This is a genomic window from Pseudomonas sp. NPDC047961, assembly GCF_050272435.1.
In the GTDB taxonomy this organism is placed as follows: domain Bacteria; phylum Pseudomonadota; class Gammaproteobacteria; order Pseudomonadales; family Pseudomonadaceae; genus Stutzerimonas.
Genome location: NZ_JBNNMD010000003.1, coordinates 678,758 through 736,428, shown reverse-complemented (window position 1 = coordinate 736,428; position 57,671 = coordinate 678,758). Strand labels below are relative to the sequence as shown.

Genomic DNA, 57,671 nt, shown 5'->3' with positions numbered 1-57,671 from the left:
AACCAGGAGCGCCTCATGACAAAAACAACAAGGCAAGGAATCTTCCAGCCCAAGACCCTGGCCCTCGCGGTCGCGTTGGGCACTGCATCACCCGCTTACGCTGTCACGTTCAATATTGGGGAAGTGGAGGGGCAGTTGGACTCGGCGATGTCGATCGGCGCCAGCTGGTCGACGACGGACCGGGATATGGATTTGGTAGGTATCAATAATGGCGGTACTGGATACACGCAGACTGGTGATGACGGCCGTTTGAACTTCAAGAAGGGCGAGACCTTCTCCAAGATTTTCAAAGGTATTCACGATCTTGAATTGCGCTATGGCGATAGCGGTGCCTTTATTCGTGGCAAATACTGGTACGACTTTGAACTGAAGGATGAAAACCGTCTGTTCAAGGACATCAGCGACAGCAATCGTAAGGAGGCTGCGCAATCCTCCGGTGCTCAAATTCTCGATGCTTTTCTCTACCACAACTATTACTTGGGTGACCTGCCTGGCACCGTCCGCGTTGGTAAGCAGGTTGTTAGCTGGGGCGAAAGCACGTTCATTGGCAACTCGATCAACTCGATCAACCCGCTAGATGCAGCGGCGTTCCGCCGTCCTGGCGCCGAGATCAAGGAAGGCTTGATCCCGGTAAACATGCTTTATGTGTCGCAGAGTGTTAGTGATCGGTTAAGCATGGAGGCGTTCTACCAGCTTGAGTGGGATCAAACGATTGTTGATAACTGCGGTACCTTTTTCGGTAGCGATGTAGCGCAGGATGGGTGTGATAACAATTATCACGTTGGGAATCCTACCATTGCCCCGCTTCAGCCCCTTGCCGCTGGGTTTGGACAAGGCTTCGATGTGACATCGGAAGGGATCGTCCTGCCACGCGGCGGCGATCGCGATGCTCGTGACTCTGGTCAGTATGGTTTCGCGTTTCGGTGGCTGGGCGATGCCACCGAATATGGCCTTTATTTCATGAACTACCATAGCCGAACGCCGATCGTGAGTACGCAGACCGCATCGGGGATCCTCGATGTGCCCGGTAGTCCCGCTTTTGGTGGGGCTGTTGCCGGTGCGGTTGCTGTTGCGAATGGTCCATGTGATCCCGCGGTTTTCGGTCCTGGGACGCCTGCTTGCGTACTAGGTGTGGCTGGTGGGTTACTGCAGTCTGCGGCATTAGGTAACGGCAAGTACTACCTTGAATACCCAGAAGATATCCGGCTATACGGAGCAAGCTTCTCGACGACGCTGCCGACAGGTACGGCATGGTCCGGCGAAATTAGTTATCGTCCGAACGCTCCGGTACAAATCAACACAACCGATCTCAGTCGTGCGCTGCTCAATCCGCTATCGATAGCTAATACCGGCTCGGCAGCATCTCCCGTTGCAACTGCCGAGGGAGCTGATAACCGTGGTTATAACCGTAAGGAGATCACTCAGGTCCAGACGACCTTCACTCATTTCTTCGATCAGGTATTGGGCGCTGGCCGAGTAACTGTTGTAGGGGAGGTTGGGTTCGCTCATGTAGGTGGCTTAGAAAGTACAAGCGATCTCCGCTATGGCCGTGATGCCATTTATGGCACCCCGGACGATGCCGGCCAGCTTGCTGCGTACGGTGATGAAGGCTTCGTAACTGCCAATTCTTGGGGCTACCGCCTGCGTGCACTTGCGGATTACAGCAACGTATTCGCTGGCGTAAACCTCACGCCAAACGTGTCCTTCTCTCACGATGTGGACGGTTACGGACCGAACGGTCTGTTCAATGAAGACTCGAAAGCTGTGAGCGTCGGCGTCGACGCGGTCTATCAGAACCGCTATACGGCCAGCCTGTCCTATACCGATTTCTTCGATGGCGACTACAACACGCTGGTTGATCGCGACTTTCTTGCCCTGAGCATGGGCGTGAACTTCTAAGGAGGCTATTTCAGTATCGCCGTACGGAGCTCTTATGAGAGCTCCGCTACGCGCCAGTCTACATACAAGGCCTCCGGCCAAAACAAGATCAAGAGGAACTGGAAGCGTATGAAAACAACAAAAAAATTATTCAGTGTCTTGGCCTTCTCGCTGCTGGCAAGCAGCGTGATGGCTGCAGTCTCTCCAGAGGAAGCCGCAAAGCTCGGCAATACTTTGACTCCACTCGGTGCCGAGAAGGCGGGTAACGCCGAAGGAACGATTCCAGCCTGGACAGGCGGGTTGTCCACCGATGCCGCACCGCTGGATGACGGGCATCTGACCAATCCCTTCAAAAGCGAACAGCCTGAGTTCGTTATCACCGCGCAGAATGTCGATCAATATAAGGACAAGCTGACGGCGGGCCAGCAGGCGATGTTCAAGCGTTATCCAGAAACGTACAAGATGCGGGTCTTTCCAACCCACCGCACTGCAGCAGTGCCAGACCGCATCTACGAAGCAGCCAAAAAAAGCGCTTTAAATACCGAGTTGGTTGACGGTGGTAACGGTATCGCCAATTTTTCCGATAGCCGCTACTACGCATTCCCTATCCCGAAGAACGGCCTGGAGGTCGTCTGGAACCATATTACGCGGTACCGCGGTGGCAACGTTCGCCGTAACATTGTCCAGGCAACCCCACAAACCAATGGTAGTTACACCTTGGTGCACTTCGAAGACGAAGTGGCTTTCCCTAGCGACATGACGGATCTGGATGCAGAGCGCGCGAAGAACGCGCTGCTTTTCTTTAAGCAGCGGGTAACAGCACCGTCGCGTCTTGCTGGTAACGTTCTGCTCGTACACGATTCGCTGGATCAGGTGAAAGAGCCGCGGCAGGCCTGGATTTATAACGCCGGCCAGCGTCGTGTGCGTCGTGCCCCGCAGGTTGCCTATGACGGTCCAGGTACCGCAGCAGACGGCATGCGGACTACTGACAACTTCGACATGTTTAGCGGTGCGCCTGATCGCTACGATTGGAAGCTGGTCGGTAAGAAGGAGTTGTATATTCCATACAACAGCTACGAGATCAATTCTAGCGACGTGCAGTACAGCGACATTCTGAAAGCCGGTCACGTCAATCAGGATCTCGCGCGTTACGAGTTGCATCGTGTCTGGGAGATCGAAGCCAACCTCAAGGAGGGTGAGCGCAACATCTACGCCAAGCGTCGTTTCTTCGTAGATGAAGATACCTGGACTATTGTGCAATCCGAGTTGTACGACGGCCGCGGCCAATTGTGGCGCGTCGGTGAGGCGCACATGTTGCAGTACTATCAGCACAAGGTGCCGGCCTATGCCTTCGAGGCGCTTTACGACATTATCTCGGGGCGCTATATCGCCATCGGCTTGAGTAATGAAGAACCAGCGCACGAATTTGGCTACAAAGCGTCCGCCCGCGACTTTACGCCTGCTGCATTGCGTAATGCAGGGGTGCGCTGATCAAGTAGCATCTGTACGGTGAATAAGGCGGCCAGTTGGCCGCCTTTTTTATTTTCGGCTCAGCAGGAGTGATATTTTTCAGCCATTAGAGATCGGTATCCAACCAGTCCGGGTGGTTTTGCTTGCAAGGCGAGTCGACAAAAGCGCCACAATCGTGCAGGTTATTACCGCGCAAGCGCATCGATACGACCATGTCGACTGGCCCTGGAATAGGTGCTGACGCAGCGCTCAATGCGCTTCTCAATGGACTGATACGAATAAGAGAAACCTCGCTATGTCCGTACGCTTCAACCCTGGTGCCCTCAGCACAGAAGCCGCCGCGCAGGTTCAAGTTGCGACTATTCCACGTCTCCCACCGCTGCATATACCAAGGCCACGACTCGTCGATGCACTGCTCGAGGCCCGTTGTCGACTGCGTTTGATCTGCGCACCCGCCGGGTTTGGCAAGAGCGTACTCATGAATGAGTGCGCGCGGATGGTGCCTGCCGATACACATCTCGTATGGCTTGATCTCGGCGGCAGGGCTTTCTCTGCTGAAGCTCTGTGTTCACAGCTGCGCCGGGTATTAAGCGGTACAACTTCAGAGAGCGGGGACGTTCAGCAAGATCTCATCAACCTACTGAATGATTTTCCGCGGCCGCTTTGGATCATGTTGGATGATTATCCGAGAGAGGTAACCGCGCCGTTCGACGCCTGCCTCGACTTGCTTATCGAAAGGGGGCCCGAATCCGTCAGCTGGTGGGTTAGCAGCCGTCGGCAACCCGCTTGGAAGCTACCCAGGCTATTGCTGCAAGGTGACTTGTTCGAGCTGGAAGCCGAGGCGCTGGCGCTGACGGCTAGCGAGCTGCGGTTGTTGCTCAAAGCACACCGTCTGGAGCTCGCCGATGACACGTTCAAGCAACTATTGGCGGGCAGCGAAGGGTGGTTGGCGGGTGTCAGTTTGCTGTTATTGAATGCAGATGAGCAGGCGGTTCGTGAGCGGTTGACCGCCGGTACGTCATTGTTGCGGGATTATGTGCAGCGCGAAGTGCTTGAGGGGCAGAGTGAGGATATCTGCCGCGCGCTGTTCGCGTTGGCGCGCATGCCGCGCTTTTCATCGCAGCTGTGTGAGCATGTCCTCGACGGCATAGGAAATGACCTTCTCGATGTACTCAAGACGTCCCAGCTGTTCATTCGTCAAACCGATAACTGTGGTGAATGGTATCGCCTGTGGCGGCCGCTAGCGTTGATGTTGCAACGCATGCCCGGTGTAGCATCACCCACCCAGACGCACCTGCGTGCCTGTCAGTGGTTTGCCAATCGCGGTGAAATGCGTGAGGCGGTGGAGCATGCCCTGTGGGCAGGACAGCCAGAAGTCGCAGCCAACTTCTTACAGCGCTACGGGCAGGAGCAGCTGCTCATCGGCGACAACGTTTCGCATTTCATGAAGTGGCGTAGTGAACTTCCGCAAGATTTGTTTAACAGCACGACCCGGCTAATCGTGTTGCATGGCTGGGCTTTAATCATTTCGGCTCGGTTAGACGAAGTCGATGACTGCCTCGCCGATCTGGCCAAGTTCTTTCCTCAACCCGATGCTCGACGTCAGGCGCAGCTGCTTGCTCAGTGGCAAGCGTTGCGCGGTTTTCTAGCGCGTTTGCGTGGCGAGCCTGAGGCCAGGGATTATTGCCTTCAGGCTTTGGAGGTCCTGTCTGACCACGCTTGGGCGCAACGGGTGCTTTGTTATCAGGCGTTGTCCCAGCAGGCGATAGCCGAAAGTCAGCTCGAGTTGGCCCAACATTACAATAGCGAAGGCATGAAGCTTGCGCGGCTCAAGGGTAGCGTGCTGTATGAAGCGATGCTTAGCATCGATCGAATCCAACTGCTGGAAATTACCGGCGAGTTCGAGCGAGCCGTTGGAGTGCTCGAAGAGTCGCTGATGGTGCTACGCGACGGTGTCGGTCATAGCCCGATCATCGGCCGGCTGAAGCTGCTACGGGGCCATCTCCTGGCCTATCAGGGGCTCGACGAGCCTGCCCGCGAGGCGTTTCAGCAGGGTCGAGTCGAGACGGAAACCTGTGGTGATTCATATGTATTCTTCGGTTATGCCGGGCTGGCGGAGCTGGCAGCTCGCAATCAGGAATTCCCTACGGCCTACCATTGGCTGCGAGAGGCCGAGCGGTTGGCCCAGTGGCGACACGTGCCGGAGGCCCGTTTCCGCGGCATTCTGCCGTTGATAACTGGACTGACCTGGTTGCATCAGGGGCAATTGAAGAAGGCCAGGGCGGTGTTTATACAGGTCCTCGAACTTTACGATGGGCACACGTATATCGCCCCTTCTGGGTTCTACGAGTTGCTGCCGCGGGTTCAGCGCTACCTTGCGGTGATCGACCTACTGTCCGACCGGGGTGCGTTGGCCATCGACACGTTGCGTGAACTTATCGAGCAAAACCTCCGTTCTCAGCGGTTGGGGCTGGCTTGCGAGTGTCGCTTCACGCTCGCCGAAGCGCTTCAAATGGATGGCCAGCATGACGAAGCGGAGCTGGAACTTCGCAAAGCGCTCGGCGAGGCAGCAAGGCAGCATCTGGTCAAGCCGTTGTACGAGTTGCAGCATCGCCAACCACAATGGCTTGCCAAGATGTTGCCTGCAGGAAAGGGGGAAAGCCTGCGCGATCGTTTGCTGCAATTTGAGCGAGAGCCTGAAGAAAGCGCTGCCCCCGGCGATGAGGCCATCCTGAGCAACCGCGAGCTCACGGTCCTGCGTCTCATCGCCCAGGGCTGTTCGAACCAGGAGATTGCCGAGCAACTGTTTATTTCTCTGCATACAGTCAAGACCCATGCCCGACGAATCAATACCAAACTCGGGGTGGCCAGACGTACGCAGGCGGTCGCACGAGCCAAGGCTTTGGCCTGGCTGTGACCCTCGGGGAAGTAGGGCTAGATGCTTGCCGCGAATCGTGACAGGCGCCGGCTGCACTGTTCCGGCGGAGGGAGGCTAACTATTGTTCTTGTTTAGTCAAAAGGTGATCGCCGGAGGTGCAGAGCCTCCCGGCATTACTGTGCGGCTGAGCGCGAATGCTTGGTCAGGCGATAAGAGCTGGTTTGGCCGCCTCGTTCGATGGCGAGGCTGAACTGCAGGCTGGTGATCAAGCGTTCGAGCTGATGCTGGTCCCGCCATTGGCTGGAGCTGATGAAACGCTTCACTGCCACACCTGCCGTGTCGGTCAGGGTCAGCAGAATACTTCCGTCGGGTTTCTGGATGCTGAAATTGACGTTGTAGTCTGGCTGAAACACATCGCTGATTTTCTGGAAAGGACTGTTCATGCCGGTACCTGATTGGATGACTGCCCCCAATGGACCTAGTACCGATTAACTAGTTTCGCCCGCTGGACGTGTTCCTTGCGACGGATCACCGCAGGGCCATAATATCTCAGGATGGTGTGGCGGAAGCTGGCAGCTCCTCCAATGCCTCCGGATTGTTTTTAAAGGCCTTCGCAAACAGGTCACGGTGTCGGGCCATAAAGATGCCGATGTCGTCGGCCTGCTGTTCGCTCAGTGAAGGCGTAGCCTTCTGCAGTGCCGCAGCCAGGGCTTCGGCCAGCTCGAGCATTTTGTCGTGACGATCGGCTTCGGCTTTATCCATGAACAAGCGCTCCAGGTCCCGGCTGCTGCGGTACACAACTTCGACGGCCATCTGCCACCTCGGCTCAAATGAATGGAATACTGTTTATTCATACAGCATAAGCTGCCTGGCGAAGATTGAAAAGCGTCGAGGTGTCAAACTGTCAGCTCAGTTGGCGAAGTGGCCTCGAAGCCGCTCGGCGCGAAAGTCTAGGTTGCTGCTCCGGTAGCCTGAGCGCAACGGTGGTAGCGGGGCGCAGGATTGCCAGCGTTCGCCGGGTTGCAGGTCCCCCGGGCCACGGTATTGCGGCGCGTCATAGTTGGAGGTCACCAGATTAAGGCTGGAACCCGGAGAGTAGGCGGCTACCTCCCAACTCAGTTTGCGCATTGGCTTGGGGCTATGGTTGTCCAGAATGATGAGCAACGGCTGTCCGGCCGGGCAGCTCGTCGGTGCATACGACATCCGCAGCTGGAGTTGAGCAAGCAGCTGCTCTTCCCGTTGTTCTTGCCAGATCACCCAGGCCGCAACGATACCAAGGCCAAGCAGCGCTCCCAGCGAAATCGGTACCGCCCGAAGGGGGTACCGAATCAATAGGATCAGCCAGGTTGCGACTAGAAACGCGCCGATCAGCATGGCGAGGGGGCGCGCGAATAGTTGACCATGAAAACCTCTTTTCACCGTGATTCGGCAGACATCCTAACGCTGGCTCGCACGGGGTGCGACTTTCAATTGCCAGGCATGTGGCCGTGGTGCCTGCGGATGCTGTTCAAGCATCTCTGTCGTGGCGGGCGTGGCTAGCGAGCCGCTCAAGCGCGGCCCTGAGCTTGGGGTCCTTAATGCCACGAGCGGTTTCCTGGATATTGTCTGCTGCACGCGCCGACAGTGCTGGCGGCGGCCCGGGTTTGTGCCGCGGCGTTTCGGGGGGCTGTACCTTGAACTGGATACGGCTCAGGCCGCTGAATTCTTCCAGACACAGCAGTTGCCGTTGTAAGCGTCGTTGTTGGTAGCGCAGTCGCGTTGCCCAGTGGCTGTCGGTAACGATCAGCAGCAGTGTCCCTTCGCGCCATGAGGCCACACGACAAAACTCTCGTGCTGCGGGCTGCAACTGGCCGTCGACCAGTTGCTGTAGTCGATCCAGCCGCTTCGCTTCGCCAAACAGCGCTTTTAGCGGTTTGGCCTCGCGCAGCAGCGACGCAGAGGCTCGGGCCGGCAAGGGGCGAAACGACATGGTTGACGCTCATGAGTGAAGAGCCGGCATATTAGCAGAACCCTGCAATAGCCTTCTGATCGCGCTGTCACCCCTCAAACCTACGACCGGATCGCCTGGTTCCTGGCGCCATTGGCTGACTCAGGCGCGCAGTAGGCACCTTTCCTCTCGGACGTTTCCGAGTAGAATGCCCCCTTTGCACGAAGCCGTGGTGGCCCTGCGGCCGTGCCTCCATCCCCAGCATGGAAGTCTTTGTCGATATGTTTGCGCCTTTAATGAAGAAGCTCTTTGGTAGCAAAAATGAGCGTGAGGTCAAGCGCATGCTCAAGGCGGTTCAATCCGTCAATGCGCTCGAAGAGCAGATGCTGTCTCTCTCCGATGAGCAGTTGCGGAGCAAGACCGAAGAGTTCAAGGCCCGCCTCGGCCAAGGCGAGACCCTCGACCAGATTCTTCCCGAAGCGTTTGCCGTTTGCCGCGAAGCAGGCAAGCGTGTGATGGGCATGCGTCACTTCGATGTACAGCTGATCGGCGGCATGACGCTCCATGAAGGCAAAATTGCTGAGATGCGTACCGGTGAGGGCAAGACGCTGGTAGCGACCTTGGCCGTATACCTCAACGCACTGGCGGGCAAAGGCGTACATGTCGTTACAGTGAACGATTACCTGGCGCGTCGCGATGCCAACTGGATGCGTCCGCTGTATGAGTTCCTGGGCTTGACGGTTGGTATCGTCACACCTTTCCAGCCGCCGCAAGAGAAGCGAGCGGCGTACGCTGCCGATATCACCTACGGTACGAACAACGAGTTCGGCTTCGACTATCTGCGCGACAACATGGCGTTCAGTCTCGAAGAAAAGAACCAGCGCGAACTCAACTTCGCAGTCATCGACGAAGTCGACTCGATCCTTATCGATGAGGCCCGCACGCCACTGATCATCTCCGGCCAGGCCGAAGACAGTTCCAAGCTCTATCAGCAAATCAACCAGCTGATCCCTCTGCTCAAGCAGCACATTGAAGAGGAAGAGGGCGTCGTTACCCAGGAAGGTCACTTCTCGATCGACGAAAAGACACGCCAAGTCGAATTGAACGAATCGGGTCACCAATTCGTCGAGGAAATGCTGACCAAGGCAGAGCTGCTCGCCGAAGGCGAGAGTCTGTATTCCGCCCACAACCTCGGCTTGTTGACCCACGTGTATTCCAGCCTGCGTGCGCACAAGCTTTTTCATCGCAACGTCGAGTACATCGTCCAGAACAACCAGGTGCTGTTGATTGACGAGCACACCGGCCGGACCATGCCAGGTCGTCGTCTTTCCGAGGGCCTGCATCAGGCCATCGAAGCCAAGGAAGGGCTGCCGATCCAGCCGGAAAGCCAGACGCTTGCATCGACCACCTTCCAGAACTACTTCCGTCTGTATAAAAAGCTATCGGGCATGACCGGTACTGCAGACACAGAAGCGTTCGAATTCATGCAGATCTACAACCTGCCAGTAATGGTGATTCCGACCAACAAGCCGCTGGCACGTAAGGATTACAACGACCTGGTCTATCTGACCCAGGAAGAGAAGTTTGCTGCCATCATCGCGGACATCAAGGATTGCCAGAACAATGGTCGTCCCGTTCTGGTGGGCACTGCAACCATCGAAACATCTGAATATGTCTCGCGTCTGCTGGTCAGCGAAGGCATCGAACACAAGGTGCTAAACGCCAAGCACCACGACAAAGAAGCCGAAATCATTGCGCAGGCGGGACGCCCCGGTGCGGTGACCATCGCTACCAACATGGCAGGCCGAGGCACCGATATCCTGCTCGGCGGCAACTGGGAAGTCGAAGTGGCGGCGCTCGAGAATCCAACGGATGATCAGGTCGCGCAAATCAAGTCCGACTGGCAGAAGCGTCATCAGGCCGTACTCGAGGCGGGTGGCCTGCATGTGATCGCCTCCGAGCGTCACGAGTCGCGCCGTATCGACAACCAGCTGCGTGGGCGCGCCGGGCGCCAGGGCGACGCCGGTTCGAGTCGCTTCTACCTGTCGCTGGAAGACAGTCTGATGCGTATCTTCGCCTCGGATCGGGTGAAGAATTTCATGAAGGCACTGGGCATGGAGTCCGGTGAGGCGATTGAGCATCGTATGGTGACCAATGCCATCGAAAAGGCTCAGCGCAAAGTCGAAGGCCGCAACTTCGACATGCGTAAGCAATTGCTCGAATACGACGACGTCGCCAACGAGCAGCGCAAGGTGATCTATCACATGCGCAACAGTCTGCTGGCCGCCGAGGAAATCGGAGAGACCATCAGCGAATTCCGCCGCGAGGCACTCGATTACGCCATCAATCAGCACATTCCGCCGCAGTCGCTGCCCGAGCAGTGGGATATCAGTGGGCTCGAAGCGGTGCTCTACAGTGACTTCGGAGTGCGGCTACCGGTCCAGCAATGGCTCGACGAAGACGAGAAGCTGTATGAGGAGACGCTGCGCGAGCGCATCCTCGAGGCGCTGATAGCGGCCTACAACGAGAAAGAAGAATTGGCTGGCGCCGAGGCGCTGCGCACTTTCGAGAAGCAGATTGTCCTGCGCGTACTCGACGATCTGTGGAAGGATCACCTGTCGACGATGGATCATCTGCGTCATGGTATCCACCTGCGCGGCTACGCTCAGAAAAACCCGAAACAGGAATACAAGCGCGAGTCCTTTACACTGTTTCAGGAACTGCTCGAGTCCATCAAGCGCGACAGCATTCGGGTTCTGTCCCATGTGCAGGTTCGTCGCGAAGACCCAGCCGAGGAGGAGCAGCGTTTGCGCCGCGACGCTGAAGAGCTGGCGCAGCGTATGCAGTTTCAGCATGCCGAGGTTTCGGCGCTGGAAGCAGACCAGGAGGATCCAGAGGCTGAGGGCGATGTAGCGGCAGCTGCAGCCCCCAGCCGTACCGAGCAAAAGATCGGGCGCAACGAACCTTGCCCTTGCGGGTCCGGAAAGAAGTACAAGCATTGCCACGGGCAGGTTCAGTAAGCTGGCCCTTCTGTGTTGACCCGCGCCGCGACCGGCTCTAGCCGCTCGCGGCGTTTTTCTCCCTGATTTTCGGTGGCCGAAGGCCATCCATCCTTTCTGAAGGAGCGCATCAATGGCTGTCGGTCTTGGTCCCCTACCTACACTGCACCCGGTTCCCGGTTTCGAGCTCGGCATCGCTTCGGCGGGTATCAAGCGACCTGGCCGCAAGGACGTCGTAGTGATGCGTTGCGCTGAAGGCTCAACGGTTGCGGGTGTATTCACCCTCAACGCCTTTTGCGCAGCGCCCGTCATTCTTGCGAAGCAGCGCGCTCAGGGAACGGTACGTTACCTACTGACCAATACAGGAAACGCTAACGCTGGAACGGGTGAGCCTGGAATGCAGGCAGCCATCCGCAGCTGTGCCAGCCTGGCCACGTTGGCTGGCGTGGACGCCGATGCAATCCTGCCGTTTTCTACCGGCGTCATCGGTGAGTTGCTGCCAGTTGAGAAGATCGAGGCGGCGCTTCCCGCAGCGCTGGCCGACCTCGATGAAAATCACTGGGCCGAAGCCGCCACCGGCATCATGACTACAGACACGCTGCCCAAGGGCGCGAGCCGTCAATTCGAGCACGCTGGCGTGACGGTTACCGTCACCGGTATTTCCAAAGGTGCCGGCATGATCCGACCCAATATGGCGACCATGCTTGGCTATATCGCAACCGATGCGAAGGTCGCTCAGCCCGTATTGCAGGATCTGCTGCGGGATGCGGCCAACAAGTCGTTCAACCGTATCACCATCGATGGCGACACCTCGACCAACGACTGCTGCATGCTGATCGCTACCGGCAAGGCTGACGTCGCTGAAATCACTGAAGCCTCTGGTGAGCTGTTCACCAAGCTCAAGCAGGCGGTCTTCGATGTCAGCATGGAAGTGGCTCAGTCCATCGTCCGTGACGGCGAAGGTGCCACCAAGTTCGTCACGGTCCAGGTCAACGGTGGCCGCAACCATCAGGAGTGCCTCGACGTTGGTTATGCCGTCGCCCACTCGCCGCTGATCAAAACAGCACTGTTCGCCTCCGATCCGAACTGGGGGCGCATTCTGGCGGCAGTCGGTCGTGCAGGCGTTCCCGAGCTGGATGTGAGCAAGATCGATGTCTATCTGGGCGCCATATGTATCGCCAGCCAGGGTGGACGTTCGCCGAGCTATACGGAAGAGCAGGGCGCCGCGGTCATGGCTGAGGAAGAAATCGAGATCCGTATCGAACTCGGTCGCGGTAGTTGCAGCGAGACGATCTGGACCACGGACCTCTCTCACGAATACGTGCGGATCAATGCCGAATACCGCACCTGATCCGTTGGCAATCGGCATGCTGAATAAACTGCTGCGGCAAGTCCCGGCGACGGGCGGACCTCCGTTTGGTGTCGGAACATGAAACGGCTCCACGTCGCCGCCGGCGTGATCCGTGGTGCCAACGGTCACGTGCTGATCGCCAAGCGCCCCTTGGACAAGCACCAAGGTGGGCTATGGGAGTTCCCCGGCGGCAAGGTCGAGGAAGGTGAGACTGCAGCGGTTGCGCTCGCGCGGGAACTGGCAGAAGAATTGGGCATTGCGGTAATTGCTGCGAGGCCCCTGATTCAAGTCCGCCATGACTATCCGGACAAGCAGGTGCTCCTCGACGTCTGGGAAGTGCTTGAGTTTGACGGCGAGCCGCACGGGGCCGAGGGGCAGCCGTTGGCTTGGGTGGCTGCGGAGGATCTGCCGCGTTATGACTTTCCCGCGGCGAACCGGCCGATCATCGCTGCGGCTCGCCTGCCGAAGTCGTACCTGATTACCCCGGACAACTTGGCGCCACAGGAGCTGCTTTGCGGTGTGGCGTCCGTGTTGGATGCAGGGGTTCGGCTGCTGCAGCTACGCTGCCCCTCGCTGTCTGACGCTCGGTACCGAGCGCTGGCAGCTCAAGTGCTGGAAATGTGTGCCGGGCGTGCGCAGGTAATGCTTAAAGGGCCACTGGAGTGGGCCCATGATTTTCCGGACGCCGGCTGGCATCTAACGGCCTCGCAGCTGCGCAGGTACGCCGACGCGGGTAGGCCCATAGAACCGGTGCGATGGCTCGCCGCGTCATGCCACGATTTGTCCGAGTTGGATCTGGCGAAGCAGATGGGGGTTGATTTCATCGTGCTCTCGCCGATACTTGCTACCGCCTCGCACCCCGAAGCGAGGCCTTTGGGGTGGCAATGCGCCGCCCAATTGCTGCTAGGCTTCGCTCAGCCTGCATATCTGCTGGGCGGCCTTGGCCCGAGTGATGTGGCGAGAGCCGCTCAGGTCGGTGCGCAGGGCGTCGCGGGAATTCGGGCCTTCTGGCCGTGAGGGGTAGCGGCTAGAGTACGGACCCTCGCCTGAATTGTCGGGCGATGATGGTGTCGTAGGGCTGTCATAGATTGATAGCGATAAGATAGAAATTCTCTATCGAAGCTATTTTCTCAATCAATTAACCGTATCTGGTTTCGTGCGCTATCTTAGGCGCCGTTAAATTCTGAATCCCAAAAGGAGTTAGTAGATGTCTCTGATCAACACCCAAGTCCAGCCGTTCAAAGTCAACGCTTTTCACAATGGCAAGTTCATCGAAGTCACCGAAGAGTCCCTCAAGGGCAAATGGTCGGTGTTGATCTTCATGCCGGCAGCCTTCACCTTCAACTGCCCGACCGAGATCGAAGACGCTGCCAACAGCTACGCCGAGTTCCAGAAGGCCGGTACCGAGGTGTACATCGTCACCACCGATACCCACTTCTCCCACAAGGTTTGGCACGAGACTTCCCCTGCGGTCGGCAAGGCCCAGTTCCCGCTGATCGGCGACCCGACGCACCAGTTGACTCGCGCTTTCGGCGTGCACATCGAAGAAGAAGGTCTGGCGCTGCGTGGCACCTTCCTGATCAACCCGGAAGGCGTGATCAAAACCGTTGAGATTCATTCCAACGAAATCGCTCGTGATGTCAGTGAGACGCTGCGCAAGCTGAAAGCCGCTCAGTACACCGCCGCTCACCCGGGCGAAGTATGCCCGGCCAAGTGGAAAGAAGGCGAAGCCACTCTGGCCCCGTCGCTGGATCTGGTCGGCAAGATCTAAACAGCCGTCTGGGCGCTGCGCTTGGTCGCAGCGCCACTGTGCTGTATTTCGGACGATTCATCGGTCCGAGCCCCAACGCCTGGGCGTAAACCGTCCGGGCGTTTTATTACCTGAATTATGCAAGAAGGGGAACGCTGCTCATGTTGGACTCCAATCTCAAAGCGCAACTGAAAACCTATCTGGAAAAGGTCACCCAGCCGTTCGAGATCGTTGCGTCCCTCGATGACGGCGCCAAATCCCAGGAAATGCTCGCCATGCTGGAAGACATTACCAGCCTGAGCGACAAGATCACCCTGCGCACCGACGGCAATGACGTGCGCAAACCTTCGTTCGCGCTCAACCGTATCGGTGGCAACATCAGTCTGCGTTTCGCCGGCATTCCGATGGGCCACGAGTTCACCTCGCTGGTGCTGGCCCTGCTGCAGGTCGGTGGTCATCCGTCCAAGACCGCACCTGAAGTCATCGAGCAGATCAAGAATCTCGACGGTGAATACAACTTCGAAACCTATTTCTCGCTGTCCTGCCAGAACTGCCCGGACGTGGTCCAGGCGCTTAATCTGATGGCCGTGCTCAACCCGAACATCCGCCACGTCGCCATCGACGGTGCGCTGTTTCAGGAAGAAGTCACCATTCGCCAGGTCATGTCCGTGCCGAGCATCTACCTCAACGGCGAGCTGTTCGGTCAGGGCCGCATGGGTGAAGAGGAAATTCTGGCCAAGCTCGATACCGGTGCCTCGGCGCGCGATGCCGAGAAGCTCAGCGCCAAGGACGCCTACGACGTGCTCGTCGTCGGTGGTGGTCCAGCCGGCGCTGCCGCGGCCATCTATGCGGCGCGCAAGGGCATCCGTACCGGTGTCGCAGCCGAGCGTTTCGGTGGTCAGGTGCTCGACACCATGGCCATCGAGAACTTCATCTCGGTCAGCGAGACCGAAGGCCCGAAACTGGCCCGTGCGCTGGAAAACCATGTGCGCGAATACGACGTCGATATCATGAACCTGCAGCGCGCCGCCCAGCTCATCCCTGGCTCCGATGGAGGCCTGCACGAGATCAAGCTGGAGAACGGCGGCTCGCTGAAGGCCAAGACCTTAATCCTCGCCACCGGTGCCCGCTGGCGCGAAATGAACGTGCCCGGTGAGCAGGAATACCGTGGCCGTGGCGTCGCCTACTGCCCGCACTGCGATGGCCCGTTGTTCAAGGGCAAACGCGTGGCGGTCATCGGTGGTGGCAATTCCGGCGTGGAAGCGGCTATCGACCTGGCCGGCATCGTCGCCCAGGTCACGCTGATCGAATTCGACAGCCAGTTACGCGCCGATGCCGTGCTGCAGAAGAAGCTGCACAGCCTGCCCAACGTCACCGTGATCACCAGTGCGCTGACCAGCGAAGTCATCGGCGATGGCAAGAAGGTCACCGGGCTGACCTACAAGGACCGCAACTCCAGCGAATTCCATGAGCTGGAGCTGGAGGGCATCTTCGTGCAGATCGGCCTGCTGCCAAACTCAGATTGGTTGAAGGGGACGGTAGAGCTGACGTCGCGCGGCGAGATCATCGTCGATGCGCGTGGCGAGACATCATTGCCGGGTATCTTCGCCGCTGGCGACGTCACAACCGTGCCGTACAAGCAGATCGTCATTGCTGTTGGCGAGGGCGCCAAGGCCTCGCTAAGTGCCTTCGATCACCTGATCCGCAGCTCTGTCGAAGACTGAGTGTCGCAGTAAAAAAAAGGGGAGCAGACCAAGGTCTGCCCCTTTTTTTGTGTCTGGCTGCTGACGTCCAGACCCACACAGGATGCGACTCGAAGGATAGATAGTCGATATCCAAGGTCTACCTTATTACACCGGATCCGCTTTGGCTCGGGTGGTAACGAGCGAAACGGGCGGCTATCGATCCGCTCGCCGTGCATGTATCAGCAGTCCATGGAGCGAGTCCTCATATGATCAATGCGGATGCGCCGCAAACGCCCCGCGGGGCAGTAGTGACTCTGGCCAACAGGTCCAGAGACCCCAAACATGAAAAGGCCGTGCATGAGCATCTGGCCAAGCGTCTGGCGGCAGTTAAAGGCCTGACGTTTCTCGGTGAGTACGACCGATCCATCGAGTATTCGCATCCACTGTATTTCGTGCCGTCTGGCACCATCATCGGTACAGATGCAGCCCGCGAGCTAGGCCTCGATGATGAGGAAGATCTGTTCGGTGGCGTGGTACCGCAGGCATTCATCGAAACCAAGGCCATCACGCATCCGCTGGTGCGTCCGGATGCAGATGCGCCAGTTGGTTGGTCTCGTGACTTCGCGGCGCGTGTCAGTGGCAGCGTGCTTCCCGGCTATAGCGTCTTTTCGCTCGCAGATGCCCGCGAAGCCGGGCGGCGGCTGTTGCATGAAGGTTCGCTGAGGCTGAAACCAGTGCGAGCCACCGGCGGGAGAGGGCAGGAGCGCATCAATACCGAGCAGCAGCTGGATAACGCGCTGGAACACGTCGACGAGAAGGAGATGGCTCACTGCGGGCTGGTGCTCGAGGCCAACCTGGAGCACGTGACGACCTTCAGTGTTGGGCAAATTCGGGTGGCGGGAAGAACGCTCAGCTATTACGGGACTCAGCGCCTGACGCCCGACAATTCTGGCCAGACGGTTTACGGCGGATCCGATCTGGTCGTATCGGACGGTGACTTCGAGGCCCTGCTAGGGCTCGATCTTCCGGAGAAGGCCCGGCTGGCCATTATGCAAGCGCAGGTCTACGACGATGCCGCATCGGCGTGCTTTCGAGGATTTTTCGCGTCCCGTCGTAACTACGATATTGCCCAGGGCGTCGATGGTCGTGGTCGTGCCTGTTCCGGTGTGCTGGAGCAGTCATGGCGGATCGGTGGCGCAAGCGGTGCCGAAATCGCTGCGCTTGAGACACTCATGCAGGGCCAGAGTGGCGTAGTACGGGCGTCTACCGTTGAAGTTTATGGTGAGTCGCAAGTAGTTCCGTCCGGTGCGACCGTACTGTTCCGGGACGAAGACGCCGAGGTTGGCTTTATCACCAAGTACGTAGTGGTGGAGGATTATGGCGACTCAGAGTGAATGCGTAGACATCCTGGTTGACGATGAACATATCGCCGGTACTTTCCTCTCACCGCCAACCAAACTGCCCGGCGTCCTGTTCGTGCACGGCTGGGGGGGGAGTCAGGAGCGTGACCTGACGCGCGCTCGAGGTATAGCGGGGTTGGGCTGCATCTGCTTGTCCTTCGACTTGCGCGGCCATGCCTTGACGCTGGCGCAACAGCAAACCGTTACGCGCGAGCAGAATCTCAATGATCTGCTGGCCGCTTACGATCTGCTGGCGCAACACCCGAACATCGACCCATCGGCGATTGCCGTGGTGGGCACCAGCTACGGCGGTTACCTGGCGGCTTTGCTTACGGCGCTGAGGCCAGTTAAGTGGTTGGCCATGCGGGTTCCAGCGCTGTACGGGGACGATGACTGGATGGTGCCCAAGCGCCAGTTGAACCGGGACCTGCTCAATCAGCTGCGTGGTCGACGAGTCGTGCCGGAGGAAAACCGTGCCCTGGCAGCCTGCGCCGACTTTCGTGGCGACGTGCTGATCGTCGAGTCCGAACACGATCACCTGGTCCCGCACAGCACCATCATGAGTTACCGCGCCGCCTTTCATCAGACGCATTCCCTGACGCACCGGATCATTCTCGGTGCTGATCATGCGCTAACCAGTGATTGCTGCCAGAAGGCCTATACCGACATCCTCGTTAACTGGGCGACCGAAATGGTAGTCGGGGCCCGACTCGACCAGCAGGAAGGCGTTGCCGCGGCGAACCGTCGCTAGCCTGGGGGGGAAGGTGGCTGAATGGGGCCGACAAAACGGCTCCAGCGTCGATCCAGGACCTGCTGTTTCAGGACTTCGATGACATCCACCAGCAGCTCTTCGAGTGCCAGGTCGGTGTTCTCGTCCTGGTAAACCCAGGCCTCGAAAAACTCGTCGGCCAGGTTTCGTGCAAGTCTCTGGAACTGCGGGCTCTGAAGTCCTTCGGCGGCGCCTTGAAGTAGCTGGGCGGCGATATCGCTGAGCGCTTCATCCAGGGTATCGGCGACTCGTCCCCCCATGGGCAGGCGGCGCAGTCTGATCACCTCCGGGTTGTTCAGCAGAGCCTGGTGAATCAGTCCGCCTACATAGCCTTCGATGGCCCCCCGATTGTCCCGGTAGCCGCTCTCCAACATGCTGTGCATGCGACGCGAAAGGTCGTTAAGCAGCCGCTCCTTGCGCGGCCTGACCACCTCTTGCAGCAAGCGGCGGGAGAGGTCGTCGCTGGCTCCGATCTCCTGCTGCATGCGGCTGAACAGGCGAACCATGACGCGATCGGATAGTTCTTCGAGCAGCAACAGGTAATAGCGGTTGGCCAGGCCAAACACCGCCCAGCGCCGCATATCGATCAGACCCAGTCGTTGCAGACGGATCAGCAGGCTGCCGACGCGCAGTACCCGCAGCCAGCGGAAGCCGCTCAACGGAATGCAGCCGAGCACGTCATACCAGTGAGCGAAGGGGTAGTAGTACCAGCGTGCGTAGCGGCGCTCGAACAACGCGACGGTCCAACCTAACAGCACGTCGAAGACGAAAATCGCGACGAAGGCGAGGTCGATGTGTTGGAAGTTCTGGTGAATCAGCACGTCGTAGCGTTGATGCAGGGCGGGAGCCCATTTGGCCAGGGCGTCGTTGATTGGCTGCAAAATGAACAGGCTATCGAACAGGATGAGCCCAAGGTTGATGCACACCAGCAGGACGATCAGGACTTCCCAAGCTGCGTGCAGCCCGTCGATTAAGCGCTCGCGCCGCCGCGTTTGCTCAGGCATTGGCAGGCGCACTGGCCGCATGCCAGAGGATTTCTGCGCAGCCCTGACGCCGCGCAATCAGCCGGGCCACTACGAAGAAAAGGTCCGACAGGCGATTGAGGTAAGCCAGGCCGACCGCGCGTAGCGGCTCGATCGCATTAAGTTGCTGACAACGGCGCTCGCTGGTACGTGCCATGCTCCGACACAGATGGGCGAGGGCGATCAGTCGTGAGCCGCCCGGCATGATGAAGTCTTCCAGCGGCCCTAGCTCCTGATTCCAATGATCGATCGCCGCCTCTAGACGGACCACCTCGGCGTCGGTCAACGCCTGATATTCAGGCATCGCCAACTCACCGCCCAGGTCGAACAGACGATGCTGGCAGGGCCCCAGGACTTCGATCAGTTCGGCCAGATCCGGCCAGCGCGCCTGGGCTTCGGCCAGCTCGGCCAGCAACAGGCCCAGTTGACTGTTGAGGGTGTCTATTTCGCCCATCGCCTCGATTCGCGGATGATCCTTGGGCACTCGGCGGCCGTCGGCCAAGCCGGTTTCTCCGGCATCACCGGTGCGGGTGTAGATCTTCGAGAGTCGGTTGCCCATCTGGATTCCTTGATTCAGCTGTTGTTGGGTTCAGTAGCGGATGTCAGCGGCAGGCGCAGCGTAAAGCAGGTGCCTTGGTCCGGCCTGCTCTGCACTTCCATCTGGCCCTTGTGATTGTTGGTGATGATGAAATACGAAACGGAAAGACCCAGCCCGGTTCCCTGGCCCACCTCCTTGGTGGTGAAAAAGGGCTCGAAGATTCGCTTGCGGATATGTTCAGGAATTCCGCTGCCATTGTCTTCGACCTGAATTTCGCACCAAGGCGGATTCAGCCGTGTGCGCAGGATGATCTGCCCGCGGCCTCGCTCCGGTTTCTGATGGATAGCCTGGGCGGCGTTTTTCAACAAATTCAGCAGCACCTGTTCGAGCTCGTTGGCGATACAGGGGACGCGGTCCACCAGGGAATCGAAGTCTCGAAGGATTTCAATAGAGCGGAAGTCGAAGCCGTCCATCAGCGCAAAGTCGTTGCCGGCAATCTCCAACGCCTGGTCAATAAGCACGGCCAGCGGGCACTCCGCCAGTTGCCGGTTGCTCAGGCGACTGAAACTCAGCATGTGGCTGACGATCTTGGCCGCTCGCGATCCGGCTTGCTGAATACCGTCGAGCAGTTGCGGGATCTCTCTTTGCTGCAGATACAGGTTGACGGCTTCCAGCGAGACCCCGGTATCCAGAGCGACATCACGGTTCCGCTCAAGCTCAAGCGATAGCCGCCGGCGGATGTTCTGTGCGTTGTGCAGGATGGCGCCGAGGGGGTTGTTGATCTCGTGCGCCATACCTGCGGCAAGGCTGCCTACCGAGAGCATCTTTTCCGACTGCACCATGATTTCTTCCATGTTGATCCGCTCGGTAATGTCGTCGATGCGGATCACCACGCCCCGACCGCCACCGCCCATCAGGGGGTAGAGCGTCAATGCATAATGCCGAGGCTCACCATTGAAGGCCCAGGTGACACGTTCGATCTTCTCGACCTGATGATGCTCGGATGTACGACGGATCTGAGTCAGGAACGGCCTTAGCGGCTCGAAGGCGATGAAAACGGGTTGGTTCAAGGCGTCATCGATTGTCGTTCCGGATAACACACTGGCCTGTTGATTCCACTGGGTCACGTAGAGTTGCTCATCGAGCGCAATGAGTACCGAGGGCATCGAGTCGATGATGCTGTTCAGGTAGTTCTGGAAGCCGGTGAGTTTCTTTTCGATCTTGCTGCGAACCTGGACTTCGAGCTCGAGCTTGCGGTTGGAATGACGTGTTTCCTCTGCCAGGCCTTGGGCGTGATCGAAGGCTTCCTGGGCATCGTCACGGGCGCGCTTGAGCTGCTGCTCGCGAGCCTCCATGCGCGATAGCATGGTGTTGAAGGCATCGGCCAAGTGGCCGATCTCGTCCCGGTTTTTCGGTGTCGCCCTGAGGGAATAGTCTTCTTCTCGGGTCACCTGGCGGGACAGGGCTTCCAGGTCGCGGATCGGCCGGGTAATCAGACGACGAATCTGCCGTGCCACCAGCGCCCATAGCAGCAGGCTGGCGAGCAGGATGGCGAGGCTGGCGGTCAAGGTGCCCGTGTAGAACGCGCCTGGCAGTTCGCTGCTGGCGACCATCAATAGATGACCTGATGGCCCCGCAGCCTGTGGCAGCTCGATCAACAGATTGGCGCGCATCTCGCTCTTCTGCCACTCCGGCAAGTCGCTCACCTGCTGCGGTAAGTCCAGCCGATCGCCACGATACAGTTCAGCCAGGCTGCGCCCCGTGCGGTCATACACCACAGCCGCCCGCAGCGGCGCGTATTCGTTCAGCTTCCCCAGCAGCTCGTCAGCAGCCGCTTTGGATTGCAGGGCGCGATCACTCAGCTCAGGTGTTGCGAATAGCGCCCCGAGCGTATGCATGGCCTGGGGCGCCACGCTCTGCCGCGATATCCAATAGGCCGCGCTGATAAACGTGAGGTTGGAGACCAGCAGCAAGGCCGCCAGCAGCACGAGCAAGGCGATCAGCAGCTTGCGGCCGACCGGAAGATTTTCAAGGCGCTGGCGCAGAGTCATGGCAGGCACGGGCGAAAGGTGTTTCTGCAGGGTAGCGGGGGCTCAGTCGGCGGGCAATCCGTGACAGCGCAGGAGCGTCTGGAGTCGCTCGAGCAGTTCGTTCAGCTCGGGTGTTGCGAGACCATGCTGACGTGCGGCCCGGCAAGCCTGCCCAAGCAGAAAGCCGACTTCGGTTCGGCGCCCGCTACGCACGTCCTGATACATCGATGAATAGTTTTGCGCGGTCGCCTCGATGATGCGCAACACTTCCGCCTCGAGCCCATCGGCGGCTGCGCGCTGGCCGCATGCCCGCAGCACCTCGCTGAGCTCGCTGCAGAGCCGGTGCAGCGGCTCGGGATGATTCAGCAATTCGCCGTTACGGCAATCGTTCAGCACGCTAAGCGGGTTGATGGCGCAATTGATCGCCAGCTTTCGCCAGAGTTTGGCCATGATGTCGTCCGCCCAGACGTACGGAATCTCCGCCATGTCCAGCTCGGCAAGCCAGGGCGGCGCTTGATGATTGACCGGATCGCCGAGCCAGTTCTGGCCCCGACCGGCATGCACGACTCGAAAGTCGGCCTGACGGTAAGCCCCTTCGGTGCTGGAAACGAAGATGCAGCGGCTCTCCGGCCAACGTGTCGCAATGGCCTGCTGGCTGCCCAGGCCGTTTTGCAATAGGAGGATTTCCGACTGTTTGGCAAGTCGCGGCGCTAGTTCCGCGACGGCGGCTTCTGCGTCATAGGCTTTGCAGGCGACCAGTAGCCGTTCTATCGGTGTCGTAGCCCCTGGTAGCTCTGCCGGTATTGGATAGACATGGCTCGCACCATTCTCGATCAGCGTAAGCCCTCCCGCGGCGTGGTACTCGGCAAGCCGTTGGGGATTACGCAGGATAATGCGCAGCGGCACGCCGGCGCGAAACAGGCGCGTCGCCCACAACCCGCCCAGGCTGCCGGCACCCAGTACGTGCCAGGTGTCAGCCATCAGGCGGGCTGCTTGTACCGCATGGGCACGATACGTCCCGTGGCGTATGCGTCAGGTAATAACGATCCAGCCTCTGCGATGACCCGCTTGGGATCGACCGGCAGCGCGCTTGCATCGAGGCTGATCATCGCGATACCGGCCTTGATTGAAATGAAGCCCTCGTCGGTCTTGAACGCCTTGAGGTTGAGTCCTTCATGCAGCCGCTTGAAACTGCTCGGAGCGCACGCGCGCAAGTCCTCAATCAGCGTCAGGACGCCGAAATGGCGATCGTCCAGGCGGGTGAGGACGTCGAGCGGGCGTACCAGTTGCTGGAGACGTCTCGCGATACCTCGCAGCAGGTCCTGATGAAACTGTTCACCGTAGCGTTCCCGTTGGCTGGGAACCTCCGGCAAGCCTATCAGCAGAAAGCACAGCGCACCGCCGCGGCTTTCGATCTGGCGCAAGCTGTCGCCAAGGCGCTGATGCAAGTAACGACTGTTTCCGAGCCCCGTGATCGGGTCGATCAGGTTGCGCTTTTCCAGACTGGCGATGTTTTCGGTCAATAGACGGTTTTCGCGCATCAGCCGTTGCAGTGAGCCGCACAGTCGATCGGCGGCAAACACCCTGGGCACGAGCTGGTCGTTCATCACCGACTTGCCGATGAAATCATCCACGCCGTGATCGAAGGCCTTGCTCAGCACGTCTTGGCCGTCGCGGCCGGTCAGGAGAATGATGTAGGTGTAATGATCGGACATCTCGTCCTGCTGGCGGACCTGAGCGGTCAGCTCCAGGCCGTCCATTTCCGGCATCAGCCAATCAGCGAGGAGAACATTGGCGGGGCGTTGTTCAATCAGCTCCAACGCCGCGCTGGCACTGTTGGCGAAACGAATGTCTTCGTACCCGGCCTTGCTGAGTGCGCGACCTATCATCACGCTGGAGAACTTGGCGTCGTCGACCACCAGGATGCTGAGTTGGGGGTTGGGCATTCACGGACTCGGAGAAGGAGAGGGGCTGCAACAGGGAATGGAAAGGCCTGAGCAGCGCGAACAGTTATAATGATGGCGCATTTGAACCGTCAAGCTAAGCGCGTTGGGTCACACCCTTGCGCCGTTTCCACAGGAGGAAGCCCATGCCCTCGTTCGACGTGGTGTCCGAACTGGACAAACACGAAGTAACCAACGCGGTAGATAACGCTGTCAAGGAACTCGACCGGCGCTATGACCTGCGTGGCAAAGGCAGTTTCGAATTCAAGGAACTGACCATCAATCTGACCGCCGACGCAGATTTCCAATTGGAGCAGATGTTGGAAATCCTCAAGTTGAGCCTGGTCAAACGCAAGATCGATATCCAGTGTCTGGAGCTGAAGGATCCCTATCCATCCGGCAAGACCGTCAAGCAAGAAGTGGTGCTGCGCGAGGGTATCGACAAGGAACTGGCTAAGAAGATCGTAGCGTACATCAAGGAGGCCAAGCTCAAGGTGCAGGCGGCCATCCAGGGTGAGCAGGTGCGTGTGACCGGCAAGAAACGCGACGACCTGCAGGAAGCCATCGCCCTGCTGCGCGCCAAGGATTTTGAAATGCCGCTGCAGTTCAATAACTTCCGCGATTGATCACCCCCCGGCACGTTCGTGCCACATCCCGCATTTGCCGAGCGGCCCTAGTTTGGGCGCTCGGTGCCCCCAAGGAGATTCCTTTTCAATGGATTTCAGTGTCGATTACCTGGGCGAGCTTTCCGAGGCCTGGTTGCCTGTGGTCGTTCAATACGGCGCACAAGTTACGCTGGCGCTTTTCACCTTCCTCATCGGTTGGTGGCTGATCAACAAGCTCGTCGGGAATTTGGGTGGCGTATTGAAGCGCCGCCAGTTCGACGCTTCGCTGCATGGCTTTATCGAGAGCCTGGCGAGCGTCATCCTCAAGGGACTTTTGCTGATCAGCGTTGCGTCGATGATCGGCGTCGAGACCACCTCATTTATCGCTGTAATCGGTGCAGCCGGCCTTGCGATTGGCCTGGCGTTGCAGGGCAGCCTGGGCAACTTCGCTGGCGGCGTGCTGATTCTGATCTTCCGACCCATCCGCGTCGGTGAGTGGATTGAAGCTCAGGGCGTATCCGGGACTGTGCACTCGATACAGATCTTCCACACCGTCCTCAAGTCTGCCGATAACAAAACCATCGTGGTGCCCAACGGCAGCCTTTCGAATGGCCATATCACCAATTATTCCCGCGAGCCGCGTCGTCGCGCGGACATCAATATCGGTATCGACTACGGCGCCGACATCAAACTGGCGCGCAAGATCCTGCTGGAGATTGCTGAAGATGAGCGTGTGCTGCGCGATCCGGAGCCGGTGGTCCATGTGGTCGCACTGGCCGACAGTTCGGTGAATCTGTCGCTGCGGGTGTGGGTCGCCACCGGTGACTTCTGGCCGGTGACCTTCGGCTTTACTGAGTTGGTCAAGGAGCGCTTCGACACAGCCGGAATCGGTATTCCATTCCCGCAGCGGGTGGTACACCTGGCCCAGCGTTAAGACCTGCTTTGCAAGATGAAAAAAGCCGGCAGTAGCCTGCTTTTTTCGTTAGCTATGTTCGGTCGAGGATATCGGCTCGGCGCTGGTGGATTGCGGGCGACTGCGTGTCCATTGCCAGACAATCAGTACCAGCGTCGGAATGCCGAGCAACGCAGTCACCAGAAAGAAGTTGCTGTAACCGAGACGCTCGACCATCACGCCCGAGTAGCCGCCCAATAGCCTTGGCAATAGCAACATCAACGAGCTGAGCAGGGCGTACTGGGTCGCAGAGAACTTCAGATTGGTCAGGCTCGAAAGATAGGCAACGAATGCGGTCGAGGCCAACCCGCCACTGAAGTTGTCGCATGAGATCGTGACGATCAGCATGTTGAGGTTGGCGCCCATTTCCACCAGCAACATGAACATGAGATTGGTCGCGGCCGATGCCGCACCGCCAATGAACAGAATCGGCAAGATGCTGAAACGCACGATCAGCAAGCCGCCAAACGCAGCGCCAAGCAGGGTCATGATTAAACCAAAAAGCTTGCTGACACTGGCGATCTGATCCTTGCTAAAGCCCTGGTCGATATAAAAGACATTCGCCATGACGCCCATTACCGTATCGGACATCCGGTAGGTAGCGATCAGTCCGAGCAGTAACAGCGCCTGCCAGCGATAGCGCAGGATGAAGTCGGTGATGGGCGTCAGCACCGGTCCCATCAGAATCCGCCCCGGCCCGGAGAGGCAGCCCCAGCAAATCAGCAGATACATGGTGCCGCGTGGCCAGTAGCCGCCCCAGTAGGACTGGAACATGCCGGTTGTAGACACCATGAGGATGATCAGAACGATCACCGATACGGCCTGGTGGACAAAATCGAAGCGTGCCGGGCGCTGGCGCTGACCAGCCTGTTGGAGCATCTGGCGCACCGGAACCATCAGCGACCGTCCCCAGGGTGACAGCGAACCGATGATGAACAGCAAATACAGCGTTGCACGTGGCCAGGCCTGGGCGATCAGTGCGTTGATCATCGCGGGAACGGAAATCAGCAGCACCAGCAGCAGGCCGACCGCAGCCATCTGATGGTTGAAGCTGAATCTGGACGGCCCATGAGGCAGCGGCGCGGCGCCTTGGGGTTCGGGAATCAACAGGCTGGTGACAAGGCCCGGCAGGATGAGGAGAGCAAAAGCGATATAGGTCGTGGCCCAGGCGGCCTGGCTGTATTCGACGTTGCTAGAGCCCAGCCACTCGGCTAAAAACAGTGCCCCGGCGCTGGCCAACAGCATGGCGACGCGATAACCGGTCATGTAGCTCGCGGCCAGCGTGGCCTGCAATTTGTCCTCGGCGATTTCCAGCCGATAGGCATCAATGGCGATGTCTTGCGTGGCCGAGGCGAAAGCCACCGCCACGGCCAGTGCGATCAACATGGTCAGGTTCTGTTGCGGATTGCACATGGCCATGCCGATCAGGCCGATCGCGATGACCGCCTGCGACAACACCAGCCACGAGCGTCGCCGGCCCAAGCCGCCAATCCAGGGCAACCGCCACTGGTCGAGCATCGGCGACCAAACCCATTTGAACGCGTACGCCAGGCTGATCCAGCTGGCAAAACCGATGGTCTCGCGAGACACACCCGCCTCGCGCAACCATACAGAAAGCGTGGAAAAAACCAGGATCGCAGGAAGCCCGGCAGCGAAGCCAAGGATCAGCAGAGTCAGTGAGGCTGGACTGGCATAGGCGGCTAGCGCGGCGCGCCAGGTTTCACGGGACATAAAAGCAAATCAGGGACAGAACATGAAGCGCGCACTCTACCCGCTGTGCTCCGCCGAATGCCAGCCGTGCCGACGTATGTCGACGCGGTCATTGACCACCTGCACACCCTCGGCGCGAAGTCGGGCACGTTGCTCCTCGCCGGAGACGGTTCCGGCGGCCAGGCTCAGGCGACCGCCTGCGCCCATCACCCGGTGCCAGGGCAGACGCGTATCGTCAGGCAACTGTGACAGGACCCGCCCGACCCAACGTGCGGCACGGCCCAGCCCGGCGACGGCGGCAAGTTCGCCATAGCTGGTGACCTTGCCTTCGGGGATCTGCGCCAATGCCAGATATAACGCGGCACGTCGGGTTTCGGCGTCACCGGTGCGGGGATCGCTGTGCGCTGCATCAGAGGGCTGGCGCGTCATGCAAAGGCTCCATTAGTGATGAGGCTGGTGGTGATTCGAGGCTCCGTTTGGCGGCCAGCGCTTGTTGTCTTGGGGCGCATAAGGATAATGCCTGCCTTTCTCTTATACCCGCAGACGCCCTCTTGCCTATGTTCTCCCGACCGCTCTCACGAACCCTGCTTTGCGTAACTCTTTCGACGCTTTCTCTGCCGACATTTGCCGACACCGTGTGGCTGAAGAACGGTGATCGCCTGACCGGCAAGATCAGCGTGCTCGATGGCGGCAAGCTGCTCATCGAAACCGAGTACGGTGGCTCCATTCCGGTGAAATGGAGCCAGGTCGCGACACTGGAAAGCAACCAGCAGTTGCTGGTCAAGGAGGACGATGCCTCTGGCGAGGTCGCGAAATCACTACAAGCGGCCGATGACGGCATGGTCACGCTGAGTAATGGTGGCGCGCCGCGTACGGTCCCGCTCAAGTCGATCACCCAGATTATCCATCCGAAGCCACTCATTCAGGACCTGACCTGGAAGGGTAACGTTGACGTAGCGCTGGACTACAAACGTGCCGAAACTGATACGGATGACTATGACATCTCGTTCAAAACCTCTGCGCGCCATGGCCTGTGGCGTCACAACGGTTCCGGCGCCTACAACCGGGAGTACCGCGACGGTGTAACTGCCACCGATAACTGGGAGGCTGAGTACGCGCTGGACCGCTTCCTCGATGAGCACTGGTTCTGGCAGGGTCGCTTGGAATACAAGCGTGACAAGATCGAGGACGTTCGGCGTCAGCGCACTGTGGGTACAGGTCCGGGTTACCAGTTCTGGGACAACGAACTGGGCGCGTTCTCGCTGGCATCGCTGGCCAACCGCAGTGACTACGAGTTCGCCAACGGCAATACGGAGCAGTTTTACTCGCTGGCCATGAAGTGGAATTACAACCGTTATCTGGTGGGCAAGACCTTCGAGATATTCAGTAACGGTGAGATCGGCAAGCCACTGGAAAATGTCGCCGACTATCAATTCGACGCGGAAATGGGGCTGCGTTACAAAGTGACCGACTGGGCGTCGCTCAACATGAAGGCCGAGAAGGACATCGTCAGCGGTGCGGAGAACGATATGGACGAAACCCGCTACAGCATCGGATTCGGCGTGGGCTGGTAAGGCTTATAGCGTGATCGACCGGGCGCCTCAGTGCGCCCGGTTTCGTTTCTGGTGTTCTACAGCCGCAAGCCTCCGTCGAGCTCCAGGATGCGTCCGGTGTAGTAGTCGTTCTCGAATATGTAGGCCACCGAGTGGGCAATCTCCTGCGGTTTGCCCAGACGCTTCAGCGGAATCCCGGCAGTCATTTTCTCCAGCGCTTCGGGTTTCATGCTCGCGACCATTTCCGTTTCGATGAAGCCGGGTGCAACACCGGCCACGCGGATGCCGTAGCGCGCCAGCTCCTTCGCCCACACCACGGTATCTGCAGCCACGCCGGCCTTGGCGGCCGAGTAGTTCGCCTGGCCCATGTTGCCGGCACGGGATATCGAGGAAATGTTGACGATCGCGCCCTGGCGCTTCAGCTCAACCATCTTCGCGGCGACCTCGCGGGTGCAGAGAAATACGCCGGTGAGGTTGACGTCGATCACCGCCTGCCACTGCGCCAGGCTCATCTTCGACAGTTCGCCGTCCTTGAGTTTTATGGTGAGCCCATCGCGGAGAATGCCGGCGTTGTTGACCAAGCCGTCCAGGCCACCAAAGTCGTCGCTGACCTGGCTCACCATGTGGCTAACCTGCTCTTCGTTGGCGACATTGCACAGGTAGGCGCGTGCGTCACCGCCAGCGTGCTTGCAGGCTGCCACGGCTTCATCCAGCCGATCCTGATTAAGGTCGACCAGCGCCAGGCGGGCGCCTTTGCTGGCAAGGTACTCGCCCATTGCGCGTCCGAGCCCTTGGCCACCGCCGGTGATAATGATGACCTTGTCTTTCAGCTGCATGCCTATCTCCTATCTATGCCTGCCGACGTCGGTAAACGACGTCCGCTGACGAAACCGTTATGCTGATGCCCTGCCGAATCGTCCCTGTTGAGGAACACCCGTGAGCGTTCAAGCCGCCAAGCATGCCCGACAACTCCTGCTCAAGGAATACCGCGGCGTGCTCTCGACTCACTCCAAGGCCATGCCCGGATTTCCCTTTGGCTCAGCAGTCCCTTACTGCTTGAACGAAGAAGGCTGGCCGCTGATCTTGATCAGTCGGATCGCCCAGCATACGAAGAATCTGCAGGCAGACCCGCGCTGCTCTCTGCTGGTCGCCGAACATGGCGCCGAGGATGTGCAGGCAACCGGCCGGCTCACCCTGCTGGCCGAGGCGGTGCCGCTCACGGACGAAGCAGCGGTCGGCGCCGCGGCCGAACGCTATTACCGTTATTTCCCGGAATCGCGCGATTACCACCGCGTCCACGACTTTGACTTCTGGACATTGCAGCCGGTGCGCTGGCGCTACATCGGCGGCTTCGGCGCGATCCATTGGCTGGATCAGGTGGCATTGGCTAATCCGTTTGCACGCGCAAGCGGTGGCGAGGTCGACATGCTTGACCACATGAATCTGGACCACAGCTCGGCGATTGCTCACTACGTTCACCAGGCAGGCCTGCCGTCTGCCCCGGAGGCGCGCATGATAGGAATCGATAGCGAAGGCTTTCACCTGAGCATCGGTCAGGCCATTCACTGGTTGGCATTTCCGGATAGCTGTACCAGCCCAGGCGCCGTGCGACAGGCACTGGTGGCGATGGCTCGTCGCTGATTAATACTCGCGTAAGCGCAGCGAAGAATAATCCGGTTACAGCCTATCTGGCGGATGGGTTGAATTCGCTGCAGCCCGCCGTCATCTACACGAAATCGGAAGCCGTTCTTCCGCCAAGGATTATCGATGCGAATATTCTTACTGCTGTTTCTCCTGTTTCCGCTGGCCGAGCTGGCGTTGCTGATCAAGGTCGGCAGCTCCATCGGCGTGTTGCCCACCATTCTCCTGTTGGTCATCAGCGGCATGGCCGGCATCCTGCTGATGCGTCTGGCCGGATTTGCCACCGCCTGGCGTGCACGCGAGCGGTTGGCTCGCGGTGAGTTGCCGGAACGGGAAATGCTCCAGGGCTTGATGATGGCTCTTGCCGGGGGGTTGTTGTTCCTGCCCGGATTTCTCAGCGATGTCGTCGCACTGCTGGTGCTGTTTCCACCGACGCGCAAACTGTTCCTCGGCTTTGTCGGGCGGCGTGTCGAGGCGCAGGCTCAGCGTCGCCGAGCCTTTGCTGACGATCTGCGCCAGCAGCAGGAACACCGCGACGGGCCACAGCGGCCTAACGTCATCGAGGGGGAGTGGGAACGTCGCGACAAGTAGGTCGCATCCGCTCCAGCAAGGCATGCCATGGCATGCCTTTTTATCTTCTGTAAATGCAAAAAATCATCGTCCCGCCCTTGAAATCATTTTTGACGCCCGCATGTAGCGGTCACCGCAAGGTCGCTGTCGCATTTTGACAGTCCGTCTTCTGCGGCTCGCATTGCGGGCCGCAACCGGCACCGCCGGATTTGCCAACCCGCCGATGAGAATGCATCGGCATGGAAACCACTGTACTAGGAGAGATCGACAATGAAGCTTCGTCCTCTGCATGACCGCGTCGTAATTCGTCGCAGCGAAGAAGAAACCAAGACCGCAGGCGGCATCGTGCTGCCGGGCTCCGCTGCCGAGAAGCCAAACCGTGGCGAAATCGTCGCTGTAGGCACTGGCCGCGTTCTGGACAACGGCGAAGTCCGTCAGCTGGCCGTCAAGGTTGGCGATCAGGTTGTATTCGGCCCTTACTCCGGCAGCAACACCGTCAAGGTTGACGGTGAAGACCTGCTGGTGATGAGCGAGAACGAAATTCTCGCCGTCGTCGAAGCCTGATCAGCGCTCGTTTTTAGCGAACAGCGTTCCATCAACAGAATTTGAGGAAGAATCAACATGGCTGCTAAAGAAGTTAAATTCGGCGATTCCGCTCGCAAGAAAATGCTGGTTGGCGTCAACGTCCTGGCTGACGCGGTAAAAGCGACCCTCGGCCCGAAAGGCCGTAACGTCGTGATCGAGAAGAGCTTCGGCGCTCCGACCATCACCAAGGATGGCGTTTCCGTTGCCAAGGAAATCGAGCTGAAAGACCGTTTCGAAAACATGGGCGCGCAGCTGGTCAAGGACGTTGCTTCCCGTGCCAACGATGACGCGGGCGACGGCACCACCACTGCTACCGTTCTGGCTCAGTCGATCGTCAACGAAGGCCTGAAGGCTGTCGCTGCCGGCATGAACCCGATGGATCTGAAGCGCGGCATCGACAAGGCGACCATCGCCATCGTTGCTGAGCTGAAGAACCAGTCCAAGCCATGCGCTGACTTCAAGGCCATCGCTCAGGTTGGCACCATCTCCGCCAACTCCGACAGCTCCATCGGCGCGATCATCGCCGAAGCCATGGAAAAAGTCGGTAAAGAAGGCGTTATCACTGTTGAAGAAGGCTCGGGCCTCGAAAACGAACTGTCCGTCGTAGAAGGCATGCAGTTCGACCGTGGTTACCTGTCCCCTTACTTCATCAACAAGCCGGACACCATGGTGGCCGAACTTGACAGCCCGATGCTGCTGCTGGTCGACAAGAAGATCTCCAACATCCGCGAACTGCTGCCGGTGCTGGAAGGCGTTGCGAAGGCCGGTCGTCCGCTGCTGATCGTTGCCGAAGACGTTGAAGGCGAAGCCCTGGCGACGCTGGTCGTGAACAACATGCGCGGCATCGTCAAGGTTGCTGCGGTCAAGGCACCTGGCTTCGGTGATCGTCGCAAGGCCATGCTGCAGGATCTCGCCATCCTGACCGGCGGTACCGTGATTTCCGAAGAAGTCGGCCTGAGCCTGGAAACCGCTACCCTGGAGCATCTGGGTAACGCCAAGCGCGTCGTACTGAACAAGGAAAACACCACCATCATTGATGGTGCTGGTCAGCAGGTCGACATCGAAGCTCGCGTTGCGCAGATCCGCAAGCAGGTCGAAGACACCACTTCCGACTACGACAAAGAGAAGCTGCAAGAGCGTCTGGCCAAGCTGGCTGGCGGTGTTGCCGTGATCAAGGTCGGTGCCGGTACCGAAGTCGAAATGAAAGAGAAGAAAGCCCGTGTCGAAGACGCGCTGCACGCAACCCGTGCTGCCGTTGAAGAAGGCGTGGTCCCTGGCGGCGGTGTCGCTCTGGTCCGTGCACTGCAGGCGATCTCCGAGCTGAAGGGCGAAAACGCCGATCAGGACGTGGGCATCACTCTGCTGCGTCGCGCTGTCGAAGCACCGCTGCGCCAGATCGTCGCCAACTCCGGTGGCGAGCCAAGCGTTGTGGTCGACAAGGTCAAGCAGGGCAGCGGTAACTACGGTTACAACGCTGCGACCGACGAGTACGGCGACATGATCGAGATGGGTATTCTCGATCCGGCCAAGGTAACCCGTTCTGCTCTGCAGGCCGCGGCTTCCATCGCCAGCCTGATGATTACCACTGAAGCGATGATTGCTGAAGTGGCTGATGACAAGGCTGCTGGCGGCATGCCGGACATGGGCGGCATGGGTGGTATGGGCGGTATGGGCGGCATGATGTAAGCCACCCGGCTCCCGCTGTAGAAAGCCCCGCCTAGTGCGGGGCTTTTTTATGCCCGTCGTTTCGGTTGATCCGACCGTGGCGTATGCAGTCGCCTCGGCTCCTGTGGCCTCTTTAAGAAATTTGATCCATTTGTCTTTTTTTCAGGCGCGTTGGCAGTACGTCGTCTATGGTGACTTTCTCGATTCACCAAATAACAAAGGCTTGCGCAATGAAACTTGAAATTGCTCGAGGAGTATTCCTAGCCGGCTCGCTCGGCGTCGCATCATTGTGTGCGGCGGCATGGAGCGAACCGGATGCCAGAGTTGTTGCCCAAAGCGACCAGAGCAGCCACTGTGCGGTGCCGCGTATTGCTCGCGCAGAGATACAGAACACCCAACCTGATCAGGATTTGCTGCTGTTCATGTACGGGCTGTCGCAGAGCCTTGTAGGGCGCAGTTGAGTCGATTCCACCTCTACGTTGCCCGTTTGACGTTGACTGACACTATCGACGGTTAATCTCCCGTCGCCGCGTTACCGGCACGCTCAGGGCTTGCCAGCATCGTATAGACGGCTGGTAGCACGAATAACGTGAACAAGGTGCCCACGGTCATGCCCGTGGCGATCACCATTCCTATATCGAAACGACTTACCGCACCGGCCCCGCTGGCCAGGATCAGCGGAACCATGCCAAATACTGTCGCGGCAGTGGTCATCAGGACCGGTCGCAAGCGTATCGCTGCGGCTTCCTCGACAGCCTCTCGGCGGTTTAGTCCCTGTTCACGACGTAGCTGATTGGCGAACTCGACAATCATGATCCCGTGTTTGCTGATCAATCCGATCAGCGTCACAAGTCCGACCTGGGTATAGATGTTCATGCTCGACAGGCCGAGAAACAGGGGAACCAGCGCTCCACAGATGGAAAGTGGCACCGTAACAAGGATGACCAGCGGATCGCGGAAGCTCTCGAATTGCGCCGCCAGGACCAGAAAGATGATGGCCAAGGCGAGTGCAAAGGTCATATACAGGGCGTTGCCTTCCTGGATGTACTGGCGCGAGGCTCCGGCGTAGTCGATGGTGAACCCCTGCGGCGCCTCCTCGCGAGCGATGCTGCGCAACGTATCGATGGCCTCGCCCATGCTGACGATGGGGAAGCCCTGGATGGTTGCGGCATTGAGCTGCTGAAACTGGCTCAGCTGAGTGGGACGGGCGCGGTCACTGACAGTGATGAGTGTGGACAAGGGCAGCATTTCGCCCTGATCGTTCTTCACGTAATAGTTGCTCAGCCAGCCTGGGTTGTCTCGGTAGGCCTGTTCGACCTGCGCGATCACCTTGTAACTGCGGCCTTCGATGGTGAAGCGGTTGATCTCGCTTTCGCCAAGCAGTGTCGCCAGGGTCATGCCGAGGTCTTCCATCGTCACGCCCATCTGTGCGGCCTTTTCGCGGTCGATATCGACGACGATCTCGGGCTTGTCGAATGCCAGGTCCACGTCGAGAAAGGCGAACTTGCCCGAGGCCTGGGCTTTCTCCTTGATGCGCTCGGTCACCTGCAGCAGCGACTCGTAATCGGATGCCGTATTGATCACGAACTGGAACGGCAGGCCTTCGCCGGTACCGGGCAGGGAAGGCAGGTTGAAGCCGAAGACCTGCAAGCCTGGGATCTTGTCGATTTGCGCCTGAACCTCGGGCAGCACCTCCATCTGCGTCCGCTCTCGCTCGTCCCAGGGCGTCATCAGGAAGCCCCCGATGCCGCTTTGGACGCCGTTGAAGCCGTTGATCTGAAACCAGGAGTAGTACTCGGGAAACGTTTTGAAGATGGTCAGGAACTGATCGGTGTAGGCGTTGAGGTAGTCGAGGTTGGCCGTCTGCGGCGCGCTGGCCATCATGAAGATGATGCCCTGGTCTTCTTCGGGCGCCAGCTCGCTTTCAGTAAAAGTGAGCAGGGCGGGAATCAGCCCGAGGACGATCAGTGCAAACACCAACACCACCGGCCGGGTGTCCAAGGTGCCGTGCAGCGCCCGTTGATAGCGAACTTTCAACCGGTCAAAGATCAGGTCCAACCGATGGGCCAGCCCAGTCGGGTTCTCTTCATGACGCAGCAGGCGAGAGCACATCATCGGCGATAGCGTCAGCGCCACCACGCCGGAGATCAGTACCGCTCCAGCCAGCGTCAGCGCGAACTCCTGAAACAGCGCGCCCGTCACGCCTTGAAGAAAACCAATGGGTGCATAGACCGCCGCCAGGGTGATGGTCATGGTGACGACGGGCATGGCGATCTCCCGCGCGCCGTCGATCGCCGCCTGGAACGGGGTCTTGCCGTCTTCAATGTGCCGATGGATGTTCTCCACCACCACGATGGCATCGTCGACCACCAGGCCGATCGCTAGCACCATGGCCAGCAACGTCAGCAGATTGATCGAGTAGCCCATGGTCTGCATGAAGAACATCACACCGATCATCGACAGCGGAATGGTGACCACCGGGATCAGCACCGAGCGCAGCGAGCCGAGGAACAGGAACACTACGACGATTACGATCACCACGGCCTCGGCGAGGGTTTTTACCACTTCGTCGATGGACGCCTGGATGAAGCGGGTGGCGTCGTAGGCGATGGTGACCTTTAGGCCGGGTGGTAGCTGCGACTCGATTTCCGGCATGACGGCGCGTACTTCGCTGATCACATCCAGCGGGTTGGCGCTCGGGGTGCCCTTGACGCCGATATAGACCGACGGAATGCCGTCGAACGAGCTGATAGCGTTGTAGCTTTCAGCACCCATCTCGACCCGCGCCACATCTCCGAGCAGCACGCGGCTGTCGCCCTGGGTCTTCAGCGGAATGGCGGCGAAGGCTTCCGGGGTCTTCAGTTCGGTATCGGCGTTGATGCTGGTGACAACGTACTGCCCCTTCACCTCGCCGGCTGCCGAGAGGAAATTGTACTTGCGCACGGCCTCGTTCACGTCCCCCGCCGAGAGTCCGTAGGCGGCGAGCTTGACCGGGTCCAGCCACAGGCGCATGGCGAATACCTGATTGCCGAGGATCTCCGCCTCGGCCATGCCGGGGAGGGTGGCCAGCTTCGGCTGGATGACGCGCGACAGGTAGTCGGTAATCTGCGGGTTGCTCAGTTGTTCGCTGTAGAAACTGATGTACATGAGCGCCGTGGAATCAGCGGCTTGCTTGTTCAGCACTGGGTCTTCGGCGTTCTGCGGCAACTGGTTCTTCACCGAATTGGCCTGGCTGAGCAACTCCGTGTAGAGCCGGTCGGTATCGGCACCAATTCGCGCGTAAACCGAGATGATCGATACGTTCTGCTGGCTGACCGAGGTCATGTAGTCCACGCCTTCGGCGCTGGCCAGGCTCTGCTGCAGCGGTTGGGTAATGTAGCCCTGGATGGTTTCCGCGTTGGCGCCCGGATAGGCGGTGGTCACCGTGATCAGCGCACTTTCCATCTGCGGATACTGGCGAATCACCAGGCTGTTGAAGGCCTGGAAGCCGAGCAGCACCAGCAGCAGGCTGATCACGCTGGCCAGCACCGGACGGCGAATGAATGGATCGGTAAAAGCCATGCGATCAATGTCCCTTTAGGAGCCTTAGCGGGCCTCGGACTCGAGTTCGAGGGTGCGCTTTCTGGCGATGGCGACGTGGGCGCCGGTATCCAGCTTGAGCTGGCCCGCAATCACCACCTGCTCGCCAGCGTCGAGCCCTTCGAGGACCATCACACGACCGTCGCGCCGCTCTCCGGTTCTGACGAAGCGCCGCTCGACAACCAGATAGGGTTCGTCGCTCTCGGTCGCCGCGGTGCCTTTCTCGGGTTCGGGAGGCTGACCTTCCTTCACCACCAGTACCGAATTGCCATACAGGGTGTAGGTGATCGCGGTTTCCGGTACTACGATCCGATTTTGCTCGCTGGGCAGCAGCACCTGCAGATTGGCAAACATGCCTGGCAGCAGACGCTCACCGGGGTTGGCCAGCTCCGCGCGGACCTGCACGTTACGGGTGGTGATTTCGACCTTGGGGTTCAGGGCGATGATACGGCCCTCGAACTGCTCACCGGGGAAAGCGGCTACCTGCACGTGCACGCGTTGATCGATGGCGAGCAGGGGCACTTGTTGTTCGGCCAGGTAGAAGTCGACGAACAGCGTCGACAGGTCCTGCAGTGTGGCAATCGGTGTGCCGGCGGCGACGAAGTCACCGACGTCTACCTGGCGAATCCCGATGGTTCCGGAGAAGGGCGCAAGAATGCGCTTCTTCGCCAGGCTGGCTTTCAACTGGGCGACCGTGGCGCTGGCTTTCTGCGACTGGGCGTTCAGCCGATCGAACTCGCTGCGTGAGATGGCTTGTCCCTCGATCAGGCTGCGGGCTCTCTGAAATTCCACTTTGGCCAGATGCAGGTCCGCTTCCGCGGCGGCCAGGCTCGCCTGTTCGAGCTCGCTGTCGAGTAGCACGATGGGCTGACCCTGCCGCACTTTCTCACCCGAGCGGAACTGCACGTCGCTGATCGTTCCGGCAATTTCCACCGACAGGTCGATGCCCTGCGATGCGGTGAGCGTGCCAATGGCCGGTAGCCGGCTCTGCCAAGGTTCCATTCTGGCGGCGACCACTTCGACGTTGATCGGCGGCTTTGGCGCCTTGAATTGCTGAATCTGTGAGTAGATCGAGTTGAACTTGAGGGCGGCAAGGGTCAATACCACAACGATCACCGCGCCAAGCATCAGCAGCATGCGGCGCAACATTTTTCCGTATTCCTTGGAGTGATGAGCCGGCTGCCATGGCCGTGGAACGTAGCAGCCGTATCGAATACACCAGCCGAGGCCTGGCGCAGTTACGCACCGCTCAGGGCGCTTTGATCCAGGCCTTGGCGCAGAGGGAGAAAGGAAGTTAGCCGCGAACTGGGTGCAAGTAAAGCGGGATATCACGCTTCGTCTGAAGGTAAGGGAAGGGACGCTAATGGCGCCCCTGACCCCTAGTTACCTGTCGACAAAATTCCACCTGGCCCTGAATGGGCAGCGCCGTATTGCTGTGATCAACCGGCCAAGCGGTGAGTGACTTCGCTGAGCTGAGCGGACAGCCCATGCAGGTTCTGGCTGGCTTTCTCGGTGCGCTCGACGTTGTCTTGATTGGTTGTGGCGATGGCGGTGATCTCGGTCAGGTTGCGCGAGATGTCCTCAGCGACCGATGTCTGTTCCTCTGCAGCGGTCGCGATCTGACGGTTCATGTCGCGAATCGCTTCCACCTCCAACGTGATGCGCTGCAGCATGCCGCCCGCTTCTGTGACCTGCTCAACCCCTTCATCGCTGCGAGCCTGGCCGTTTTCGATTGCCCGCACTGCATCCACGGCGCCCGTCTGTACGGTGTCGATGATGTGGTGGATTTCCGCCGTGGAGTCAGCGGTACGCTTGGCCAATGTGCGAACCTCGTCCGCCACCACGGCAAAGCCGCGGCCAGCGTCACCGGCACGGGCGGCTTCGATGGCAGCGTTCAGCGCGAGGAGGTTGGTCTGGTCGGCAATGCCGCGAATCACGTCCAGCACCTTGCCGATACGGCCGCTGTCGGCCTCCAGCCGGCGGATGACACTAGCGGTATTGCTAATCTCGCCGCGCATGTGGGTGATCGTTTCGATCGTCGAGCGCATCATGGCCTCGCCTTGTTGCGCAGAGTGGTCCGCCGCGTCTGCAGCATGCGCAGCGTCGGCTGCGTGGCGCGCAACCTCTTGCGCGGTGGCAGACATCTCGTGCATCGCTGTTGCCACCTGATCGGTGCGGGAAAACTGCTCGCGAGTACCTTGTCCCATCAGGGCCGCAATGGCGTTGAGCTCCCCGCTGGCGGTGTCCAAATCTGATGTGCTGCGCTGCAAACGGGTGAAGGTATCGGCGAGAAAGTCGCGCAGCACGTTGGCGGCTACCGCAAGACGACCGAGCTCATCGGCGCGGCTGGTGTCCACACGCTCTCTGAAGTTGCCCTTGCTGAGATTGGCAACATGATCGATCAGATGGCGGATCGGATTGATCAGGTTGCGATTGACCAGCCAGGCGCTGAGCAGGCCGATCAACACGCCAGCGGCTAGCATGATCAGGGCCCCAACGGTGATGGTCCGGTCTGCCGCCTGGCTGATGGTTTCCGAGCTGCTGAGGGCCGATTCGCGTAGCCGTGCGACCAGGGCGCTGAGTTGCTCGCTGGTGGCGCGGTCAATGCCTTTGACAGCCGCGTCGCCGGCAACCGGATCCGCACCGGCCGCGATGAATGCGTCACGTCCCGCGCGATAGGCCGTGCCAAGTTTCAGGTGTTCGTCACGCAAGCTTTGTATCTGGCCGGCCAGCGCGGGGTCGCCCTGGCTGGCTTGTATCAGCGTGCCAAGCAGCGCCTGTACCTTGCGTTCCTGCTCCTCGAAACTTTGCCAGTATTTGGTCAAATTTTCTGGAGACTTGCCGCGCAGCAAGACGTTTTTCCACTCCTGGACTTGAACTTTGAACTCGAGGTTGGATTGATCGATGAGGCGTGAGGCTTCGATCGGGCCTCTGAGAAGACGTTGGTATGCCCCGATGTCATCGGAGAGAAACGAAAAACTGGCGAGCGCGATGGCCAGCATCAACAACAAACTGCCGCCGATCAGCGCGAGCAGCTGGGCACGCAGGGATTTTTTCAGGAACATCTGGGCGTTCTCGTATCGAAAAGGATGCGCTTGCCCTGGGGGCAAGTTTCCAGCGGGCAGTCAGGAGACTGTTCGCTCGCCGGCTTTTCGGCCGCTTTCTTCGATACTTGAAGGCGTTCAGACCAGTCGCAGATGATTGTCCCAAAGCCCTGCGGGTAGCTGCAGCGGGGTACTGACGACCTGTTTGCCGGCGCAGTCGAGGAGGCGGCAGCGACCCTGGCCTGAGCTGACAACAAAACCTTGTTCGACTGCCGCGACGCCAGCACAGTCCGGTAGATGGATCTCTTCACGCAGCGCTGCTGTATCCAGGTCCCAGATGAACACCTTGTTGCCACGGGGCGCGGTCACCGCCAGCAGGCGTAGGCTGTCATTGATCGCCAGGCTGGCGGTGTACTGGTTCATGGTCTGGCGTTGCGATTCACCCAGCGGGAACGCCTGGAACGCCTGACCGGGGCGCTTGATCGCCAGCAATGGCACCGAATCCATCGGGTCGCCTTCATATTGTTGGCCTGACACCACCGTGCCGTCCGCTGCCACCGCAAGGTGACGCACGCTGTTCATCTGCTCGGGTAATTGTTCCTTGCTGATCAGCGTGCCGTCGCGGTGCAACAGCACCAGGCTGGGCTCCATGGCGTGAAGATTCATCATCTCCCGGCTGTCGGCCTCGGTCCGGATGCCGCCATTGGCGATCACCAGCGTCTCGCCATCGGGCATCCATAGCAGTTGGTGAGGGCCGATACCATGGGTCGAGCGCTCATCGCTCCGTATCAGTTGGCGGTCCTCGACGCGGTAGACGCCAAGCACGCCGCGACCGGCTTCGGCGGTATCGTTTTCGGTGGTATAGAACCAGTCGCCGCTGGAGTGAAATACACCGTGGCCATAGAAATGGCGGTCCGGTGGGGACGCCAGTACCTGTAGTAGCGTCCCGTCACGGCTGTCGATGAGGTAGCTCTCACGGCTCGGTCGACGCCCGACGAACACTGCAAGCGGCAAATGCGGATGCGCGTAGACATCGTGGCAGCGCTCCTTGACCGGCGTGGCAAATACTTGGCTGCCATCGAGCCGGTAGCCGACCGCATAGTGGCGACCATCGGCATCGTTACGCGCCGAGAGCAGCAACGGTTGTTCGGTGTGATGCGTCAACGTCCAGCCGCCAACGGCTGACGCGGCGGCCAGCGCACTGCCCAGACCCAGGAAAGCACGGCGTTTCATGGTCAATCTCCGTCGTGGGCGTTGAAGCCGATCTGCACCCCGAGGGCGCGCGCCAGCTCGGTCTGATGCAGGCGATGCAAGGCATCAATGTCCTGGTACAGCGCATCGAGACGTGCTCGACCGGCTTCGTCGGCAATCAACTCGCTGAACGGCAGCATGATATCCACCAGATGCTGGCGCGCCGTTTCGTAAGCGACATCGATGCGCTTGGTCAGCTCAGCCTGTTCGGCCGGCACCAGCGCCTTCAGGCCGTTCCCATCCGTGCCCAGCCAGAGCTGCTGAGCGCCGGCGAGCGCGGCATCGATGCTGGGAAGTGTCGCGTCGCTGCGCCAGGCTTCGGCCTGGAACGGCTGTGGAAAACCTTTGCTCTGCCGGCCCAGCGGGGCGCCGAGTTTTTTCTTCAGGCCGTCCAGTGCAGTGACTTGGACACGCAGCAGATCGGCGATCGCCTCGGTCGATTCGGCGTAGCGCTCGTTGGGAAACTCGCTCAGCTGTGCGGCCATGCCGTCTTTGGCTTCCCATGCCAACAGCATGTCGGCCGCGAGCTTTTGCTGATGCTCACCAATAGCCTGCAGCAGAGGGCAGTAGCGCGCCTTGGTCGCGCTGTCGGTCAGATCGACGGCCTTGTCGTAGAGCACGTATTCATAGGCGGATAGCCCTTGCAGGACGACGCTGCCATTTTCCAGATCGGCCTGGGTCAGCTGCGGCTTCTTTTTCAGCAGTGTGGTGACCTGCCGACCGACCAGGTTCTTCTTGTCCGGCCAGAACTGTACTTGCCAGGCCCGGTTGCCTTCGCCCATCGGCCCGATTAGCAAGGGCTGCAATCCGGCCCAGGCCAGCTGCGCCTGCAGAAATGCCTGACGCGCGTCGGCTAGTTCTTCATTGTTTGCGCAGAAGGCGATGCTGCTGGCTGCCATACGGCGGTTGGCTTCGGCCCAGCCGGCATAGGCCGGCAACAGGACCTCGTCGGTCAGTGCCTGGCTCGTCTGGGCGTATGGATCGGATGGCGCACAGGCACCTAATAGCAGGCCCAGTGCGGTGGCAGTGACGGCACGGAAGATTCGGTTGGGGTACATGTTGCTCCTCAGGGCTGGGCACGGGTGCGTCTGGTTCGGCATTAAAGAGACTCAAGAAAGGCCAGCAGGGCGCTGCGCTCATCGCTGTCGAAGCCGAGCACGGCCTGCTTGGCGCGCTCCGCTTCGCCGCCGTGCCAGAGTATGGCTTCGAGCGGATTGCGCGCACGACCGTCATGCAGAAGTTGCGTATGGCCGCTGACAGCCTCGGTCATGCCGAGGCCCCAGAGCGGCGGGGTACGCCATTCACGTCCCGTGGCCTCGAATTCAGGGCGGTGATCGGCAAGCCCTTCGCCCATGTCATGCAGCAGCAGGTCGGTATAGGGGCGGATCACCTGGTTGGCGAGTTCCGGCTCGGCCGCCTCGCCGGTGGTGAATTTCGGGATGTGACAGCTTTGGCAACCCGCGCGGTGGAACAGCGTCTTGCCGGCCAACACCTGCGGGTCGTCCACGTTGCGCCGAGCCGGGACGCCCAGATTGCGTGAATAGAACAGCACCAGCGACAGAATATGATCGCTGACTTCGGGCTCGCCGCCGTCGGGCATCGCCAGGCACTCCGTCTGCGCTTGGGTGCAGCTGCTCCCGGACAGCAGGCTGGTGGTCAGGCCCATGTCGTTGAAGAAAGCGTCAGCGTTCTGCTGGTTCAGGTTCGGCTGTCCGGCTTTCCAGCCGAAGCGACCCAGGCTGGTCTCACGCGTGACCTGGTCGAACACCCGGTTCGGTCGCCCGGAGATGCCATCACCGTTGCGGTCGTCCGGATCGGCATTGGCAAGTATCGACGCTTCCGGGATCGCCTCCAGCAGTCCGAGGCCGACCATCGCAGGCGCTACGCGGACTGAGAACTGCGTGTTGGGATGCATAGGGCCGTAGCCCAGGTCAGTGATCGACAGCTGTGGCGAACGCAATTCGACTTCGAAGCCGTCGGCGAATCGCTCAGTGTGGGTGCTGTAGCTGAGGCGAACCTTGCCCTCCGGCGCGACGCCGGGAATCGCCATGTCCTGCAGTTGGCCGCCATAGGTGGGCTCGGGCGCGATGCCTCGCTCATGGACGACCTTGGCATGCTCCTCGCCTGCGGGAATCGACAGGCGCACCAGCATCGACACGGCATTGCCACGCTCGGCTTCCGCCGGGCGGCCACGGCCATCCTTGATGTGGCAGTTCTGACAGGCGTTGGTGTTGAGCAATGGGCCAAGACCGTCGCGTGCCGTCGTCGAGGAGGGTGCGATGACCCAAGGGTTGCGAAAGAAGCTGTTGCCGACGCTGAAGTCCAGACGGCGAACCGGTGACAGGTTGGCGGATGGCATCGAGAAGGCGTTCTGGTCGGACTTGATGACCGTAGTGCTGCCACCCGATAGCGCCTCGCCTGGTTCTGCCTGTTCAAAGCGTGGCGGGTTTTCATCGCATGCCGTCAGGCCCAAAGCCAGCAGCAGCGCAACGACAGGGAAGAAAAACGGACGCATCGGTAGCCCAAGGCCTCTGAAAGGGCGCTAATGTTAGCAGGCTACGAGTGGTTGAATAAGAGCAATTTGCATTTGGCGAAAAGCCGATTGGCCAGCCAAGCAGTAAAGCTGGCGTCAGAGGGCGCATCAGTGCCAGAGGGGCGGCGTTGCGCCACCCCTTAGGCCGGTGTATCAGAACTCGTGGTCAGCGGTGTCCGGGTTCAGGTCGCTGATGCCCAATGCGGCAGCTGCCTTCTCGATCGAACCGGTCTGCTGAACCAGTGCGGCGATCGCAGCGCGGACCTTTTCCTGGCCTTCGCTGTTATCTGGGCCGATCAACTGATCGAAGGCCTCGCCGTTTTCGGCGCTTTCGACCAGCACGCGCAGCTTGGCTTCGGTGGTTTCCAGGTCGGTCTTCAGGGTGCTGTTGACCTCAGGCGCAGTGCCTTCGACCAGCGATGCCAGGCTTGGACCGGTCAGCTTGCTGCCATCGATGCGCTCGTACTCGCCGAGGTAGACGTTACGAATGCCTTTGGCGTTGTAGTAGTGGGAGTTATGCGTGTTGTCGCTGAAGCAGTCGTGCTCGTCTTCTGGCGAGTTGGCTTCGAGTGCGACTTTCATGCGTTCGCCGGCCAGCTCGCCCAGCGACAGGCTACCCATACCGAAGAACATTTTACGCAGGCCATTTTCGGCCGACTCTTTTTCGAGGCTGGCGCGGTAGTTGTCTGCGCCCGGCTTCCACTCGTTGACCATTTCTTCGAGGTCACTGACCAGCAGCTCGGTGGCTGCCTTCAGGTAGGCGCGACGGCGGTCGCAATTGCCGCCCGTGCAGCCTTCACCTTCGATGAAGTCACTCACCGGACGTTCGCCAGCGCCAGCGTTGGTGCCGTTCAGGTCCTGACCCCAGAGAAGGAACTCGATGGCATGGTAGCCAGTGGCGACGTTGGCTTCGGATCCGGCCAGTTCGTTCAGGCTGGCAAGCTTCTCACCGGTGATCTCGCTGACGTCGATCTTGTCTTCGCCAATCTGCAGCTCTTTGTTGGCGATGATGTTGGCGGTGGCGCCAGGGTTGCCGAGGGCGTGCTGGTAGTCGCCTTTGACGTAGTCGATCATGCCTTCGTCCAGCGGCCAGGCGTTGAGCTGACCTTCCCAGTCGTCGACGACCGGGTTGCCGAAACGGAACACTTCGCTCTGCATATACGGAACGCGGGCGGCGATCCAGGCCGCTTTGGCCGCTTGCAGGGTTTCTTCGGTCGGATTGGCCAGGAGAGCGTCGACGGCTTCCTGCAGTTTCAGAGCGGCACTGTGCGCGTCGCTGAAGACAGCATGTGCGATATCGGCGTAGTGCTTGACCACTGCCTGCGCGGCTTCGCTGTTCACGGTCTCTTGGGCAGCCGGTGCCGGTTCGCTCTGGGTTGTGGCGGCTTGCGGGGCAGCGGCCTGTTCGGCCGGTGCTTTGTCTTCGCCGCAACCAGCGAGTGAAATGGCGACAGCCAGAAGGCTGGCGGTAGCCCAGACGGGAGTGCGTAGCATGGCGGGTTCCTTTGCTTGCAGGGTGGTGTAAGTGAGTCGACAGCAGGGCTGCGACAAACGGATGCAGAACATAATGCGAAAGATTTGCATTTTGTGCAAAGAAAATGCGTGTAGCAGGTCGCGTATCGCCTCAGCCGGTGCGGCTAGAATGCCACCTCCGAGTCTGGTCATCTTATGGAGTCGCCCTGATGAGCCTGAGTGCCGCCGTTGCATGGGTCCTGCTGTTTCTCGCCGCGGCTTATGCCGTGGTTCTCTATAACGGTCTGGTGCGCCTCAAGCATGGCGTAAGCAAGGCCTGGTCGAACATCGACGTGCTGTTGCGCCAGCGTCATGATGAATTGCCCAAGCTGGTGGAAACCTGCAAGCAGTACATGCAGCACGAACGCAGCACCCTGGAGCAGGTGATCAGGGCGCGCACTGCGGTCTCCGATGCGCGCGAGCAAGGCAACGTTGGTGCGCTTGGCCAGGCCGAAACCGGACTGCGCGCCGGACTCGGACGCCTCTTCGCCTTGGCCGAGAGCTATCCAGAGCTGCGTGCGAACGAGAGCTTTCGTCATTTGCAGCAGCGCATCAGCGGGCTGGAAAGTGGTATCGCCGATCGCCGCGAGCTGTACAACGAGTCAGTCAATCTGAACAACGTACGCATCGAGCAGTTTCCCGATGTCTTGCTGGCTCGCGCGTTCGGTTTCCGCGCCGCCCCTTTGCTGCAATTCAGCGAGGCGGAAAAAGCCGATGTCGACCTGAAGCCGCTGTTCAGTTGAGCTGGGGGTTCAGGTGCTACTGATCGCTGCAAGCGTGGCGATGTGTCTGGTTGGCGGCTGGCTGTGGGTCAGTCGCTGGTCGAAACTGCGCCATTTGCTGGATACGCCGACTTCGAGGATTCGCTCGGCGGCGCAAGGTTATGTCGAGCTGGCCGGGGTGCTGCGCGACCTTCCCGATACGCAGCCATTAATGGCGCCGCTGACGGCCACGCCCTGCCTCTGGTGGCGCTATCGTATCGAGGAATACCGAACCGGCAGCAAGCGCGGGAGCTGGAGCGTGTTGGAACAGGGCAGCAGCGAAGGGCTGTTGCGGTTGTTTGATGCGACCGGAGAGTGTCTGATCGATCCTCGAGGCGCTGAAGTGCTCCCCGCACGGCGTGATTGCTGGACCGGTGACCAGCGCCACCCTCGAGGTACGCCGTCCAGCGGTGTGCTGGCCTGGCTCACTGGCCACCGCCAGTACCGGTACACCGAGGAGCGGCTGCACGCTGACGAGCCGTTGTATGCGATTGGCGAGTTTCGTACATCTGGCGGTGGCCGGCAGGGCCTCGACCTGCAGGCTGCCCAGGGCCAAGTGGTGCGCGAATGGAAAGAAGACTACGCCGGGCTATTGCAGCGTTTTGACCATAACCGCGACGGCCAGCTCGATCAGGCGGAGTGGAGCCGTGTGCGCCTCGCCGCTAGCCTGGAAGCGCAACAGCGCCATCGACTAGCCAGCGGCCGGCAAGCGCTGCACAAGCTGGCGCGCCCCGCTGAGGATTTGCCGTTCGTGCTGTCCAGTCATGGTGAGGAAGTGCTCGTTCGGCGCTATCGCTGGCAGGCGGCTGGCGGGGCGATGCTTTGTCTGCTTGGCGCGGCATTGCTGGCAACCCGGGTGGTAGGTTGAGCCACGACGGCGGAATCAGATAGCAATGCACGTATCGCTTAGTGGTGATTTTGATGGAGCGCGATGTCAACAACAGGGACGTTGTTTGCGCGCGGCTGTGCGCTCGCTGATTTCGCTTGGTACATCGCTTCATCAGCTCGCCTGAGCAACGATGCTTCGTCAGTTCCGTGCTCTGGAAAGTGAGCCACGCCGATGCTCGGTTGAATCGCCAGGGCCAAGCCGGCAAGATCTATCGGCGCTTGCATCGCGGCAAGAATGTGCGTGACTACTACTGCCGTATCGGCTGCTGTCGGGCTGCCTTCCAGCAACACGACGAATTCGTCGCCGCCCATTCTCGCAACCGTGTCGGTTTCACGGGTGTGTTGGGTAAGCCGACGAGCGAAGGCTTGCAGCAGCAGGTCGCCCACGCTGTGCCCATAGCCATCGTTGACCTGTTTGAACCCATTGAGATCCAGATACAGCAGTGATAACCGCTCGTCATTGCGCCGCGCGCGCGCCAGGGCGGTTTTTAGCCGGTCGAACAGGAATGCGCGATTGGGCAGACCGGTAAGCTCATCGTATTGCGCCATTCGCTCGAGGCGAGCCTGCAGCTGTTTGCGTTCGATGGCGGTGGCGACTTGGTTGGCGACGAACTGCAGCAGGTCTATGTCTTGCTCGCAATAGGTCGCGTTCTGTGCCGTATCGTTGAGTAGTAGCGCGCCGATGCAGCCCTGACGGGTCGAGAGTGGCGCTGCTAACCAGCAGAAGCTCTCCGTGGCGGTCAATGCCTTGAGGGTGTCGCAGACGCCTTCGCTACTCGCTGTCAGCAGCAGCGCCTGCCCGGTCCGAGTGACTTCTGCGCACAGCACCGCAGCCGGATCGAGGGGGAGTCTTGCTGGATCGCCATCAGTTCTGACGTAAGGAAATATCGGCCGGCCCTGATCGGGCGCGTTCAAGGCGACGAAAAAGCTCGGCGTCGGGATAAGCCGGCTGGTGATCTGATGGACCTGTTCGAACAATGAGGGCAGATCGGCGGCATTGTGGGCCGCCTCGGATATTGCGTAGACCGCTTCTTGCAGCGATTCGGAACGCTTGCGTCGGGTAATGTCGCGCGCCACACCGACACGTAACTGGTCATCTTCTGACCAGCGGGCCGACCACATGATATCTATCCGTTGTCCGTCTCTGCGGATATAGCGGTTTTCGAAATGCAGGCTGGGTTGGCCTGACATCACCTGCTGCGCCGCCAGCAGGGTGCGCTCGCGGTCTTCGGGCGCCACCAATTCCATCATCTGACGACCGATCATTTCCTCCTGCGTATAGCCAAAAATGCTTTCGCAAGCAGCGCTGACATAGACGAAGCAGCCATCTGCGTCGACCACGCAGACCGCATCAAGCATCAAATCCAGAACAGTTTCCAGCGAGGGAGGAGGCTCGGTTTTCATCGTACGTACCACTTGAGGACTGCGCGGTATGGGGACGGACCGGTCTTGGGTGCTTTGAGTGTAGGCGAGCGCCTCGGAAGCGGACAGCTGCTTTGACGGCTATAGGTCACCTTCACTGGACGCTCTGAACTTCATCCACGCTTTTCAGCAATCCAGATGGTATGCCGGGTGCCCCGATTTCCGTGCGCGAACACTTGGACTTCTTCGGCGAGGAAACCTGACCTGGCAAGTCGTTGGGAGAAGGCCTGATCGGCACTGGCCGACCATACGGCAAGCAGACCTTTGGGGCGCAGCGCCCTGGCGCAAGCGTCGAGCCCGGTTGAGGAATACAACCAGCTGTTGCTCTTGCGTGTCAGCCCCTCGGGGCCGTTGTCTACATCGAGCATGATGGCGTCATAGCCCTGCGGCTCGCTCTTCAGAACCTCGGCGACATCGCTACGTAGCACTCGGGTTCGTGGATCGTTGATCGGCATGCCGGACTTCTCGCCCAATGGGCCACGGTTCCAGTCGATCACGCCGGGAACCAGCTCAGCGACCTGCACCTCGGCATCATCGCCGAGATGCCTGAGCGCCGAAGCGAGGGTGAAGCCCATGCCCAAGCCGCCAATCAGCACCCTTGGTTGCGGCCGCTGCGCGATCTTGCGGCAGGGTATCTCCGCCAGCGCATCTTCCGAGCCGTGCGTGCGGGTGTTCATCAGTTGGTTACCGTTACCGCCCTGAATCTTGATAACGAAGTCGTCGCCATACTCGAACAGACACAGGGCACCGCCGCCATCCGGAATTTCGGCGGTGTCGATCAATACAAAACGCTTCATCGGTGACGCTCTTGGGTTGGCATTAGAGGGGCCGCGCTTGGTGCACGGCGCGGCGAGCAACGTTTATAAGTGCTCGGAGTTAAGCCTGTGCTCGAACCGCAGCGATTGCTCGAGCAACGCGGTGAGTTCAGGTGCCGCCACGGGTTTGCTGTAGTAGTAACCCTGGCCTTCATTGCAGCCTTCGTCGATCAGGTAGCGTTCCTGCTCGGCGGTCTCCACACCCTCGGCGATGACCAGCATGCCCAGGCTCTTGCCCAGCTGGATGATGGCTCGAACGATGGTCGTATCGCCTTCAACAGCTGCCATATCGCGAACGAAGCTCTTGTCGATTTTGATCTTGTCCAACGGCAAGCTTTTCAAATAGCTCAGCGATGAATAGCCGGTGCCGAAATCATCAATGGCGATCAACGCGCCGGAGCGGCGCAGGCAGTGCAGGTTATGGGTGGCGGCGGCGATGTCTTCCATCAGGCCCGTTTCCGTCACCTCGAGCTCTAGCGTCTCGGGCGGCAGCCTGTGACTGCTGAGCAGGTTGCTGATCATCGCTGGCAGCCCGGCGTGGTGCAGTTGAACCGTGGACAGGTTGACGGCCATGCGCAGATCACTGAAACCTTGTTGATGCCATTGGCTCAGCTGTCGGCAGGCTTGGTCGAGCACCCACTCGCCTATGGCGATGATGCTGCCGTTCTGTTCGGCGAGAGGAATGAATATGTCGGGCGGAACCATCTTGCCGCTCGGGTGAGACCAGCGAAGCAAGGCTTCGACACCGGTGATGCGTTTGAGGCGGTAGTCGATCTGCGGCTGATAGACCAGGTGAAACTCGCCCCGGGTAAGCGCCTCGGCCAGGTCATTCTGCAACTCCCGGCGCGTCCTCATTTCGCTGTCGATGCTGGCTACGTAGAACTGATAGCGATTGCGTGAGCGGCTCTTGGCCAGTGTCATGGTCTGCTCAGCTTTCTGCAGCAGCTTTTCAGTGCTGCTACCGTCTTCGGGGTACAGCGTGATGCCGATGGTGGCGCGCAACCGTATGTGCTGATCGTCAAGGGTGACGGGCCGCTCCAGATCATCGAGGACCTTCTGCGCCAGCTCGGCGGCTTCGTAGGGTTGTTCGAAACCGACCAGCACCAGTACGAACTGGTCGCCGCCCAGCCGGGCGAGTGCTCCGACACGCCCACTCTGGCTGCGTAGACGATCGGCCAGCGCTACCAGCAGGCGATCGCCGTTCTGGTAGCTGAACTGTTCGTTCATGCCCTTGAAATCGTCCAGCCCGAGGCAGAGCACGGCCACGCGACGTTGCAGTCGGGCGGCTTCGCTCAGGATGTTGTCCAGTTGCTGTTGCAACTGCAGGCGGTTGGGCAGGTTGGTGAGCGAGTCGTATTGGGTCATGCGTTGCAGGTTGCTTTCGGCGGCATGGCGCAACTGCATGTTGTGCTGAATGGAGGCGAGCAGACCATTGGCCGTTTCGACCCAAAGCCCCAGTTCATTGCGCTCATGCCCCTTGGGCATCGGCAGCGAGTGCTCGCCGGGGCGGCCCGGATTGATGCGCGACATGTGCTCGATGAGCTTGGTCAGCGGTCGTGTCAGCAGCCATTCATAGATCAGATACAGCAGTAAGCCCAGTACCAGCGCACGCAGGATGCCGACGACGAAGAGCACGGCCGAGCTGCTGAGAAACGCTTCGCCATAGGGGGCGGTATCGAGTGTGATACGCAGATCGCCGTAGTACTCGTTATAAGGCGGGCGGCCGATCAGGGGGATCGAGAATTCCTGATCGCGGCCTAGTATCGGGTCGGTCAACCAACGCGAGGAGCGTGGCATAAGCGGGCGGGACTTGGCCGCCAGCGGCGCTTCCCCTGGGTGGCCAATCGAGGCTTTACGAATCGACTCGTGCTGGAACAGTCCTTCCATGACCTGCGCGCCCATTTCCCGGTCCAGACTATAGATCGCCTGAGTGGACGGGTCGCGGGTCATGCGCAGGATTCGTTGGGCTTCGGCATCGATCAGCTGGCGGGTCTTGTAAGCATCGAAGACGATCTGCGCGCAGCTCAGTACCAGGCCAACGGCGAGCGCAGACAGCAGAACGATGCGGAGCAGCTTCCTAGACAGACTGTTGCGCAATGCGGTCAATAGAACTTCCTTCTTCCGAGCCGGTGCCCAGCGCAAGTATTGGTTGTCGCGAGTGATGCGTCAAAGACGGGTATATGCGCGCGAGGCAAAACGTATCAGATTGTTGGATGTTCTGCCGGGCCCTTGATCGAATCCTGATTGAACCGGAAAGAGATGCCTCAGGTATGCCATAAGCTCCAACGAGGTTTGATCTCAGAGTTAGCCAACAGAATTCGCTTCCTTTACCTCGCAACCCTTGATGACCATGCGGATGATCGTTTCCGCGGCGGCTTCATAGTCAGCATCATCGAGTTCGGGCTTGCCGGTAACTGCGGAAATCTGCCAGTCGAAATCGGCGTAGGTCTGGGTCGCTGCCCAGATGCTGAACATCAGGTGATGAGGGTCGACGGTCGCCATCAGTCCCTTTTCAATCCAGCCCCGGATGCGAGCCACATTATGGCTGGCCTGAGCATTGAGCTGCGCGGCACGCTCGGCGGGTAGATGTGGCGCGCCATGCATGATCTCGCTGGCAAATACCTTAGAGGCGCAAGCGTGTTCCCTGGAAATACGAATCTTGGTGCGGATGTAGGCGCGTAACACGTCTGCTGGTTCGCCGGGCTGATTGAACGGAGCGGACGCCTGCAGCAAGGGCTCGACGATGCTGTCCAGTACCTCACGATAGAGGTTTTCCTTGCTTTTGAAATAGTAGTAGACGTTGGGCTTGGGCAGCCCGGCGCGGTCGGCGATGTCGCTGGTTTTGCTGGCGGCGAAGCCCTTCTCGGCGAATTCTTCGCTGGCAGCACGAAGGATCAGTTCTTTGTTGCGTTCGCGGATACTGGACATAGGGCCTGTTCAATTCATGACCACCCAGCCTGGTGGCCTGCCGCCGCATCCTAGCACCGGCTTCTGAACGGCCTCAAGGCAGGGCAGCAACCTTGGTGCGAGCGGAACCTGAGCGCTGGAAGACAGCGAGCGGATGCCTTCCGCCAAGCCATGTCGTTAAAGAGCGCCAGTCCGCAGCGCTCAATCGAGCTGGGTCTTCGCTATCCGCCAAACGGTCATCAAGCCTCGGTTGTTTCGACCGATAGAATGTTGGCGTCAAACATTATTTATGTATACACATTGTTAGCAAGGTTGTGTACGTTAACAAAAAACAACAGAGGTAACGCACATGCCTTTCATGCAACGCAGTATTCAATGGCAATTGATCGTCAGCATGGGGGCGGCGTTGCTTACCAGCATCCTGATCGTCATTCTGATTTATTCATCGGCAGTCAATCGCCTTGCCGAGCGCTACCTGGTGGGGCAAGCGTTGCCTGCCAATATTTCGGCAATCCGCAACGATATTGAGCGCACATTGGCGGCGCCGATTACCGCGACGGCCGGGATTGCCGGCAATACGCTGGTTCAGGACTGGCTGCGTGAAGGCGAGAGCGCTGACCAGGCGGACGCGATGGGCCGTTACCTTGCGGGCGTCAAGGCTCAGCAGAACGCGTTGACCACCTCGATTGCCGTGCTCGACAGTGGCAACTACTACTCCGAAGCGGGACTCTCGCGGACGCTCAACCGCAGTGCTGCGGGTGATGGCTGGTTCTACGGCCTGGTCGACAGCGGCATCGAACGGCGCTTCGAAATCGACATCGACAAAGCCTCCCGCCAGCCGACCTTGTTCATCAACCAGCGCATCGAGGCAGACGGCAAGACCGTAGGGGTGGCTGGTCTTGGCTTCAGCCTCAAAAGCATGTCCGAGCTGGTCAGCAACTTCCGCTTCGGCGAGCGCGGTGAGGTGTACCTCATCGCTGCGGATGGCCGCGTCAAGGTTCACCCCAAAACCGAGAACAACGACCAAGTCGAGCTTAGCGCGCTGACAGGCAGCGATGCCGCGCAGAAGCTCCTCAATGGCGCACCCGACGCGGTGCGATTCGAGCGTGACGGCGAAGCCTTCCTGGCGATCGCTCAGCCTCTGGAAAGCCTGGATTGGGTGCTGGTCAGCGAAGTGCCGGAAGCCGAAATCTTTGCCGAGGCGCGCCGCACGATGTGGACCATTAGCCTGATTGGTGTCTGCATCGCACTGGTGTTCCTCGGCCTGGTGGTGGTGCTGGCGCGCGGGCTGGTGAAGCCTATCCGCCAGGTGACCAGCGCACTCGTTGAAATCGGTGGGGGGGGTGGCGACCTTACCCGTCGTCTGGACGAGAGCCGAGCCGACGAGCTGGGTGATTTGGCGCGTGGCTTCAACCGGTTCATCGGTAGTCTGCGCGAATTGATCGGCGATGTGCTGAACACCAGCCAGCAACTGCGTACCGCTGTCGGACAGGTGGCTCAGGTGGTCGACAACACCGCGACACGCGCCGGTCGTCAGCATGAAATGACCGATATGGTTGCCACTGCGGTGCATGAGATGGGCCTGACCGTGCAGGAGATCGCGCGCAACGCCAGCAATGCCGCACAGGCCTCACAAGGTGCTCGCAGCGAGGCGATGGACGCGCGCAAAGTCGTCAGCGACTCGATCGCCCATGTCGAGAAGATGTCAGGCGAGATCGGCCGTGCGGCTGAGTCGGTTACTGACCTGGCGCAGCAGGTCGCGTCCATCGACAAGGTGCTGGCGGTGATCCGGAGCATCTCCGAGCAGACCAACCTGCTGGCCCTCAACGCGGCCATCGAGGCTGCACGTGCCGGGGAGATGGGGCGTGGTTTCGCAGTGGTTGCCGATGAGGTACGAACGCTTGCCAGCCGGACCCAGACGTCGACGGATGAAATTCAGCAGATGATCCAGGGGCTCAAGAGTGGTGCCGAGAATGCAGTCAACTCGATGCATGCGGGGCAGGCTGCGACCGGTGCTGGGGTGCAGGCCAGCCAGCGCACGGGGCTTTCCCTCAGTGCCATCACCGAACAGGTCGAGGCGATCAGTGACATGAACACCCAAGTGGCGGCAGCGACCGAAGAGCAGAGCAGCGTTACTGAAGAGATCACCCATAACGTGCAAGGCATCGCCGATCTGGCACAGGCGACTGCCAGCGATGTGCAGGGCTGTCGTGAAGATTGTCAGCAGTTGAGTCGTCTGGCGGATGATCTCAGTCGGCAGATGGGTAGCTTCAAACTTTGATGCCGTGCGCGTCCCACTTGATGAGTGGTCGCTATCACCGGTAACCATGTAGCAATAAAAAAGCAGCCATCTGGCTGCTTTTCTTGTAGCTGGCTGCGGTTAAAAGTGCGCTTTGACCAGCAAGCTGGCGGTGTTCTGGTTGGTGCCCCCGACCAGATCGCTCACAAACCCACCGTCTTCTATGCCGTACTTGTCAGACCAGTAGTCGTATTCAATACCGACGTAGAGTTTGCCCGGCTCGCCGTCCAGCGCCTTGCCCAGGTCGTACTTGATCTGGGGATTGATATGCAGGTTTTTCGACATGAAGTCTCCGCTGCGCTCCGAGCCGGCATCGTTGACTACCCAGTCGATGAAGCCATCGAACAGAATGTCCGATTTGCCGACTGGGAAGGTCATGGCCCAGGTTGGCGTGACCTGCCACTGGCCCGAGGCGCGACGGGTAGTGCCGTCGGGTTTGCGGTAGTAGACGTTGATGGCCAGTCGATCGAAGCCGGGCACATCGAGATCGACAGCTGGGCCGAGCAGGTAGGTCTGGTTGGGTCGGCCGGCGCTGCTTTCGCCGCGCTCGTAGGTGGCTGCCAGCAGCACGTCCTTGACCGGGCCGAAGCTCATGTCCTGACCGCTCAGTTTGCCGAACGACAGGCGCGGGCTGAATTCCCCGTAGTAGGTGTGGCCTTCTTCGCCGGATAGGCCGTTGTACCATTTGTTATCGACAAACAGGAACATGTCGCCCCAGCTCCAGCCGCTGGCGTGTTCGAAGGTCACGGTCTGCTGGATCTCGCCAGCGTCGACTTTGAAATCCTTGCCGTAGAGATAGCTGAGGCTGTTGTTCTGCCACTGCAGCATGCCATCGGCGAAGACAGGTGCGGACAGCAGGCAGCCGGCCAGCGTCAGCGACAGGGGAGTGCGCTTGAAAGTCATGGAGATACCCTTTGGTTTTGTTGTTGTGATGAATGCGGGAGCAGCGCCCGGCTCGTCTGGCCGGGCGCGGGGTCGATCAGCCGGTAGGTGTCAGCTGAGCCGAAGGGTCCGAGGTGGTGGCTTTCGGATGGACCTTGGAGTAATCGGGGATATTCACGGCCAAAGTGTTAGTGCCGACCGAGTCCTCGATCAGATTGTCGGGGTCGTAATCATCCATTTCTTCCGGCTCGCGCGGGAGGAAGAAGTTGAGCAGGATGGCGCTGAAGGCGCCGATGGTGATCGGTGATCCGAAGATGTTCTTCAGGACGTCGGGCAGGTTGGTCAGCACTTCCGGAACGGCGGCGACGCCCAGCCCCAGGCCCAGCGAGATCGCCACGATAAGCATGTTGCGACGGTTGAGGCCCGCTTCGGCCAGGATCTTGATCCCGGCGATGGCCACGGTTCCGAACATGATCAGCGTGGCGCCGCCGAGCACCGGCTTGGGCATCAGTTGCAACACGCCGCCGACTACCGGGAAGAGCGCCAGCAGGATCAGGATGCCGGCGATGTAGAGCCCGACGTGGCGACTGGCGACGCCGGTCAGCTGGATCACGCCATTGTTCTGGCTAAAGGTGGTCATGGGCAGGCTGTTGAAGGTGGCCGCCAGCAGCGAGCTGCAGCCATCGCCAAGAATGCCGCCCTTGATCCGCTTCATGTACAGCGGGCCCTTGACCGGCTGGCGCGAGATCATCGAGTTGGCAGTCAGGTCGCCAGCGGTTTCCAGCGGTGTGATCAGAAAGATCACCGCGATCGGGATGAAGGCCATCCAGTCGAAGGCGAAGCCGAATTTGAATGGTTGCGGCACGCTGACGGCCGGCAAGGCGGCGAGGCTGGAAAAATCCACCATGCCCATCATCCAGGCGGCTACATAGCCGACCACCAGCGCGACGATCACGGCTGACAAGCGCAGCAGCGGAATGCCGAAGCGGTTGAGTACGATGATGGTGCCCAGCACCAGTCCGGCCAATGCCAGATTCTGCAGGGCGCCCGGGTTTTCAGCGCCGTAGCCGCCAGCGATGTCGGTCATCGAGACCTTGATCAGCGACAGCCCCATCAGACTGATGATGGTGCCGGTGACCACGGGCGTGATGATTCGGCGCAGCTTGTCGATGCATCGACTGACAGCGATTTCCACGAAGGCCGCGCAGAAGCTCACGCCAAACAGCGTGGCTAGGATGTCTTCCGGCGTTCCCCCGCGGTTCTTGACGATAAAGCCGGCCGCGAGAATCACGCTGAGAAAGCCGAAGCTGGTGCCCTGCAGGCAGAGCATGCCGGCGCCGATCGGGCCAATGCGCTTGGCCTGGATGAAGGTACCGATACCCGAGACGAACAGCGCCATGCTGACGAGGTAGGGCACATAATCGCCCAGGCCCAGCACGCTGCCGATGATCAGAGTGGGGGTGATGACCCCGACGAAGCTGGCGAGTACGTGCTGTATCGCCGCGAATGTAGCGGGGATCGGACCCGGGCGATCTTCGAGTTGATAGATCAGGTCCTGGTTGGGAGCGTTACCGCTCCTGGATTCGGTTGCGGTCATGAGTCAAGCCTGCCATTCGTTATTGTTCGGTCATGGGCTTTCGAGGCTGCACGGACCTCGTTACCTGATCGTCGAAAAGCTGTTCGATCGGTCAGGTTGGACTCGACTATAACAACCTGTGAACAGCTGTTGAAACAAGAAATTTGAAAATTGTGCACAATTACGGCGAGCGGACCTCGACAGCCCGCCAGGCATGGCGCTGCAACTGTTACCGGTCAGCGGTTGGCTTGCAATTCGCGGGAGACGTTCTCGGCCAGGCCGGCTCCGGCTTCGCTCATGGTCAGGTAGGTGCGATCTGCACCGGCCTCCTCAATCTGCTGGGCAATGTCTTCGTACATGGCGTGGGAGACGATCAGCCCTTCGAACCCTTTGCCGCGCAGTTTGCGCGTGGAGATGATCTTGGCTTCGGCATCGTTCATCGCCAGGATCACCGCCTCGACCTTGTTCATCTCCAGGCTCTCCCAGAACATCTGGTCTTCGGCGTCAGCGAACAGTACGTGGCGGCCTTTCTCGCTGCTCTTTTCTACGGTTACCGGGTCCGAATCGAGGCTGATCAATCGCCAGCCCTGATTCTGCAGGTGATCGTAGGCGGCACGTCCGGTGCGGCCCATACCCATGATCAGGATCTGCGCGTCACCCAGCGACACCGGTTGCTCGTCAGGGTGGCGTGTGTTGCGCTCCAGAGGGATCAGGCGTCTGGCAAAGCGGTCGTAGAGCGGGTGGGAGATACGGTTGAGCTGAGCTGAAATGACGAACGACAGGGCCACGGTGATGGCCAGCGGGGTGAGCCATTGCGGGAGCACCACACTGGCAACGATCAGGCCGAATTCGCTGTAGTTGGTCAGGCTCGAAGCGCTGAGAAAGGCACTGCGCGCGCGCAGGCGAAACAGCAGGAACAGGAAGAAGAACAGTGCGCCTTTCAACGGCAGTAGCAACGCCGCCGCGCCGGCAAAGAGCATGGCGTCCATGCCCGGCAACCCACCAATGCCAATCTGCAGGAAAAAGCCGACCAGAAAGACTTCCTTGATCGCCCACAGTGAATTGGACAGCTCAGTGGCGCGCTTGTGTTTGGCCAGCATCGCACCGAAGGCCAGCGCGCCCAGCTCGGAGCTCAGGCCCACATATTCAAAGCCGAGACCGCCGGCGACCAGCGCCAGCATCAGCCCCAGCAACACCATCAGTTCCTCGTGCCCGCTGTGATCGAGCAGGCGGAACAGCAGCGGGCGCAGTAATGGTAAGCCGAACACCAGCAGCGCCCAG

47 protein-coding genes and 1 pseudogene (1 of these 48 cut by a window edge) are annotated in these 57,671 nt (G+C 59.8%); 22 read left to right on the top strand and 26 right to left on the bottom strand.

The genetic code is table 11. The annotated features are described in order from the left end of the window. The first annotated feature begins 15 nt into the window (after positions 1–15). The 3 genes from ACQKIK_RS14170 to ACQKIK_RS14160 all read left to right on the top strand — a co-directional run bounded on the left by ACQKIK_RS14170 (position 16) and on the right by ACQKIK_RS14160 (position 6,265). Positions 16–1,899: a DUF1302 domain-containing protein gene (locus ACQKIK_RS14170; protein ID WP_499136395.1), complete on the top strand. Its 1,884-nt coding sequence runs from the start codon at positions 16–18 to the stop codon at positions 1,897–1,899. A gap of 108 nt (positions 1,900–2,007) precedes the next feature. Then, on the top strand, positions 2,008–3,369 hold the full coding sequence (locus ACQKIK_RS14165; protein WP_045424971.1) for a DUF1329 domain-containing protein: 1,362 nt from the start codon (positions 2,008–2,010) through the stop codon (positions 3,367–3,369). A gap of 274 nt (positions 3,370–3,643) precedes the next feature. After that, on the top strand, positions 3,644–6,265 hold the full coding sequence (locus ACQKIK_RS14160; RefSeq protein WP_499136394.1) for a LuxR C-terminal-related transcriptional regulator: 2,622 nt from the start codon (positions 3,644–3,646) through the stop codon (positions 6,263–6,265). Between the two features lie 134 nt (positions 6,266–6,399). On the opposite strand, the gene ACQKIK_RS14155 is transcribed toward ACQKIK_RS14160, so the two are convergent. The 4 genes from ACQKIK_RS14155 to ACQKIK_RS14140 all read right to left on the bottom strand — a co-directional run bounded on the left by ACQKIK_RS14155 (position 6,400) and on the right by ACQKIK_RS14140 (position 8,195). Further along, the gene (locus ACQKIK_RS14155) at positions 6,400–6,669 is read right to left on the bottom strand and encodes a DUF3509 domain-containing protein (RefSeq protein WP_499136393.1); all 270 of its coding nucleotides are present in this window, start codon (positions 6,667–6,669) and stop codon (positions 6,400–6,402) included. A 106-nt stretch (positions 6,670–6,775) separates the two neighbouring features. Continuing rightward, positions 6,776–7,039: a YebG family protein gene (locus ACQKIK_RS14150; RefSeq protein WP_045424976.1), complete on the bottom strand. Its 264-nt coding sequence runs from the start codon at positions 7,037–7,039 to the stop codon at positions 6,776–6,778. A gap of 96 nt (positions 7,040–7,135) precedes the next feature. Beyond that, positions 7,136–7,600 carry a hypothetical protein gene (locus ACQKIK_RS14145; RefSeq protein ID WP_046162596.1) on the bottom strand — a complete coding sequence of 155 codons (465 nt, stop codon included), beginning with the start codon at positions 7,598–7,600 and terminating at the stop codon, positions 7,136–7,138. A gap of 133 nt (positions 7,601–7,733) precedes the next feature. Then, positions 7,734–8,195, bottom strand: coding sequence for a DUF721 domain-containing protein (locus ACQKIK_RS14140; protein ID WP_046162595.1), 462 nt, complete (start codon positions 8,193–8,195; stop codon positions 7,734–7,736). A 239-nt stretch (positions 8,196–8,434) separates the two neighbouring features. Between ACQKIK_RS14140 and secA the strand changes: the two genes are divergently transcribed. The 7 genes from secA (at position 8,435) to ACQKIK_RS14105 (ending at position 18,089) form a co-directional block, all read left to right on the top strand. Next, positions 8,435–11,173 (top strand): preprotein translocase subunit SecA, encoded by a 2,739-nt coding sequence (gene secA, locus ACQKIK_RS14135; protein WP_499136390.1) that lies wholly within the window; start codon positions 8,435–8,437, stop codon positions 11,171–11,173. Between the two features lie 112 nt (positions 11,174–11,285). Beyond that, positions 11,286–12,503, top strand: coding sequence for a bifunctional glutamate N-acetyltransferase/amino-acid acetyltransferase ArgJ (gene argJ, locus ACQKIK_RS14130; RefSeq protein WP_499136389.1), 1,218 nt, complete (start codon positions 11,286–11,288; stop codon positions 12,501–12,503). Between the two features lie 78 nt (positions 12,504–12,581). Beyond that, a complete protein-coding gene (locus ACQKIK_RS14125; RefSeq protein ID WP_499136388.1) occupies positions 12,582–13,520 on the top strand; it encodes a Nudix family hydrolase in 939 nt (312 codons plus the stop codon). A gap of 190 nt (positions 13,521–13,710) precedes the next feature. Beyond that, complete coding sequence (gene ahpC, locus ACQKIK_RS14120) at positions 13,711–14,274, top strand: alkyl hydroperoxide reductase subunit C (protein ID WP_046162591.1); 564 nt, start codon at positions 13,711–13,713, stop codon at positions 14,272–14,274. A 140-nt stretch (positions 14,275–14,414) separates the two neighbouring features. After that, positions 14,415–15,977 (top strand): alkyl hydroperoxide reductase subunit F, encoded by a 1,563-nt coding sequence (gene ahpF / locus ACQKIK_RS14115; protein ID WP_499136387.1) that lies wholly within the window; start codon positions 14,415–14,417, stop codon positions 15,975–15,977. Between the two features lie 227 nt (positions 15,978–16,204). After that, the gene (locus ACQKIK_RS14110; RefSeq protein WP_499136386.1) at positions 16,205–17,332 is read left to right on the top strand and encodes a DUF3182 family protein; all 1,128 of its coding nucleotides are present in this window, start codon (positions 16,205–16,207) and stop codon (positions 17,330–17,332) included. Continuing rightward, entirely contained in the window at positions 17,316–18,089 is a 774-nt protein-coding gene (locus ACQKIK_RS14105) for an alpha/beta hydrolase family protein (RefSeq protein WP_499136385.1), read from the top strand. Before ACQKIK_RS14110 ends, ACQKIK_RS14105 begins: the two co-directional genes overlap by 17 nt. Here the strand turns inward: ACQKIK_RS14105 and ACQKIK_RS14100 are convergent. From ACQKIK_RS14100 to ACQKIK_RS14080, 5 genes are read right to left on the bottom strand one after another with little or no spacing between them, the layout of a single operon-like run. Then, entirely contained in the window at positions 18,086–19,111 is a 1,026-nt protein-coding gene (locus ACQKIK_RS14100) for an ion transporter (protein ID WP_499136384.1), read from the bottom strand. The genes ACQKIK_RS14105 and ACQKIK_RS14100 overlap by 4 nt on opposite strands. Beyond that, entirely contained in the window at positions 19,104–19,688 is a 585-nt protein-coding gene (locus tag ACQKIK_RS14095) for a cob(I)yrinic acid a,c-diamide adenosyltransferase (RefSeq protein WP_499136383.1), read from the bottom strand. The genes ACQKIK_RS14100 and ACQKIK_RS14095 overlap by 8 nt, the downstream gene beginning before the upstream one ends. A gap of 14 nt (positions 19,689–19,702) precedes the next feature. Then, on the bottom strand, positions 19,703–21,718 hold the full coding sequence (locus ACQKIK_RS14090; protein WP_499136382.1) for a sensor histidine kinase: 2,016 nt from the start codon (positions 21,716–21,718) through the stop codon (positions 19,703–19,705). Between the two features lie 42 nt (positions 21,719–21,760). Next, positions 21,761–22,678, bottom strand: coding sequence for a putative 2-dehydropantoate 2-reductase (locus tag ACQKIK_RS14085; RefSeq protein WP_499136381.1), 918 nt, complete (start codon positions 22,676–22,678; stop codon positions 21,761–21,763). Next, a complete protein-coding gene (locus ACQKIK_RS14080; RefSeq protein WP_045425001.1) occupies positions 22,678–23,643 on the bottom strand; it encodes a response regulator in 966 nt (321 codons plus the stop codon). Before ACQKIK_RS14080 ends, ACQKIK_RS14085 begins: the two co-directional genes overlap by 1 nt. Positions 23,644–23,786: 143 nt before the next feature. On the opposite strand from ACQKIK_RS14080, the gene ACQKIK_RS14075 reads away from it, so the two are divergent. Next, on the top strand, positions 23,787–24,266 hold the full coding sequence (locus ACQKIK_RS14075; RefSeq protein ID WP_045425002.1) for a YajQ family cyclic di-GMP-binding protein: 480 nt from the start codon (positions 23,787–23,789) through the stop codon (positions 24,264–24,266). Positions 24,267–24,354: 88 nt separating this feature from the next. Next, positions 24,355–25,179, top strand: coding sequence for a mechanosensitive ion channel family protein (locus ACQKIK_RS14070; RefSeq protein ID WP_499136380.1), 825 nt, complete (start codon positions 24,355–24,357; stop codon positions 25,177–25,179). 48 nt (positions 25,180–25,227) lie between these two features. Here ACQKIK_RS14070 and ACQKIK_RS14065 read toward each other — a convergent pair whose 3' ends face one another. Both ACQKIK_RS14065 and ACQKIK_RS14060 read right to left on the bottom strand, forming a co-directional pair. Then, entirely contained in the window at positions 25,228–26,928 is a 1,701-nt protein-coding gene (locus ACQKIK_RS14065; RefSeq protein WP_499136379.1) for an AmpG family muropeptide MFS transporter, read from the bottom strand. A gap of 36 nt (positions 26,929–26,964) precedes the next feature. Then, positions 26,965–27,336, bottom strand: a complete 372-nt coding sequence (locus ACQKIK_RS14060) for an MGMT family protein (RefSeq protein WP_463309533.1) — start codon at positions 27,334–27,336, stop codon at positions 26,965–26,967. 128 nt (positions 27,337–27,464) lie between these two features. On the opposite strand from ACQKIK_RS14060, the gene ACQKIK_RS14055 reads away from it, so the two are divergent. After that, on the top strand, positions 27,465–28,481 hold the full coding sequence (locus ACQKIK_RS14055) for a DUF481 domain-containing protein (RefSeq protein ID WP_045425007.1): 1,017 nt from the start codon (positions 27,465–27,467) through the stop codon (positions 28,479–28,481). A gap of 56 nt (positions 28,482–28,537) precedes the next feature. Here the strand turns inward: ACQKIK_RS14055 and ACQKIK_RS14050 are convergent, their stop codons facing one another. Next, positions 28,538–29,296, bottom strand: coding sequence for an SDR family oxidoreductase (locus ACQKIK_RS14050; protein WP_064480455.1), 759 nt, complete (start codon positions 29,294–29,296; stop codon positions 28,538–28,540). Positions 29,297–29,396: 100 nt separating this feature from the next. Between ACQKIK_RS14050 and ACQKIK_RS14045 the strand changes: the two genes are divergently transcribed. The 5 genes from ACQKIK_RS14045 to ACQKIK_RS14025 all read left to right on the top strand — a co-directional run bounded on the left by ACQKIK_RS14045 (position 29,397) and on the right by ACQKIK_RS14025 (position 33,382). Next, positions 29,397–30,101: a HugZ family pyridoxamine 5'-phosphate oxidase gene (locus tag ACQKIK_RS14045; RefSeq protein ID WP_499136378.1), complete on the top strand. Its 705-nt coding sequence runs from the start codon at positions 29,397–29,399 to the stop codon at positions 30,099–30,101. Positions 30,102–30,227: 126 nt separating this feature from the next. Then, the gene (locus ACQKIK_RS14040) at positions 30,228–30,692 is read left to right on the top strand and encodes an FxsA family protein (RefSeq protein ID WP_045425010.1); all 465 of its coding nucleotides are present in this window, start codon (positions 30,228–30,230) and stop codon (positions 30,690–30,692) included. 249 nt (positions 30,693–30,941) lie between these two features. Next, positions 30,942–31,235, top strand: a complete 294-nt coding sequence (locus tag ACQKIK_RS14035) for a co-chaperone GroES (protein ID WP_019340746.1) — start codon at positions 30,942–30,944, stop codon at positions 31,233–31,235. A gap of 57 nt (positions 31,236–31,292) precedes the next feature. Next, positions 31,293–32,942, top strand: a complete 1,650-nt coding sequence (groL, locus tag ACQKIK_RS14030; protein WP_127839924.1) for a chaperonin GroEL — start codon at positions 31,293–31,295, stop codon at positions 32,940–32,942. Between the two features lie 209 nt (positions 32,943–33,151). Next, on the top strand, positions 33,152–33,382 hold the full coding sequence (locus tag ACQKIK_RS14025) for a hypothetical protein (protein WP_081262947.1): 231 nt from the start codon (positions 33,152–33,154) through the stop codon (positions 33,380–33,382). A gap of 52 nt (positions 33,383–33,434) precedes the next feature. Here ACQKIK_RS14025 and ACQKIK_RS14020 read toward each other — a convergent pair whose 3' ends face one another. From ACQKIK_RS14020 to ACQKIK_RS13990, 7 genes are all read right to left on the bottom strand, one after another. Then, positions 33,435–36,482, bottom strand: coding sequence for a multidrug efflux RND transporter permease subunit (locus tag ACQKIK_RS14020; RefSeq protein WP_499136376.1), 3,048 nt, complete (start codon positions 36,480–36,482; stop codon positions 33,435–33,437). Between the two features lie 24 nt (positions 36,483–36,506). After that, positions 36,507–37,649, bottom strand: coding sequence for an efflux RND transporter periplasmic adaptor subunit (locus ACQKIK_RS14015; RefSeq protein WP_499136375.1), 1,143 nt, complete (start codon positions 37,647–37,649; stop codon positions 36,507–36,509). A 290-nt stretch (positions 37,650–37,939) separates the two neighbouring features. After that, positions 37,940–39,565 (bottom strand): methyl-accepting chemotaxis protein, encoded by a 1,626-nt coding sequence (locus ACQKIK_RS14010; RefSeq protein ID WP_499136373.1) that lies wholly within the window; start codon positions 39,563–39,565, stop codon positions 37,940–37,942. A 117-nt stretch (positions 39,566–39,682) separates the two neighbouring features. Next, on the bottom strand, positions 39,683–40,777 hold the full coding sequence (locus ACQKIK_RS14005) for a DUF1513 domain-containing protein (protein ID WP_499136372.1): 1,095 nt from the start codon (positions 40,775–40,777) through the stop codon (positions 39,683–39,685). A 2-nt stretch (positions 40,778–40,779) separates the two neighbouring features. Continuing rightward, complete coding sequence (locus tag ACQKIK_RS14000; RefSeq protein WP_499136371.1) at positions 40,780–41,853, bottom strand: imelysin family protein; 1,074 nt, start codon at positions 41,851–41,853, stop codon at positions 40,780–40,782. Between the two features lie 41 nt (positions 41,854–41,894). After that, entirely contained in the window at positions 41,895–43,310 is a 1,416-nt protein-coding gene (locus tag ACQKIK_RS13995; RefSeq protein WP_499136370.1) for a di-heme oxidoreductase family protein, read from the bottom strand. 171 nt (positions 43,311–43,481) lie between these two features. After that, on the bottom strand, positions 43,482–44,822 hold the full coding sequence (locus ACQKIK_RS13990) for an imelysin family protein (protein WP_045425018.1): 1,341 nt from the start codon (positions 44,820–44,822) through the stop codon (positions 43,482–43,484). A 188-nt stretch (positions 44,823–45,010) separates the two neighbouring features. Between ACQKIK_RS13990 and ACQKIK_RS13985 the strand changes: the two genes are divergently transcribed. Next, positions 45,011–45,583: a LemA family protein gene (locus ACQKIK_RS13985; protein ID WP_045425019.1), complete on the top strand. Its 573-nt coding sequence runs from the start codon at positions 45,011–45,013 to the stop codon at positions 45,581–45,583. Positions 45,584–45,623: 40 nt separating this feature from the next. Then, positions 45,624–46,469 (top strand): GIDE domain-containing protein, encoded by an 846-nt coding sequence (locus tag ACQKIK_RS13980; protein WP_499136437.1) that lies wholly within the window; start codon positions 45,624–45,626, stop codon positions 46,467–46,469. A 38-nt stretch (positions 46,470–46,507) separates the two neighbouring features. Here the strand turns inward: ACQKIK_RS13980 and ACQKIK_RS13975 are convergent, their stop codons facing one another. From ACQKIK_RS13975 to ACQKIK_RS13960, 4 genes are all read right to left on the bottom strand, one after another. After that, positions 46,508–47,893: a sensor domain-containing protein gene (locus ACQKIK_RS13975; RefSeq protein WP_499136369.1), complete on the bottom strand. Its 1,386-nt coding sequence runs from the start codon at positions 47,891–47,893 to the stop codon at positions 46,508–46,510. A gap of 131 nt (positions 47,894–48,024) precedes the next feature. Continuing rightward, positions 48,025–48,708 carry a spermidine synthase gene (locus ACQKIK_RS13970; protein ID WP_046162567.1) on the bottom strand — a complete coding sequence of 228 codons (684 nt, stop codon included), beginning with the start codon at positions 48,706–48,708 and terminating at the stop codon, positions 48,025–48,027. Positions 48,709–48,771: 63 nt separating this feature from the next. Then, positions 48,772–50,832, bottom strand: coding sequence for a putative bifunctional diguanylate cyclase/phosphodiesterase (locus tag ACQKIK_RS13965; RefSeq protein ID WP_499136368.1), 2,061 nt, complete (start codon positions 50,830–50,832; stop codon positions 48,772–48,774). Positions 50,833–51,030: 198 nt separating this feature from the next. After that, positions 51,031–51,654, bottom strand: coding sequence for a TetR/AcrR family transcriptional regulator (locus ACQKIK_RS13960; RefSeq protein WP_127839914.1), 624 nt, complete (start codon positions 51,652–51,654; stop codon positions 51,031–51,033). A gap of 328 nt (positions 51,655–51,982) precedes the next feature. Between ACQKIK_RS13960 and ACQKIK_RS13955 the strand changes: the two are divergent. Continuing rightward, a pseudogene (locus ACQKIK_RS13955) lies at positions 51,983–53,059 on the top strand (HAMP domain-containing protein); the annotation flags it as partial. A 117-nt stretch (positions 53,060–53,176) separates the two neighbouring features. Continuing rightward, positions 53,177–53,914, top strand: coding sequence for a methyl-accepting chemotaxis protein (locus ACQKIK_RS13950; protein WP_371916888.1), 738 nt, complete (start codon positions 53,177–53,179; stop codon positions 53,912–53,914). Between the two features lie 99 nt (positions 53,915–54,013). Here the strand turns inward: ACQKIK_RS13950 and ACQKIK_RS13945 are convergent, their stop codons facing one another. The 3 genes from ACQKIK_RS13945 to ACQKIK_RS13935 all read right to left on the bottom strand — a co-directional run. Beyond that, on the bottom strand, positions 54,014–54,835 hold the full coding sequence (locus ACQKIK_RS13945; protein WP_499136367.1) for an outer membrane protein OmpK: 822 nt from the start codon (positions 54,833–54,835) through the stop codon (positions 54,014–54,016). 76 nt (positions 54,836–54,911) lie between these two features. After that, positions 54,912–56,411 (bottom strand): nucleobase:cation symporter-2 family protein, encoded by a 1,500-nt coding sequence (locus ACQKIK_RS13940; protein WP_499136366.1) that lies wholly within the window; start codon positions 56,409–56,411, stop codon positions 54,912–54,914. Between the two features lie 215 nt (positions 56,412–56,626). Further along, a protein-coding gene (locus tag ACQKIK_RS13935; protein ID WP_499136365.1) for a cation:proton antiporter domain-containing protein crosses the window boundary here: on the bottom strand, positions 56,627–57,671 show its 3' portion. The gene runs 506 nt beyond the window's last position; only the last 1,045 of its 1,551 coding nucleotides appear in the window; the start codon falls outside the window, past its right edge; it ends in the stop codon at positions 56,627–56,629.

Coding starts and splice junctions, on each gene's coding strand:
- ACQKIK_RS14170 (WP_499136395.1), top strand. CDS start 16: ATGACAAAAACAACAAGGCAAGGAATCTTCCAGCCCAAGACCCTGGCC.
- ACQKIK_RS14165 (WP_045424971.1), top strand. CDS start 2,008: ATGAAAACAACAAAAAAATTATTCAGTGTCTTGGCCTTCTCGCTGCTG.
- ACQKIK_RS14160 (WP_499136394.1), top strand. CDS start 3,644: ATGTCCGTACGCTTCAACCCTGGTGCCCTCAGCACAGAAGCCGCCGCG.
- ACQKIK_RS14155 (WP_499136393.1), bottom strand. CDS start 6,669: ATGAACAGTCCTTTCCAGAAAATCAGCGATGTGTTTCAGCCAGACTAC.
- ACQKIK_RS14150 (WP_045424976.1), bottom strand. CDS start 7,039: ATGGCCGTCGAAGTTGTGTACCGCAGCAGCCGGGACCTGGAGCGCTTG.
- ACQKIK_RS14145 (WP_046162596.1), bottom strand. CDS start 7,600: ATGCTGATCGGCGCGTTTCTAGTCGCAACCTGGCTGATCCTATTGATT.
- ACQKIK_RS14140 (WP_046162595.1), bottom strand. CDS start 8,195: ATGTCGTTTCGCCCCTTGCCGGCCCGAGCCTCTGCGTCGCTGCTGCGC.
- secA (WP_499136390.1), top strand. CDS start 8,435: ATGTTTGCGCCTTTAATGAAGAAGCTCTTTGGTAGCAAAAATGAGCGT.
- argJ (WP_499136389.1), top strand. CDS start 11,286: ATGGCTGTCGGTCTTGGTCCCCTACCTACACTGCACCCGGTTCCCGGT.
- ACQKIK_RS14125 (WP_499136388.1), top strand. CDS start 12,582: ATGAAACGGCTCCACGTCGCCGCCGGCGTGATCCGTGGTGCCAACGGT.
- ahpC (WP_046162591.1), top strand. CDS start 13,711: ATGTCTCTGATCAACACCCAAGTCCAGCCGTTCAAAGTCAACGCTTTT.
- ahpF (WP_499136387.1), top strand. CDS start 14,415: ATGTTGGACTCCAATCTCAAAGCGCAACTGAAAACCTATCTGGAAAAG.
- ACQKIK_RS14110 (WP_499136386.1), top strand. CDS start 16,205: ATGATCAATGCGGATGCGCCGCAAACGCCCCGCGGGGCAGTAGTGACT.
- ACQKIK_RS14105 (WP_499136385.1), top strand. CDS start 17,316: ATGGCGACTCAGAGTGAATGCGTAGACATCCTGGTTGACGATGAACAT.
- ACQKIK_RS14100 (WP_499136384.1), bottom strand. CDS start 19,111: ATGCCTGAGCAAACGCGGCGGCGCGAGCGCTTAATCGACGGGCTGCAC.
- ACQKIK_RS14095 (WP_499136383.1), bottom strand. CDS start 19,688: ATGGGCAACCGACTCTCGAAGATCTACACCCGCACCGGTGATGCCGGA.
- ACQKIK_RS14090 (WP_499136382.1), bottom strand. CDS start 21,718: ATGACTCTGCGCCAGCGCCTTGAAAATCTTCCGGTCGGCCGCAAGCTG.
- ACQKIK_RS14085 (WP_499136381.1), bottom strand. CDS start 22,678: ATGGCTGACACCTGGCACGTACTGGGTGCCGGCAGCCTGGGCGGGTTG.
- ACQKIK_RS14080 (WP_045425001.1), bottom strand. CDS start 23,643: ATGCCCAACCCCCAACTCAGCATCCTGGTGGTCGACGACGCCAAGTTC.
- ACQKIK_RS14075 (WP_045425002.1), top strand. CDS start 23,787: ATGCCCTCGTTCGACGTGGTGTCCGAACTGGACAAACACGAAGTAACC.
- ACQKIK_RS14070 (WP_499136380.1), top strand. CDS start 24,355: ATGGATTTCAGTGTCGATTACCTGGGCGAGCTTTCCGAGGCCTGGTTG.
- ACQKIK_RS14065 (WP_499136379.1), bottom strand. CDS start 26,928: ATGTCCCGTGAAACCTGGCGCGCCGCGCTAGCCGCCTATGCCAGTCCA.
- ACQKIK_RS14060 (WP_463309533.1), bottom strand. CDS start 27,336: ATGACGCGCCAGCCCTCTGATGCAGCGCACAGCGATCCCCGCACCGGT.
- ACQKIK_RS14055 (WP_045425007.1), top strand. CDS start 27,465: ATGTTCTCCCGACCGCTCTCACGAACCCTGCTTTGCGTAACTCTTTCG.
- ACQKIK_RS14050 (WP_064480455.1), bottom strand. CDS start 29,296: ATGCAGCTGAAAGACAAGGTCATCATTATCACCGGCGGTGGCCAAGGG.
- ACQKIK_RS14040 (WP_045425010.1), top strand. CDS start 30,228: ATGCGAATATTCTTACTGCTGTTTCTCCTGTTTCCGCTGGCCGAGCTG.
- ACQKIK_RS14035 (WP_019340746.1), top strand. CDS start 30,942: ATGAAGCTTCGTCCTCTGCATGACCGCGTCGTAATTCGTCGCAGCGAA.
- groL (WP_127839924.1), top strand. CDS start 31,293: ATGGCTGCTAAAGAAGTTAAATTCGGCGATTCCGCTCGCAAGAAAATG.
- ACQKIK_RS14025 (WP_081262947.1), top strand. CDS start 33,152: ATGAAACTTGAAATTGCTCGAGGAGTATTCCTAGCCGGCTCGCTCGGC.
- ACQKIK_RS14020 (WP_499136376.1), bottom strand. CDS start 36,482: ATGGCTTTTACCGATCCATTCATTCGCCGTCCGGTGCTGGCCAGCGTG.
- ACQKIK_RS14015 (WP_499136375.1), bottom strand. CDS start 37,649: ATGTTGCGCCGCATGCTGCTGATGCTTGGCGCGGTGATCGTTGTGGTA.
- ACQKIK_RS14010 (WP_499136373.1), bottom strand. CDS start 39,565: ATGTTCCTGAAAAAATCCCTGCGTGCCCAGCTGCTCGCGCTGATCGGC.
- ACQKIK_RS14005 (WP_499136372.1), bottom strand. CDS start 40,777: ATGAAACGCCGTGCTTTCCTGGGTCTGGGCAGTGCGCTGGCCGCCGCG.
- ACQKIK_RS14000 (WP_499136371.1), bottom strand. CDS start 41,853: ATGTACCCCAACCGAATCTTCCGTGCCGTCACTGCCACCGCACTGGGC.
- ACQKIK_RS13995 (WP_499136370.1), bottom strand. CDS start 43,310: ATGCGTCCGTTTTTCTTCCCTGTCGTTGCGCTGCTGCTGGCTTTGGGC.
- ACQKIK_RS13990 (WP_045425018.1), bottom strand. CDS start 44,822: ATGCTACGCACTCCCGTCTGGGCTACCGCCAGCCTTCTGGCTGTCGCC.
- ACQKIK_RS13985 (WP_045425019.1), top strand. CDS start 45,011: ATGAGCCTGAGTGCCGCCGTTGCATGGGTCCTGCTGTTTCTCGCCGCG.
- ACQKIK_RS13980 (WP_499136437.1), top strand. CDS start 45,624: ATGTGTCTGGTTGGCGGCTGGCTGTGGGTCAGTCGCTGGTCGAAACTG.
- ACQKIK_RS13975 (WP_499136369.1), bottom strand. CDS start 47,893: ATGAAAACCGAGCCTCCTCCCTCGCTGGAAACTGTTCTGGATTTGATG.
- ACQKIK_RS13970 (WP_046162567.1), bottom strand. CDS start 48,708: ATGAAGCGTTTTGTATTGATCGACACCGCCGAAATTCCGGATGGCGGC.
- ACQKIK_RS13960 (WP_127839914.1), bottom strand. CDS start 51,654: ATGTCCAGTATCCGCGAACGCAACAAAGAACTGATCCTTCGTGCTGCC.
- ACQKIK_RS13950 (WP_371916888.1), top strand. CDS start 53,177: ATGACCGATATGGTTGCCACTGCGGTGCATGAGATGGGCCTGACCGTG.
- ACQKIK_RS13945 (WP_499136367.1), bottom strand. CDS start 54,835: ATGACTTTCAAGCGCACTCCCCTGTCGCTGACGCTGGCCGGCTGCCTG.
- ACQKIK_RS13940 (WP_499136366.1), bottom strand. CDS start 56,411: ATGACCGCAACCGAATCCAGGAGCGGTAACGCTCCCAACCAGGACCTG.